Source organism: Nonomuraea turkmeniaca (genome assembly GCF_005889735.1).
GTDB classification, from domain to species: domain Bacteria; phylum Actinomycetota; class Actinomycetes; order Streptosporangiales; family Streptosporangiaceae; genus Nonomuraea; species Nonomuraea turkmeniaca.
The window spans coordinates 1-52,011 of record NZ_VCKY01000048.1 but is presented as its reverse complement, the minus strand read 5'-3'; the positions used below and the strand labels follow the sequence as shown (position 1 = coordinate 52,011).

Below are 52,011 nucleotides of genomic sequence, written 5' to 3'. Positions count from 1 at the left end.
GAACCTGCCCGCCCCGGGCAAGCGGCCGCGCTCCTCGATGGCGCCCACGCTGGTGTTCGACGACGGCCGGCCGGTGCTGGCGGCCGGTTCCCCCGGCGGCTCGACGATCATCACGACCGTGCTGCAGATCCTCCTCAACCGGTACGACTTCGGCATGAGCCTGCCCGACGCGCTGGCCGCGCCGCGCGCCACACAGCGCAACACCCTGCAGACGCAGGCCGAGCAGGCGTTCCTGAGCCGGTACGAGGCCGAGTTGGAGGCCCGCGGGCACGACCTCGTGCTCAACCCGGAGATCGGCGCCGCCACCGCGCTGGAGTTCCTGGGCCGGGGCCGCATCCAGGCCGTGGCCGAGCCGACGAGACGAGGCGGCGGCAGCGCGATGGTCGTCGTGCCCGCGCCACGGTGAGCGGGTCAGAAAGGATGTCTGTTCTCAGGAACGCTTCCCGATAAACATCACGAAGGGTGCAACAACTGTCACTGGCCGCATCCAAGGGCCCCCGTTACGTTGCGTATACGGCATCCGAGAGAGTGGGGACAGGAATGCGGTCCATCGCCAGGTTCTGCGGCCAGTGCAGCTGTGGTTGCCCCGAACTGTTCGTCGACCGCGACGCGCCCGAGGAGCGCCAGGTCATCGTCACCGACGACTTCGGGCAGCGCGTGGAGATGAGCCTCGACCAGTTCGCCTCGATCGTGGAGGCCGCCAAGAGCGGGTCTCTGGACGGCCTGGCGCTCGTCCACTGAGCGGCCAATGAGCACGGCCCTCACCCTGCTGGCCGGCGGGCTCGCGGCGGGGCTGGTGGCGGGGACCGCGACGTGCACCGCGGCGCAGGGCGGACTGCTCATGGGCCTGGTCGACCGGTGTCACGGGCGTGATCCGGCGCTGGTGGGGTGGTTCCTGGCGGGGCGGCTGGCCTCGTACACGCTGGCCGGGGCACTGCTCGGCCTGCTCGGCTCGGCCGTCAGCCTGCCGCCGGAAGCACGCGCGGCACTGCTGGTCGCGGCCGGTGTCACGGTGATCGTCTTCGCCGTCAGGGTCATGCGGCGCGGCCACTGCGCGGCGCCGCACGACGGCCAGGTCTCCCGGTACAAGGCGCCGCTGCTGGGCGCGGCCACCATCCTCCTGCCGTGCGGCGTCACGCTGAGCATGGAGATGATCGCCGTCTCCAGCGGCTCGCCGCTGGCGGGCGCGGCGGCCATGGCGGGTTTCGTGGTCGGCACCGCCCCGGCGTTCGCGCTGCTCGGCTATGTGTTGCGGCGGGTCTCCCGCACCAGGCTGGCCAAGCTCGCCGGGGTCGTGGCGATCGCCGCCGGGCTCTGGACCGCCGGCGCCGGGCTCAGCCTGGGCGGCTGGCTGCCCGAGACCGCACCCCCCGCGGCGGCGGGTCCCCTGTCCCCGACCGTCACCGTCTGGGCGACGCCGGACGGCTACCGTCCGGCCATGGTGCCGGCGCCCGCGGGCGTGCCGGTCGAGATCGTCTTCAAGCGGGCCGACCGGGGGTGCACCGGCACGGTCGTGATCGGCGGGCGCGACGTGGTGCTGCCGGCCACCGTACGACTGCCGCCCCAACCGCCCGGCACGCTGCGTTACGTCTGCGGGATGGGGATGTACGCGGGCTTCATCAACTTCTCCTAGTGTCGGCGATTACGGTTCGCGATCGGGCGATCACGTGCCACTCTGTCGCCATGGTCTGGCAAGGAGAGGTGGCGGCGCCTGCCATACCGGCGCCCCGCGTGGGAGACGAGCCCGAGCTGCTGGCTGCCGCGCAAGCAGGCGATCCGCAGGCCGCGCACCGGCTCGGCAAGCTCTACGCGCAGCACGGCGACCGCGTGGCCGCCCGGCAGTGGTGGGAGCGTGCCGCCGCGGGCGGCAACGTCGACAGCGCCTTCAACCTGGGCATCTGGCACGAGAAGCACGGCAGCCTGGAGGCGGCGGTCACCTGGTACGAGACGGCCGCCGCGACCGGCGACGCCGAGGCCGCGACCAACCTGGCGACCCTTCTGCTGGAGCAGCGCGGTGATGTCGCGGCGGCCAGGAGATGGTTCGAGACCGCGGCCCTCGCCGGGTCCAGGGTCGCGGCCCGGAGGCTGGCGCTGGTGTGCGAGGACGCGGGCGAGCTCGGGGCGGCCCGCGAGTGGCACCGCCGGGCGGCGGCGAACGGCGACCCCGCCTCCGCACATGACCTCGGCTTCCTGGCCTACGCGGCGGGCGAGGACGAGGAGACCGTGCGGTGGTGGGAGTACGCGGTCAGAGCCGGCCACGCCGAGTCCGCGTACTGCATGGGGCTCTACCTGAACGCCGGCCGCGACCCCGAGGGCGCCGAGGCGTACTACCGGCTGGCCGCCAAGAGCGAGCACCCGGGCGCCGCCTCCTGGCTCGGCGGGATCGCGCTGTCCAGGGGCGACCTGCGGACCGCCCGGGCCTGGTACGAGCAGGCCGCGAACGCCGGCCGGATCGAGGACCAGCGGATGGCCGGGTTCGTCTGCGTGGAGCTGGGCGACTGCGGGGCGGCCAGCCACTGGTTCGGCCGGGCGGCGGCCGGCGGGGACGCCGAGTCGGCCTTCAACTACGGCCTGTTGCTCATCGCCGAGTTCGGCGACCTGGGCGGCGGCCGGCACTGGTTCCGCCAGGCCGCGCAGGCCGGCCACCATGGGGCGGCACTCGAGCTGGGCGGGCTGCTGTCGGTGGCCGGCGAGCTGGGCGAGGCGCGGGAGTGGTTGTCCGACCCGCCGCCGCCTGCCTGGGCAGGTCCCGCCGAGCCCGAGCTGGCCGCGCGGGCCGAGCTGGCCGCGGCCGCCACCGGCCGCAGGGGCGGGGTCCCGCTGGACGTGGCGGCGCTGGTCGAGGTCCTGGGCACCTGGGACGTGGTGACCAGGCCGCTGCACGACCATTCGGACGTGGTGGGCTGGCTGGTGAAGCGGAGCGGGGTGCACGTGAGCGCCATCGAGCACCTGGCGTCGGTACGCAGCACGTTGCTGCGCCCCGGCACCGCGCCGTGGCCGAGCCCCGGTGAGATCCAGCACGTCCTGGCCACCGCCCGGGACCTGCGGAAGCGGCTCGGCGTGCGTTAACGCTGGCCGAGGTGGAACAGGTTGCCTTCGTCGTCCTTGAAGACCGCCGACCAGCCCCACGGCTGCTGCGTCGGCGCCTGGGTGAACTCCACGCCGCGAGCGGCCAGCTCTTCGTGCGTCTTGACGATGTCGTCAGCGTGGAACAGCACGTAGTTGGGCGTGTCCTTGACCAGCGTGGGCCACTGGGGATCGGCCTTGGTGACGACCAGCCGCGTGCCGCCGGCGGGCGGTTCCACCTCGATCCAGCGGTTCTCGCCGTACGGCATGTCCCTGGTGATCGTGAAGCCCATCTTGCCGGCCCAGAAGTCGAGGGCCCGCTGCTGGTCCTCGACGTAGACGGTGACCTGGCTGATGCCGAGCGACATTGCTCCTCCTCAGGTGGTATCCACGTTGGATATAACCAGCTTCGGACGTGGACGGGGTGCTGCGCGACCCCTTCGTCCACAAGTGACCCGGTGGGATCGCGCAGCGGCCGTCAGGTCAGAGCACCTCGGCGACCGGCGTGTACGGCAGTCCCAGCGCGTCGGCGACCGGCTCGTTCGTCAGCAGCCCGCCGTGCGTGTTGAGGCCGCCCGCCAGGCCGGCGTCGGACTTGAGCGCCGCCCGCCAGCCCTGGTTGGCCAGCTTGACCGCGTACGGCAGGGTCGCGTTGGTCAGGGCGTACGTGGAGGTGTTGGCCACCGAGCCCGGCATGTTGGCCACGCAGTAGAAGACCGACTCGTGCACCTTGTACGTCGGCTCGGCGTGCGTCGTCGGCCGCGAGTCCTCGAAACAGCCGCCCTGGTCGATGGCGATGTCGACGAGCACCGAGCCCGGCTTCATGCGCGCGACGAGGTCGTTGGAGACCAGCGTCGGGGCCTTCGCGCCGGGGATGAGCACCGCGCCGATGACCAGGTCGGCCTGCAGGACCTCCTGCTCGATCGCGTACCGGGTGGAGACCAGCGTCTTGAGCCGGCCTTGGTAAATGGCGTCGATGTGACGCAGGCGGTCGATGTTGGTGTCGAGCACGGTGACCTCGGCGCCCATGCCGACGGCGATCTGCGCCGCGTTCAGCCCGGAGACGCCGCCGCCGATCACGACCACCTTCGCCGGGGCCACGCCCGGCACGCCCCCCGGCAGGATGCCGCGGCCGCCGTTGAAGCGCATCAGGTTGTACGCACCGACCTGTGGCGCCAGCCGGCCCGCGACCTCCGACATGGGGGCGAGCAGCGGCAGCGCGTTGCCGACCTGGACGGTCTCGTACGCGATGCCGGTCGTCCCTGCCGTCAGGAGCGCGTCCGTGCAGGCGGGGGAGGCGGCCAGGTGCAGGTAGGTGAAGAGCACCAACCCTTCGCGCAGCCGGTGGTACTCCTCGGCGATCGGCTCCTTCACCTTGAGCACCATGTCCGCCTCGCCCCAGACGGCGTCGGCGCCGTCGAGGATCTTCGCGCCCGCGGCGAGGTACTCCTCGTCCGTGATGTGCGAGCCCAGGCCCGCGCCCTGCTGAACCAGGACGTCGTGGCCGTTGCGCACCAGTTCGTGAACGCCCGCCGGCGTGGCGGCGACACGGTACTCGTGGTTCTTGACCTCGGCAGGAACGCCGATCTTCATTGCGGTGGTTCCTTTCGGGAACCGGCACACCGTTGTGCCGGAGGAAGGGGTGTCACAGTCGGGCCCAGGCCTCGGTGAGCACGCCGCGGAGGACCGAGCCGATCTCCTTGAACTCCTCGGGGCCCGCGACCAGCGGGGGCGCGAGCTGGATGACGGGGTCGCCGCGGTCGTCGGCACGGCAGTAGAGCCCGGCGTCGAACAGCGCCTTCGACAGGAACCCGCGCAGCAGCCGCTCCGACTCGTCCGCGGTGAACGTCTCCTTGGTGGCCTTGTCCTTGACCAGCTCGATGCCCCAGAAGTAGCCGGCGCCGCGCACGTCGCCGACGATCGGCAGGTCCTGCAGGTCGTCGAGGGTCTGCTTGAACAGCGGCTCGTTCCGCGTCACGTGCCCGAGCAGGTCCTCGCGCTCGAAGATGTCGAGGTTGGCCAGGGCCACGGCCGCGGACACGGGGTGCCCGCCGAAGGTGTAGCCGTGCGCGAACATGGCGTCGCCGTCCTTGAACGGCTCGAACAGCCGCTCGTGCGCGATCATGGCGCCGATGGGCGAGTAGCCGCTGGTCAGGCCCTTGGCGCAGGTGATGATGTCCGGCACGTAATCGAACTTCTGGCCGCCGAACATGGTGCCCAGCCGGCCGAAGGCGCAGATGACCTCGTCGGAGACCAGCAGCACGTCGTACTCGTCGCAGATCTCGCGCAGACGCTGCCAGTAGCCGGGGGGCGGCGGGAAGCAGCCGCCGGCGTTCTGCACGGGCTCGGCGAAGACGGCGGCCACCGTGTCGGGGCCCTCCATCTCGATGGCGCGGGCCACGCGGTCGGCGGCCCAGAGGCCGTACTCCTCCGGCGTCATGCCCTTGACGCCGGTGATCTCGTCGGCGCGGTAGTGGTTCGTGTTGGGAACACGGATGGAGCCGGGCACGAGAGGCTCGAACATCTGCTTGAACGCCGGGATGCCGGTGATCGACAGCGCGCCCTGCGGGGTGCCGTGGTAGGCGATCTGGCGGCTGATGACCTTGTGCTTGAGCGGCTTGCCGATCATCTTGTAGTACTGCTTGGCCAGCTTCCACGCGGTCTCGACGGCCTCGCCGCCGCCGGTGGTGAAGAAGACGCGGTTCAGTTCGCCGGGAGCGAGCGCGGCCAGGCGCTGGGCCAGCTCGGCCGCCTTGGGGTGCGCATAGGACCACAGCGGGAAGAACGCCAGCTCCCGGGCCTGCTTGGCGGCGGCCTCGGCCAGCTCGTGGCGCCCGTGGCCGACCTGGACCACGAAGAGCCCGGCCAGGCCGTCGAGGTAGCGCTTGCCGTGGATGTCGTAGACGTACGACCCCTCACCGCGCACGATGGTCGGGATCTCGGACTGCTCGTAGGCGCTGTGCCTGGTGAAGTGCAACCACAGGTGGTCTTGCGCGGCCTTCAGGACGTCGTGTTCCGGCTGCGTCATGGCTATCTTCCCTTGTCTCTGAACTCTCCACAGTCTGCATGTTCACCTGCGGTTTGCCAAGCGAATCGGTCGCCGCATTGTGCATGAAAGTCGAGATCCGCAGAACCACTATGTAACAGCAACGAAATCCGCATGTAGATTGGCCAACGGCTCACGCGTGTCCCCGCATCGGGGGGCCTTGTGTGATCCAATGAGAGGCAAACTGTCCAGATTTCGTTGACCGGGGGACCGTCCGTGACTCCTGACCAGATTGAGAGCGCCGTCGCCGCCTCGATGCCCCAGGCCATCGAGGAGCTCAAGCGACTGGCCGCCATCCCCTCCGTGGCCTTCCCCGGGCACCCGGAAGAGCCGGTGTTCGCCGCGGCCGCGGTGACCGAGGAGTTGCTGCGTTCCGTCGGCCTGCCGCACGTCCAGCAGGTGGCTGTCGAGGGCAGCTTCCCCGCGATCTACGGCGAGGCGCCCGCGCCTCCCGGCATGCCGACGGTCCTGCTGTACGCGCACTACGACGTGCAGCCCGCGGGCGACCCCGCTGCCTGGCGCACGCCGCCCTTCGAGCCGACCCTGATCGACGGCCGCCTGTACGGCCGCGGCTGCGCGGACGACAAGTCGGGCGTCATTTCCCACATCACCGCCCTGCGTGCTTTCCAGGGCCGGTTCCCCGTGGGCATCAAGGTCATCATCGAGGGCCAGGAGGAATACGCGGGCGAGCGCCTGGAGGCGTTCGTCGAGCGCAACCCCGACCTGCTGCGCGCCGACGCCATCGTGGTGGCCGACACCGGCAACCCGCGTGTCGGCGACCCGGCCGTCACCACGTCGCTGCGCGGCATGGCCGCCTTCACCATCGAGGTCCGCAGCTTGAAGGAGGCCGTGCACAGCGGCTCCTTCGGCGGCGCCGCTCCCGACGCGCTGGCCGCCCTGATGCGCATGCTGACCGCGCTGCACGACGACAACGGCGACATCCGCGTGCCCGGGTTGCCGCGCGGAGCGTTCCTCGGGCAGGGGCCGTCGGAGGAGGAGTTCAGGAAGACGGCGGGCGTTGTGGACGGCGTGTCGCTGGTGGGCTCGGGTTCGCTGGCGGACCGGCTCTGGTCGTCCTACGCGATCACGGTCACCGGCCTCGACGTGCCGACGGTGTCCGGCGCCGTGAACGCCGTGCAACCGAGGGCGCGGGCCCGCGTCACCGTGCGCGTGCCGCCGGCCGGAGACCCGAAGACGACCGTGAACGCGGTGGTGGAGTTCCTGCGCCAGGTGGCGCCGTGGGGTGTGCAGGTGTCGTTCGGCGACTTCACGGTGGGCTCCGGCTTCCAGGCGGACTCGGGCGGCAAGGCCCGCGCGGCACTGAACCGGGCCATGGAGCGCGCCTTCGGCCGGCCGCCGCGCGACGTGGGCGCGGGCGGCTCGATCCCGCTGGTGAACACGCTGCTGCGGCAGTTCCCCGCGGCGGAGATCCTGCTGTTCGGGGCCGAGGACGAGGACGCGGCGATCCACGCGCCGAACGAGCGGGTGGACCTGGAGGAGCTGCGCAGGGTGGCCACGACGGAGGCTCTGTTCCTCCAGGAGCTCAGCCTGCCCTCAGCGCTGGGCATCTAGGTCAGATGTGCGAGCAGTGCTCAAGAAGCTGCCGGTGGGAGCCTTGCGTGCCCTCCGGCAGCTGATCGGGCAGGCACCACTTCACCTCCAGGATCTCCAGGGGATCGATCTTGAGTGTGCCACCCGTGAGCACGGCCTCGTAGGCCACCTCCACCCGCAGGCTGAAGCCGCTCTTCAGCCGGATGAGCCGGCCTGTCCGCACGGTCAGGCCGGTCTCCTCGAAGACCTCACGCTCGACGGTGCGCTCGAACGTCTCGGACCGTTTCGCGTACCCGGTGGGGAATCCCCATGGGCGGCTCTCGGGCCACAGCCGGTGCTTGAGCACGAGCACCCGGCCCTCGTCGTCGCGTACGACGCCGGTGACACCGACCATGAACGTGGCGTGTTTCAGCCACACCAGCCGCCATTGCAGGCGACCGCCCAGCGACCTCCACACCCGGGTGAGCAGCCGTAGCACTGGGCCCCCTTCTGCCTTGATGGTCTTCCGTAGAGTCTGGCCATGGACTGGCAGGAATGGCACGACGAATACGATCGCCCGGACTCACGCCTGTCCCAGCGGCCGCGGGTCGTCCAGAGCCGTATCCGGCCGGCGCTGGACGCCGCGGCACCCGGGCGGCCGGTCAAGGCGATCAGCCTGTGCGCGGGGCAGGGCCGTGACCTCCGCGCACCTCGTAGTGAGCACTGGGCCATCCGCGACGCGGTCGCGATGCGGCACCGGCTCCGGCTGGATCGGTGATGCGCCGCTACCCCGGAAACCGCCAGCTGGTTTGGCTGTACTCGCCCTTGCGGAACCCCAGCACCTTGGCCGGGGCCACCTCGAAGACCAGCGCCTCCCCGCCCTCCGGGTGGGTGAACACGCCGTCGCCCACGTCGAAGTGCCAGTCGCCGCCGTACTTCGACTCCCACGCGCCGGACAGGCGCTTGAGCTTGCCGGGGTCCGTGACGCGCTCGGCGGCGCCCTCGACCACCAGGTCGAGCCCTTCGTGCAGGGCGCTGGCGCCGGTCGTGAGCGCACAGTGGCGGTTGGACTCCAGGTTTCTGGCCTTCTGCTCCTCGGCTCCCGTACAGAAGTAGATCGCGTCGTCCTGCCAGACCGCCAGCAGGGTGGTGACGTGCGGGCGGCCGTCGGCGCGTACGGTGGTCAGCCAGTACGTCTCCGCGTGTATCAACTGCTCGCGGGCCTGCGCCCAGGGCGTCGGGGTGGCGTTCGGGTCGCTGAAACGGGCATCCAGCTTCGTGGTCGGTTCCATGGCTTCTCCTTCTCTGCGTATAGGCAGACCGGGGCCGGCTCAGGAACTCACCGGCGGGCGCGGGAACACTCGCTCCGTGAGGCAGGCCCGGCCGCCGGACGCCGCCGCCTCCCCCGCTCTGGTCGCTACGCTCCCGCGGCTCCCTCGCTGCTGACCGGCAGGTCGTAGACGCGGCGCACGCTGCTGCCGAGGCGGCTCACGTCGGCCCCGTACACGTGGATGGACACCCCGACCTCGCCGCTGGTGTTGCGGACCTTGTGGATGTCTCCGGGCGGGGCGAAGCCGCTGACCTCGCCCGGCCGGTTCTCGGCGCGGCCGATCTCCAGGAGATGGTCACCCATGTCCCGGTAGAGGGTCTCGTACTCGATGCCGCTGAGGATCCCGAACGTGCACCACGCCACGTGGTCGTGGATCACCGTCTCCTGACCGGGGCGCCACACCACCGACACGATGGAGAAGTCCTCCTGGGCGTAGAGCGGGCGGGAGACGTAACCGTCCGGCGAGCCCTCGCGCTCCTGCGGCGTGAGGATGTCGAGGCCTGGCAGGCGGTCGCGGAGCAGATCAGCGACGGTGTACGCGGTCCGGCGTGGCCCGAGCCGCCGGGCCACGATGTCGGAGATGCCGGTCACGAGCGCTTCGAGGCCCGGCCTGGCCAGTGTGGTGGCGGCCATGTCCATGACACCCCCTAAGGGAAATCGGATAACCCTTCTTCCCTTTCTACGGTCCTCTGTCGCAACCGATAGGTCCAACAGAAGTCTTCTGGCTGATCGATAGATATGATTGATGAATGCTGGATGTCGTCCGTCTCCGCGTCCTCCTCGCGGTCGCCCGCAAGGGCTCGCTGACCGCGGCGGCCAAGGAGCTGCACTACTCGCAGCCGTCCGTGAGCCACCACCTCGCCCGGCTGGAGGCGGAGACGGGTGCCCGGCTCATCCAGCGGGTGGGGCGCGGCATCAGGCTCACGGACGCGGGCAGGCTGCTGGCCGAGCGGGCCGCGGAGATCATCGACCGCCTCGACGCCACCGCCGAGGAGCTGGCCGCGCACGTGGGGCTGCGTTCCGGCCGGGTGCGACTGGCCGCCTTCCCCTCCGCGCTCGGCACGTTCGTCCCCGAGGCGGCCACGGTGCTGGCCACCGCACATCCCGGGCTGCGCCTGCACCTCACCGAGACCGAGCCACCGGAGGCCCTCAGGCTGCTGAGGGCCGGGCGGGTGGACGTGGCGGTGGTGTTCAGGTACGACGACACCGCGCCCGAGGACAACGGCATCACCATGATCCATCTCCTCGACGACCCCAGTTACCTGGTGTCCAGCACCCCCACGGACGGAGAGCTGACCGGGCACGCCGAGGCGTCCTGGATCGCGGGCTGCGACCGGTGCCGCAGCCACCTGCTGGACATTTGCGACAAGGCTGGGTTCGAGCCGCGGATCTCGTTCACCAGCGACGACATCGTGGCCGTGCAGGCGCTCGTGGCGGCCGGGCTGGGGCTGACGATGCTGCCGGGGCTGGCGTTGCGCGCTCACCGGCATCCGGACGTGGAGGTGGCGGAGGTGCCCGGGTCGACCAGGCACGTCTACGCCGCCGTCTACGGCGACCCGCCTCACCCGCCGCCCACCGACGCGCTGCTCCGGGCGCTGCGGAAAACGGCCACGAGAGCAGTGCAGAAAACGCTGCGAAAGGTGCTGACAGAAAACCTTTGACGGCCTGCCTACGATGGCCCCATGCCCGATATTTCGACACTCGCCCTTTTCAGTGTGGCCACGCTCGGCCTGCTCATCGTGCCCGGGCCCGCGGTCCTGTACATCGTCACCCGGAGCGTCTCCCAAGGCCGTACCGCCGGCCTGATCTCCGTGCTGGGCGTGCACCTGGGCTCGGTCGTCCACGTGGCCGCGGCCGCGCTGGGCATCAGCGCCCTGCTGGCCGCCTCCGCCACCGCGTTCACCGTGGTCAAGTACGTCGGCGTCGCCTACCTGGTCTGGCTCGGTGTGCGCAAGCTGATGCGGCGGGCCGAGGGTGAGAAGGCGATCGAGCTGAAGGTGCAGTCGAGGCAACGGCTGTTCTGGGAGGGGTTCGTGGTGAACGTGCTCAACCCCAAGACGGCGATCTTCTTCCTGGCGTTCCTGCCGCAGTTCGCCAGACCGGAGGCCGGGCCCATCGGACCGCAGATCCTGCTGTTCGGGCTCCTCTGGATCGTGCTCGGCATGGCCTCCGACGGCACGTACGCGATGCTCGCCTCGGCGCTCGCCGATCGGGTACAACGTTCGGCCCGGGCACGGCGGCGGCTCGATGTGGGCAGCGGGCTCGTGTACCTGGGGCTGGCGGCTTGGCTCACAACCGAGAAGGCCTGACAAGCCAGGAAATTTCTAGCCCATAGTGCGATAGTGAGATCAAACGATGATCGAGGGGGACGGCACGTCCGGACGTACTTCATAGGCCTCTAGGCGGACCCCATGGACACGCCACCACACCGCCTCGGGCTCGAGCGGGCCGTCGAGGTGTATTCGGGTCACGACGACCTCGTCGGCGTGACCGGCTCGGGGTATACGATCGGCGCCGATCTCGTGCTGACCTCCGGAGACGTGGTCGATCCCGAGGCGCCGTGCCGCGTGCGGGCGGCGGGGTCGGCGCGATGGGCGCGGGCCGAGGAAGTGTGGCGGGGACGCGGCGGTACAGGGGTCGCGCTCCTGCGGGTGACCGAAGCGTCACCCTGGCGCGAGGTGCCGGGAATCGATCATGTGCGCTGGGCCCGGGTCGGCCAGGGACAGCACAGGCTGCGCTGCGTGGCCAGAGGCTTTCCCAGAGACGGCGACCGGGCCGCGCGGACGTTGTCGGGTCTGGTGGACCCGCCCGCGGGCGCGGTGTCGAAGGCGCTGACGGCCGGCGTGCTGGAGTCCATGCCGGTCTCCCTCTGGGCGGGCATGTCGGGCGCGGCCCTGCTGGCCGAGCCCGCCCGGCAGATCATCGGCGTGATCGTCACCGGCCACGACGGGTACGACCAGCACCGCCTCGACGTCATCCCGGTAACCGCCTTGCTGGGCGACGAACGGTTCCGCGAGCTGGCGGGCGTACCACCCGGCCGGCTCGAAACCGTGGCCGAGGACGACCCGTCGGTGATCCTGCCCGATCTGCTCTCCCCCGCCCGCGAGGACCTGCCGGCGGACTGCCCCGACTGGCGGCTGCTGGTCCCGCGGCACGCGGTGGTGCCGTTCCTGGGCAGGGCGGAGGAGCTGGCCCGGCTGCGGGAGTGGGCCGACGAGCCCGGGGCACTGTCGATCGCCGTGCTGAGCGGGCGCCGCGGCACGGGGAGGACCAGGTTGGCGGGCGAGCTGTGCGAGCAGCTCGCCCGGGCCGGGTGGGACGCCGGATTCCTGCCGCTGGACTCCGTCTGCGGCGCGCTGTCCGGCGACGCGGACCGACCTGTGACGTTGGACGTGCTGCGCCCGACTCTGCTGGTGGTCGACCACCCCGAGCCGTCCTCGCCACTGGTCGGTGAGCTGGTGCGGCGGCTGGCCAAGCACGAGCACAACCCGCCCGTAAGGATCCTGCTGCTGGTCCGCGAGCCGGGCGAGGCCGAATGGTGGCGGCGGCTCGACACGGCCGCGGGCGGCTGGCTGCGGCGGCTCAACACCGCGACCGTTCAGCTCAACGCCCGTCCGCTCACCCTGCCCGAGCGGACGGAGCACGCGCTCGCGGCCATGAAGGCGTTCGCGCCGAGCAGGGCCGCGCTTCCGGCGCCACCGCCACTCGACGACCCGGAATTCGGTCTGCCGCTCCATGTCCACCTGGCCGCCCTGATGCGCCTGTGCGACGGCGACGCGAGGGAGTGCCGTCACCTGGAGGAGCGGCGGGAGCGAAGCGACCAGAGCCGGGGCGGCGAGGGCGGCACAGGGCGACCGAACCGCCGGACGGAGAGAGGCCATGAGCGGGCGGCGTATGGCGACCGGGCCGCCGAACGCAGTGAGGCCGTGAACACAGCGGGCGGGCTGGTCGCGCGGTTCTTGGCGCGTGAATACGAGCAGTGGGCGCACGTATGGCCCGGCGAGCGGGTGAACGGCGCGACGGGCCGGCATGCCGTGGCGGTGGTCACGCTGACCGCGCCGACCCCCGCCGAGCTGCCCGGCCTGCTGGCGACCGTGCCCGGTCTGCGCGCCGACGCCGCGGCACAGTGGCTCGGCCGGATCTTCGACGGCGGTGCGCGGCTGGGCCCGGATGTGCTGGCCGAGCGGCTCTTGGCCGAGACGGAGGACCTGGACCGGCTCGTGCTCGCCCTGCACGATCATGAAGGCCGTACGGCGCGCCACCTCGTGCGCATGCTCGACGCCCTCCGGCTGTCGGTGGGCTCGCCGCGGGTCAGGTCGGCGCTGCGTGGGCTGGTGGCGGCCAGGATCGGCAGCATGGTCGCGGAGGCCGCGGCGGCGCCGGGGATGCGGCTGGGGGACGCGGTCAATGCGGCGCTGGGGGTGTTCACCGGCGATCGGGAGATCGCCGGCGCCGTGGCCGGGCTGCCGGTAGAGCGGGAGGTGCGGCTGGGATTACGGGCCCTCCATGTGACGATCGGCGAGCTGACCGTGTGGCACCTGCGGGCGGAAGGGCAGCCCATCGCGCTGGCCGGCGCGCTGTCTGTGTTGTCGGAACGGCTGGCGGCCGCGGGCCGGGTGGGTGAGGCGGTCGTCGCGGCGGCGGAGGCCGTCGACATCTTCACTGCCGCCGCCCCGTACGAGGCGGCGGGCGCGCGGGCGGAGGCCTTGGACAACCTGGGCGCCTGCCTGCTGCTCGCGGGTGAGCCCGGCAGTGCGTTCAAGCCCGTGCAGGAGGCCGCGGCCAGGTTCGGCATCCTCGCCGAAGAGGAGCACGAGACCCGGTACGCGGGGCGGACCGCGCGGGCACACTACAACCTGGCGTGTGCGCTGCTGGGAGTCGGTCGGACGGAGGAGGCCGTCGAGGCGTTCGCGGCGGCCGGCGGCGATCCCGAGGTCGCGGCGGACGTGGCCGGCCTCCTGTCCGCCGCCGAGCCGCTGACCTCGTACGAGGAGCTCGTCACCGCCACGCCGCTGGCGCCGTTCGAGGGGATCGAGGACGGACCGCCCACCGCCGCCCTGCCGGAGCTGGCCGCCTGTCTCACCATCGCCGCCACGGCGGCCGTCAGGAACGTCGCGCCCACGGACCGCGACCTTGCCCAGCGGCTGCATCTCCTCGCCGCCTGGCTCCACGGCCACGGCAGGACCACCGACGCTCTTGTGCCGGCCGCGGAGGCGGTGGCGCGGCTGCGCGGCCTGGCGGCCGAGGAGCCCGGGCTGCGGTTCCTGCTGGCCACGGCCGCCGGCCTGCTGTCCAGGCTGCACGGCGCCCTGGACGACCTGGACGCCGCCGCGCGCGCCGCCGCCGAAGCCGGGCGCAACCTGCGGGCGCTGGTCGTGCTCGACCCCGGCGAGTACCGCTCCGCGCTGGCCGCGCAGCTGCTCGACCTGGGTGAGCTGCTGCTGCTCGACGACCGTCCCGATGAGGCGCTCGACCCGCTGCAGGAGGCCATGGTCCTGGCGGTCGGGCAGCACCCGCAGGCCAGGGCACGGTGGCTGCTCGGCCTGTGTCTGGACGAGCTGGGACGGTCCGCGGACGCCGTGGCGCAGCTGGAGATCGCGGCCGAGCTGTACGACGTCCTGAGCGCCGACGACGACAGCTACCGGCGCCATCTCGCCGACGTACGCGCCAGGCTGGGCCGGACGCGGACGCCCCCGCCGCCGGGCGGTCCGCGGCACTGGATGCTGGCCCTGGTCACCCCGCGGCCGGAGGAGGTCGTCGCGCGGGCCGAGCAACTGGTGGCCGAGCGCCGCGAGTCCGTCGAAGGCGCCGGCGAGCCGCAACCCGACGAGATCCACGCCTACCTGTCCGCCCAAGCCATGCTGGCCCGTGCCTGGGCGGACGCGGGCCGGGCGGCGGACGGGTTCGCGCTGGCGACGCAGGCGGCCGAGCTGCTCCAGCGGCACCTCGGGCGCACGCTCGCGGGCCAGGTCGCGGCACTCGGGCGCATGCTCGCGGGCCAGGTCGCGGCACTCGGGCGCATGCTCGCGGGCCAGGTCGCGGCGGCACTCGGGCGCACGCTCGTGGGGCTCGGGCGGCACGAGGAGGCCGTGCCCCACCTGCGAACCGCCATCGAGTCCCACGGCCAGGCCGGGGCGAGCCCGGCGTCGGGGAAAGAGCTCGCCGAGCTGCTCATCCTGGAGGCCGTCGCACTGTCCCGCTCCGGCTGCCCGCAGGAAGCGGAGGCGGCGGCGGACCGGCTGGTCAGGCTGTACGCCGCACTCGTGTCCGAAGGCATCGAGTCCCCCGTGGCCCTCGCCGGGGCGCTGCGCCTCCAGGGCGGCATCCGCTTCGCCAGGCAGGACGTGGAGGGTGCGCTCAGGTCGGCCACCCGGGCGCTCGACGTCCTCGTGCCGGAGCCGTCGAACGGCAATCGGCTGGTCGCCGGCGCCTGCCTGGAGCTGAGCGGCCTGTGCCTGGCCGAGCTGCACGACGAGGACGCGGCCAGGGAGAAGCTGGCCGAAGGCACCGCGCTGCTGGCCGAGCTCGGCCCCGCGCCCGCCGATCTGGCCGACGTCCACCTGCTGTCCCTGGTCCGCCTGGCCAGGCTGCGTGCCCGCGAGGAAGGCCCGGCCGCCGCGATCGTCATGTACGCCCGGATTCTGGAGATGCGCCCGCTCCCGGAGGCCGACGTGCTCAGGACCCTCATCGACGACCTCTCCGCGTACGTGACCGACCTGCCGGAGGACGCGGATCCGGCCGCGTTGCTGCCGCCGCTCACGGCGTTCACCGAGGCACTCGAACGCGAGGTGCCGCTGACCGCCGGCGCCGACCTGCACGACAGGCACGCCCGCTGCCTGTCCCGCCTCAGCACCGCCGCCGCGCAGGCGAATGACCAGGGAAGCGCCGTCCTGGCCGCCCGGCTGGCCGTCCGCGTGCACCGGGGCGTCAAAGCGGCGAGCCTGGGGCGGAGGGCGGCAGCCGGCGTGACCAGCGAAGCCCCCGAGCGCGACCATGGACCCGCCACCGTCTCCGGCGCCCATCGCGGCCGGCTGGGACTGGCGCTCGCCGCCCTCGCCAGGCTCGACCAGACCGACCTGGCCGTCGCCGAGCAGGCCATCGTGCTGCTCGACGACGCGGAGCACGGCAGGGAGCTGGCGGCGGCCCTCGGCCGGTACGCGGCCGAGCTGCAAGACCGCGGCCGCCCGGTGGAGGCCCTGGCCCACTGCGAACGCGCCGCGGACCTGTGCGACGAGCTCGACGACCCGGCCGTCGCCGCCGCCGTCTACGCCCAGCTGGGCGACAGCCTGGCCGCCCTGGACCGCCCGCACGCCGCGCTGGAGGCGGTCGGCTGGTCCATGGCCGAACTGGAGCGGAGAGGGGCGGCTTGCGTCACCGGCGGAGCCCCGTGCGAGTGCGACCATAGATGCGAGAGATGCCAGGAGCTGCCGCAGGTGCGCGCCCAGGCGATCCAGGTGCGGGGCCGCGTGCTGCGGGCCGCAGGGCGGACGCAGGAGGCGCTGGCGCACCTGGTGGAGGCGCTGCAGATCTACAACCGGCTGCCGCGCCCGCCGGCCGCCGCCGCCGAGGTCGCCGCGATGATCGCCGATGACCTGCTGGCAGGCGGGCGCGCGGAGGAGGCCGCCGAGTACGCGAGGACCGCCACGACCGGACAGAAGCCGGGCACGGTCAAGCACGCGCTGGCCCTGCAGCGGCTGGCCAGGTGCCACATGATGCTGGGCGAGCTGACCGAGGCCAACACGCTCGTGGAGCAGCTGATCCCGCTGGCCAGGCGGTCGCCGGACGATCTCACGTACCGGGCGATCCTGGCCGATTCCCTGGCCCAGAGCTCGGAGCTGCTGCCGCTGCTGCGGCTGGACGGCGGGACCGAGGCCGAGGCCAGGGCCCGCGAGGCCATCGCGATCTACGACGACCTGATGACCACGGGCATGAACGCCGAGGCCCTGCACACCAGCCGGGCGGGCGCCAGCCTCACGCTGGCCGCCGCGCTGCGGATGCGGGACCTGTCCGCGGACGCGGTGCGGCCGCTGCGCGAGGCGGTGGCGGCGCTGGAGCGGTACGCGCCGGGCAACCCGCCGCTGTCCGGGCTGCTGGCCAGGGCGATGCTCATGCTCGGCGACGCGCTCATGGAGGCGGGGCGCCCGCTGGAGGCCGGCCTGGTCTTCCATCGCGGCACGCAGGTGACGCGTGACGTGCTCTCCAGAGCCGTCGCCCACGCCCGGCTCGGCTTCTGCCAGCAGGAGCTGGGCCGGGACGACGCCGCCGACGCCGCGCTGCGGGTCGCGGGTGGGCTGCTGCGCGAGCTGCTCGCCGACGAGCAGGACGAGGGGCTGGTCGACCTGCTGCGCGACGTGCTGCGCAGCAGGCTGACCCTTCTGGAGAAGGCCGGCAAGAACGGCGAGGCGCGGCAGGTCGAGGACGACCTGCGCGCCCTCAGGACGTGATGGCCTCCACCGTCTCCCGCGCCCACCGGTAGTCGGCCTTGCCGGCCGGCGAGCGCACCATCGTCTCGACGAACGCGTACGTCCGCGGCACCTTGTACCCCGACAGCAACGTCCTGCAGTGCGCGTCCAGTTCCTCGGCCGTGACCTCGACGCCCGGCCGCGGCTCGATCACGGCCGCGACCTTGTTGCCCCACCGCTCGTCCGGCACCCCGGTCACCACCGCGTCGAACACCGAGGGATGCCCCTTGAGCACCGCCTCGACCTCCTCGGGGAACACCTTCTCCCCGCCGGTGTTGATGCACTGCGAGCCCCGGCCGAACACGTTCACGGTGCCGTCCGCGTCGACGCTCGCCAGGTCGCCGGTCAGCAGCCAGCGCCTGCCCTGCTCGTCGGTGACGAACGTGCGGGCGGTCTTCTCGGGGTCGTTGTAGTAGCCGAACGCGACCCGCCCCGACCGCGCCACCGTCCCGAGCTGCCCGGACCCGGGCTCGACGGGACGGCCCTTCTCGTCGAGCACGGCCAGATCGACCACGGCGTTCGGCTGGTAACGCAGGCCCTTCTCCGGCGTCGACCCGGCCACGCCGGAGGCGGTGTAGCCGGACTCGGTCGAGCCGAAGTTGTCCAGGATCATGACGTTCGAGAGCAGCTCCTGGAGGCGGTCCCGGACCGCGCCGCTCAGGATGGCCCCGGTCGAGCTGATCACGATCAGCGAGGAGACGTCGTAGGAGCCCTCCGCCAGCGCCTCGGCCATCGGTCTGGCCATGGCGTCGCCGGTGATGTTGATGGTGTTCACGCGCTCGCGCTCCACCGTCCGCCATACCTCGGCGCCGTCGAACTTGTGCACGTACGCGACGGTCCCGCCCAACCACCAGGAGATGAACGTGGCCATCTGCGCGGCTCCGTGCATGAGCGGCGCGACGGGCAACATCACCAGGGGACCCGACGCGACGGCCGCGTCGATCACCTCCTGCGGGGTGGCGCGCGGCTCGCCGCCGGGGTTGCCACCGCCGAAGCCCATGAACAGGTCCTCGACGTGCCACATCGCGCCTTTCGGCATGCCGGTGGTACCGCCGGTGTAGATGATGTACACGTCCTGGCCGGAGCGCGGCGGGAAGCCCCGCTCGGGCTTGCCTCGCTCCAGGGCGGTCTCGTACGGCACGGCGGAGCCGATCGCCGACTCCCCGCCCACCGAGATCAGGTGCCGCAGCAGCGGCGCCTGGTCGGCGACGGCGGCCACCCGCGCGTCGAACTCCACGTCGTAGATCAGCGCCCGGATGTCGGAGTCCCGGTAGAGATAGAGCAGTTCGGACTCGACGTACCGGTAGTTGACGTTGATCGGCACGGCCCGGATCTTCAGCGCGGCGAGCATGCCGGCGATGTACGGGATGCCATTGTAGAGCTGGATCCCGACGTGCTGCCCCGGCTCGACGCCGAGGTCCATCAGGTAGTGGCCGAGCCGGTTCGCCTCGGCGTCCAGCTCGGCATAGGTGCGGCGGTCCGCGCCGCAGATCACCGCGGTCCGTTCCCCGATCGCGTCCGCGAGACCTTCGAACAGATCCGCGTGGTTGAACTCCATCAGAGTTTCTCCCGTCCGACGATCCACATCGCGAAGAACTGGGCTCCCCCGCCATAGGCATGGCCGAGCGCCGTGCGGGCGCCGTCCACCTGGTGCTCGCCGGCCATCCCGCGCACCTGCAGCGCGGCCTCGGCGAACCTGATCAGCCCCGAAGCCCCGATCGGGTTGCTGGACAGCACCCCGCCCGAGGCGTTCCACGGAATGTCACCGTCGAGCGCCGTGGCGCCCGATTCGGTGAGCTTCCATCCTTCCCCTTCCGCCGCGAACCCCAGGTTCTCCAGCCACATCGGCTCGTACCAGGAGAACGGCACGTACGTCTCGGCCACGTCGATCTGCCGCCGCGGGTCGGCGATGCCGGCCTGGCGGTAGACGTCGGCCGCGCAGTCCTTGCCCGCCTGCGGGCTGACCGTGTCGCGGCTGGCCCGGAAGATCGGCTCGGAACGCATGGCGGTGCCGTGCACCCAGGCCGGAGTGCCGGTGACCGCCGACTCCGACGACAGGACCATCGCACACGCGCCGTCGCTGGACGGGCAGGTCTCCAGGTAGCGGATCGGCTCCCAGAGCATGGGCGTGGACTCCACCATCTTCTGGTCGATGCCGGGGATCTTGAGGTGCGCGTACGGGTTCTTGAGCGCGTTGAGCCGGTCCTTCACCGCCACCAGCGTGCCGATGTGATCGGGGGCGGCGGACCTGCGCATGTACTCGCGGATGTGCGGCGCGAAGTAGCCGCCCGCGCCCACCACCAGCGACGAGCTGAACGGCAGGTGCGTGGACAGGGCCCAGGTGGCGTTGGACTCCGACTGCTTCTCGAACGCCACGACCAGCACCCGGTCGTGCACGCCGCCCTGGATGAGGCTGGCGCCGACCAGCGCCGTGGAGCCGCCGACGCTGCCCGCGGTGTGCACCCGCATCATCGGCTTGCCGGCCGCCCCGAGCGCGTCGGCCAGATACGCCTCCGGCATCATGACGCCCTCGAACAGGTCCGGCGCCTTGCCGATGACGACGGCGTCGATGTCCTTGAACGTCAGCCCGGCGTCCTCCAACGCCCGCAGCGCCGCCTCGCGCACCAATCCGGCGATCGACACGTCCCTGCGCCGAGTCGTGTAGTGCGTCTGCCCGACGCCGATGACCGCACACCTGTTCATGGGTCGCTCACCACTCCTCATTCGCTCCGCGGAGTGCCTGTCGTGCCGAAGGCGCGCCATCGGCACGGGTCGGCCCTCCACTCCGCTCACTGCGTCGGGTTCGCTCCCGGTTCCCCATGATCAGGCCTCCAGTACGGTGACGAGATTGTGCTGCAGGCAGGGCCCGCCGGCGGCGTGGGCGACGGTGCGGCGGGCGCGGCCGTCGAGGATGCGCTGCGCCGCCTCGCCGATGCGGATGAGTCCGGTGGCCATGACGGGGTTGGCCGCCAGCGGCCCGCCCGACGGGTTGATCACCGTGTCGCCGGTCAGCTCCAGCGCCTCGCGCAGGATGATCTCCTCGTGCGGGAACTGGGTGTGCAACTCGGCCACCTCGACGGGGCCTTTGCCGACCCCGGCGGCGCGGGCGGCGTCGGCGGCGGAGGCCGACCTGGCCAGGTCCCGCATCCCCAGGTAATGCGGCTCGATCCGATGCGCGATGCCCCTGATGTAGGCAGGGTTGTCGGACAGCTCCCTGGCCAGGTCACCGGTCGCGAGCACGATCGCGGCCGCGCCGTCGGTGATCGGCGGCACGTCCGTCAGCTTCAGCGGCCGGACGGCCAAGGGCTCGTCCTCGCCACGCTCGGGGTCGGGCAAATCCAGCGCGTACGGGTTCGCGCGGCCGTCCGCGCGGCTACGGCGGACGATCTCGTCCAGCTCTTTGCGGTCCGCGCCGACGGCGGCCGCCTGGAGCGCGGCGTAGGACAGCTGGTCGAGGCCGAGCGGCGCCAGATAGTACGGGTCCAGCTGGAGCGTCATGATCCTGCGCAGGTCGCCGAGCGACGACTTGCCGAAGCCGTAGACCAGGGCCGAGTCGATGTCGCCGTGCTGGAGCCGCACCCACGCCTCGTACAACGCCCAGGCGCCGTCCATCTCCACGTGGCTCTCCGAGATGGGCGGCCAGGCGGCCAGGGCGTCGAGCGCCGACACGAACGAGAACGGCGCGCCGGCGAGGTAGTCGCAACTGCCCGAGCAGGTGAAGCCGAACCGCTTGAGCCCGGTGCGCTCCTTGACCTCGTTGATCACGGGCAGGATCAGCTCGGGCTCGGTCAGCCCGGTGTCGTGCGGGGTGTGCCGCGTCTGGGCGAACGCGACGATCGCTACCTCTCTTGTCGCCAACGCTCTCATGACAACTCCACGTCGGGCTCGCCGGTGGGGGCGAACCAGCGGATGTTCGCCATGGACGCCGTACGCTCGCTCTCGGGCACCCACACGGCCTTGACGCGCATGCCCTGGCGTACCTCGTGGGCGGGCACGTCGCCGATCAGGGCGATCATGGGGATGTCGGCATGGTCGAGCAGTATGTACGCCGACACGAACGGCACCTGGGGGGCTCGCGGGTCTGGCAGGTTGTTGATGGCGAACGTGGTGATCGTCCCGGTGTCGGGAAGTTCACGCGTTTCCGGGATGACGCCTCCGCATTCGGGGCAGGCCGCGCGGTAGGGGACGTACACCTTGTCGCACTGGTCGCAGCGGCCGCCGAGGAAGACGCCGCGCTGGATGCCCTCGAAGAAGACGCGGAGCGCGCCGCCCGCCTGGAGGCGGTACTCGGAGCGCACGTTCGACACGATCTTCGTGACCTCGGGGGCGAAATACGAAATGTCGGTGATGTGGCCGGTGGGCTGATCGCGCCAGATCGGCCAGACGCGCATCCCGGCCTCCATGGCCTTGGGGTGCTCCGGGCACACCGCGTGCACCAGCGCCGTGTCCGCGCCGTCGAGCTTGATCAGGGCCCAGGCGAAGGGGCGGTCGAGCGGGTGGCCGTCGAGCGGCTCGTGCACCCAGGCCCAGGCGGTGACCGTGCCCGCCGGGCCGACCTCGACGTACTCGCCGGTGACGGGCTCGCCGGTGGCCGGGTCGTACTCCAGGGGCGGGACCAGCACCCGGCCCTCCGCCGTACGCGCCCCCACGATGCGCCGTCCGCGCAACTCGCTCAGGAACCGGCCGATCACCGGTCCCGTGGTCCGCGTGTAGCCGCCGGGGAACTCCAGGACGTGCTGGGCGACGAGCGGATCAGATGGCACGGTCGTGTCCCTCCCAGTACGGGGCGCGAAGTTTGCGTTTGAGCAGCTTGCCGTTCGGCTCGCGGGGCATCTCGGCGATGAAGTCGATGCTCTTGGGCCACTTCATCCTGGCCAGCCGACCCTCCAGCGAGGCCAGCAGCTCGGCGGCCAGCTCCGGGCCCGGCTCGACGCCCGGCGCCGGCTCGACCACGGCCTTGATCTGCTCGCCCCACTCCTCGTCCGGGATGCCGAACACGGCCACGTCCGCCACCTTCGGGTGGATCATGAGCTCGTTCTCGATCTCGGCCGGGTAGATGTTCGCGCCACCCGAGATGATCATGTCGGCCTTGCGGTCGCAGAGGAAGAGGAAGCCGTCCTCGTCCAGGTATCCGACGTCCCCGACGGTGAAGAAGTCCTTGAGCCGGCTCGCGGCGGTCTTGGCCGGGTCGCCCTTGTACTCGAACTGGACACCCATCATCTTCATGTAGATCGTCCCAGGGATGCCGGTCGGCACCGGCTCGCCCTGCTCGTCCACGATGAGCAGCTCGCTGATCGGCCAGGCCTTGCCGACCGTGCCCGGGTGCGCCTTCCAGTCCCCGGGCGTGGCCAGCGTGCCGCCGCCCTCGGTGGCCGCGTAGTACTCGTAGACGCAATCGCCCCACCAGTCCAACATCGCCCATTTCACCGGGATCGGACAGGGGGCGGCCGCATGAATCATCCACTTGAGCGAGGACAGGTCGTACTGCTTGCGGGTCGGCTCGGGCAGCGCGAGGAGCCGCTTGAAGTGCGTCGGGACCAGATGGGAGTTCGTCACGTGATACCGCTCGCAGAGCCGGAGCAAGTCCTCGGCATCCCACTTGTCCATGTAGACCAGCGTGTGCCCCATGTGCAGGGCCGTGCCGCCGAACTGGGTGACGGCGGTGTGATAGCAGGGCGAGGTGACCAGGTGGGCGTTGGGCCGGCCCGGTGTGATGCCGAACAATCCGAGCAGGAACGTCATGAGCTCGGCGGAGTCGTCCGGATCGAGGCCGTTCAACGGGCGTTTGACGCCCTTGGGCCTGCCGGTGGTGCCGGACGTGTAGTGCATGGTGGCGCCGGCGGTGCGGTCGGCAGGCGCACTGCCGGGCCGCCCGTCGGTCAGCTCGCTCGCGAGGCGGAACCCGTCGGCCTCGTCCCCGAGGATGAAACGCCGCTCGGGCCCGATGGCGTCGGCCGCCCTGGCGCCCTCCTCCAGGAACCGGGGGTGGACGAAGAACGCCTTGGCCTCGCTGTCGGAGACGATGTACGCGATCTCCGGGCCGGTGAGATGCCAGTTGACCGGCGTGTAGTACCAGCCGGCCTGCATCGCGGCCAGGTAGAGCACCAGACCGTCGGCGCCGTTGGGCACCAGCCCGCAGATGCCGTCACCGGGCTTGAGCCCGAGGTCGCGCAGCCCGTGGACGAGGCGGTTCGATCTGGCCAGGAGGTCGCCCGCGCGGTGCTCCGTACCGTCGGGGTCCACAGCCGCGATCCACTCGGGATCCGCCTGCGCGAGCCTCCAGAATCCGAGCGTGCCCATCTGCACTCCCACCTGCTCGTGGCCTCACTCCGTGAGGCAGGCTCGGTCGCATATGCCGCCGCCTTCCCCGCCGCTCCTACGTCGCTCCTCCGGACGACGGCACACTCTCGCACGGCAGCAAAACAGGAACCTGTTCTCGTTTGCTGGTGGGAGCGTATCCTGGGGCGCATTGCGTAGCAAGCGCTTGATTAGAGACCTGGAGGCATCCATGGAGCCCCTTCCGATCAGCACCCCCCACTGCCGGGTCGAACGCGACGGCCACGTCCTCATCGTCACCATGAACCGCCCGGAGGCCCGCAACGCGCTCTCCTCGGACATGCTGATCGGCCTGGCCTCGGCGTGGGCGTACGCGTCGGCGGAGCCCGGGATCCGGGTGGCGATCCTGACAGGCGCGGAGGGCACGTTCTGCGCCGGCGCCGACCTCAAGGCCATGGGCCGGCCGTCGACGGACCCTGACGTCCAGGCCAGGGCCGCCCAGATCCCCAACTTCCACTGGAAGGGTCTGCTGCGCGAGGACCTGCCCACCAAGCCGATCATCAGCGCGGTGGAGGGCTATGCGGTGGCCGGCGGAACCGAGCTGCTGGTGGGCACGGACCTGCGGGTGGTGGCCGAGTCGGCCACGCTGGGGTTGTTCGAGGCCAAGCGCGCCCTGTTCCCGATGGGCGGCAGCGCCGTCCGGCTGCCCCGGCAGATCCCGTACTGCCACGCCATGGACCTGCTGCTGACCGGCCGCTCGATCACGGCGGCGGAGGCCCTGTCGATGGGGCTGGTCAACCGCGTGGTCCCGGACGGCCAGGCGCTGGCGGCGGCCCGCGAGCTGGCCGGCGACGTGGCCGCCTCGGGGCCGCTGGCGGTCCAGGCGATCCTGCGGACGTACCGGGACACGCTGGGGCTTTCCGAGCCGGAGGCCCTGAAGGTCTCGGACGACCTCGGCTGGCCGGTCATCGGCTCGGAGGATGCCAAGGAGGGCACCCGGGCCTTCCGCGAGAAGCGCGCGCCGCGCTACGAGGGCCGTTGAGGGATTTTCCCTAGGAGCGGTCCCGAAGCACTCGGCGGCCGCTCCTGCCGACCCTCCGCGCGTCCGGCAGCGGAGGGGACCTCGCCCTCAGTCTTCAGTGATGCGGGACAGCCGGTCGAGCGCCTCGCCGTACTCCTCCACCAACCCGAACACCACGTCCTTCGTGGAGCGGACCTGGTTGGTGATGCCGATGACCTGCCCGGCGGGGAAGGTCGCCAGCTCGCTGGCGTCGGACCGGCCGATGCGCCGCAACGCGTTCGAGACCAGCATGAACTGCAACGGCATCGGCAGCGTCCCCGGCGACTCCTCCGACTCCCACGCGTCCGTCCACTCGTTCTTGAGCAGCCGCGCCGGCTTGCCGGTCCAGCTGCGCGAGCGCACGGTGTCCCGGGAGGTCGCCTCCAGGATGCGGCGCTTGGCCATCTCCGGGGTGTCGGCCTCCTCGACGGTGAGCCACAACGAGCCCGTCCAGACACCCTCCGCGCCCAGCGCCATGCCCGCCGCCATCTGCCGGCCGTTGCCGATGCCGCCGGCGGCCAGGACGGGAACGTCCACGGCATCCACCACCTGCGGGATCAGCACCATGGTGGAGATCTCACCGGTGTGGCCGCCGGCCTCCGTGCCCTGGGCGACCACCACGTCCACGCCGACCTCGACCTGCTTGAGCGCGTGGCGGGGCGTGGAGGCGAGGGCGGCGACCTTCACCCCGTGCGCGTGGGCCAGGTCCACGACGTCGGCGGGGGGCGGGCCGAGGGCGTTGGCCAGGAGCGCGATCGGGTGCCGCAGGGCGACCTCGACCTGTGGCCGGGCCGTGGCGTCCGTCCAGCCGAGCAGGACCTTGCCGGCGTCGGCGTCCGAGGACAGGTCCGGCACGCCGTGCTTGGCCAGGAGGTTCTCGACGAAAGCGCGGTGCCCGTCGGGGATCATCGACTGCAGGCGGCCCACCAGCTCCTCAGGGGCGAACTCGGCGCCCTCGTAGGAGGCGGGCATGACGACATCCACGCCGTACGGCTTGCCGTCCACGTGGTCGTCGATCCACTTGAGCTCCATCTCGAGCTCTTCAGGCGTGAAGTAAAGTGCCCCGAGCACCCCCATACCGCCAGCGCGGCTGACGGCGGCGACCACGTCCCTGCAGTGGCTGAAGGCGAAGATCGGGAGCTCTATTCCGAACATGTCCGTGACACGTGTCCGCATGAGCCGACGATAAGTGCGCACTGACCATACTGCAACGTGTTCTACTCTAGAATCTTTGCTCGGTCAGTCTCATGAAACGGGTTCTAGCGCGGCATCCTGCGCCACAGAGCGCGGGGCAGCAGCCGCAGCACCCCGAACACCGGCCCCAGCGCACGCGGCACCCAGACGGACGAGGCGCCCTCGCGCAGCGCCCGCACCGTGGCCAAGGCCACCTGCCGGGGGGTCGAGGACAGCGGAGCAGGGGTGAGCCCCTCCGTCATCCGGCCGATCACGAAGCCTGGGCGTACGATCAGCACTCTTGCCCCCGATCCGTGCAGGGCGTCATCCAGTCCCTGGGCGAACCCGTCGAGCCCGGCCTTGGCGGAGCCGTACACGAAGTTGGCCTTGCGGACCCGCGCGCCGGCCACCGACGACAACATGACGAGCGTGCCGTGTCCCTGCTCGCGCAGCACCCTGGCCGCGTGCAGCCCCACCGACACGTGGGCGCCGTAGTTGACCGCGACGTCCGCCGCGGCGGCCGCGGGATCGGCGTCGTAGTCCGCCTGACTCCCCAGTACGCCGAACGCCGAGATCACCACGTCGAGATCGCCTACCAGCTCCACCGCCTTGGTGAAGACGGCGCCGTGCCCGTGAACGTCCAGCGCGTCGAACGGCAGCACATGGACTTCCGCGCCGAGCGCGGGAGGGGTGTACTCGCCGCGGACGGCCAGCACCACTCGGCTCGCACCCAGGCCCACGAGCAGCTTGACGATCTCCAAGCCGATCTCGCTGCGCCCGCCGAGCAGGAGCACGGTGTCGACCGCGCCGAGAGCGTTCTTCACAGCCGGAGCCTCCTGGCCAGGTCGGAGCGGAACAACCCGGCGGGATCGGCCTCGTCCCTGATCCGCCGCCACTGCTCCAGCTCGGGATACATGGCCGCCATCATGTCAGCGCGCAGCCGCGAGTCCTTGGCCAGGTAGACCCGCCCGCCGACGTCGGCCACCTGCCGGTCGAAGCCGCGGAGCAGGCCGCTCAGCCCGTGCTGCCCGGCCGGGATGTCCAGGGCCAGGGTCCAGCCGGGCATGGGAAAGGACAGCAGCCCGCCCGATCCCGGGCCGAACCTTTTGAGCACGGTCAGGAACGACACGGTGCCGTGCGCGGACAACGACCCGACGATGTCGCGCAGGGTGTCCTCCGCGCCGAAGGGCACCACGAACTGGTACTGGACGAAGCCTCGCGAGCCGTACACGCGATTCCAGCCCTCGACGAAGTCGAGCGGATGGAAGAACGGCGCGATGCCCTGCACGATGGTCTTGCGCCGCGGCGCCTTGCGGTACCAGACCTCGTTGAACGCGCGCACGCTCAGCCGGTTGAGCAGCCCGCCGGGCACCCGCGCGGGCGCGCGCAACCACGCGCCGGGCGTGAAGTCCGGCGGTTCCTTCCCCTCGGCACGCGCCACGTGGTCGCCCCTGGTGAGCACGCTGCGGCCCATCCGGCTCCCGCGGGCGAGCAGGTCGATCCAGGCCACGGTGTAGCGGTAGCGGTCGTCGGTGGCCGCCATGGTCGCCAGCGTCTCGTCCAGGTCGACGGTGCGCTGCACGTCCACCCGCATGAGGGCGGTCTCGACGGGCACGCAGGCGAACGTGGCCTCGGCGATCACCCCGGTCAGCCCCATGCCGCCGACGGTGGCCAGGAAGAGCGGATCGCCCGGGCGGAGCGTCCGGGCCGCTCCGTCGGCGGTCACCAGGGTGAGCGAGCGGACGTGCGCGCCGAAGGAGGAGTCGCGGTGGTGGTTCTTGCCGTGCACGTCGGCCGCGATGGCGCCGCCGACGGTCACGTGCCGGGTGCCCGGGCTGACGGGCACGAACCAGCCGCGGGGGACGAGCGCCGTCATCAGGTCGTGCAGGCTCACCCCGCCTGAGGCGGTCACCAGGCCGCCGGCCTCGTCGAAGGTCCACGTGTCGAGCCCGGTGCAGTCGAGGACGAGGCCGCCGGCGTTCTGGGCGGCGTCGCCGTACGACCGGCCCAGGCCGCGTGCCACCACGCCCCGCCCGCCCTCCGCGGCCGCGACCAGCTCGCTCAGGTGCTCGACGGAGCCGGGCCGCGCGAGCGTGGCCGGCGTGGGCGCCGTGCGCCCCCAGCCGGTCAGGAACGTCGTCATATGTAGATCCCCAAGGCGACCAGGACGATCAGTCCGACGGCGAAGAGCAGGATCGGCCGGTCGCGTGCCGCCAGCTCCTCGGGCTCCTCGCCCCTCCCCCGGTCCACCAGCAGATTATGCCTGAGCACGAGCAGCAGGAACGGGATGATGCTGAGCCCGTAGAAGAGGTCGGCGTGCGCGTTGAGCGCCCACAGGCAGTACGTCACGATCATCGCGCCCGAGCACATGACCCGCACCTGGGCCAGGTACGCGGGAGAGTAGGAAGCCAGCGTCGCGCGCGTGCCCGTCACCCCCTGGGCCCGCAGCTCCGCCTCGCGCTTGCCCACCACCAGCTGCAGGGCGGCCAGGGAGACGACCACCAGGAACCATCCGGTCACCGGCACGTCCACCGCCACGGCGCCGGCGTAGGCCCTGATCACGTGGCACCCGGCGACCGCGATCAGGTCCACGACCTCCTGGTGCTTCAGCCACACCGTGTACGACAGCGTCAGCGCCACGTACCCGGCGACCACGGCCGACGACTCCCAGCGCCCGGCCGGCGCGGCCACCACGGGCGCCAGGAGCAGCAGGGCGACGCCGGTCACCCGGGCCGTCCGCACGGACACCGCCCCGGACGCGATCGGCCGGTGCTTCTTGCGCGGGTGCAGCCGGTCGGCCTCCACGTCGGAGGCGTCGTTGAGCAGGTAGGAGCCGCTCGCGGCCAGACAGAACGCGACGAAGACCGATAACGCCGCGAGCAGGCTACGCGGCTCGCCCAGCACCCCGGCCGCCAGAGGCGCGGCCAGGACCAGCACGTTCTTCAGCCACTGGCGCGGCCTGGCCGCCCTGACCAGCGCCAGCGCCGGCGAGGTCGTCCGGGGCCCCGCGACCACGTCCTGGCTCATGCCGCCCTGCGACCGCGCAGGGTCAGGAATACTCCTCCCACAAAGAGCACAATACCGACCACCGCGAGCACGATCGGCAGCGTGGTCTTGATCAGGGTGATCTGGCTCTTGCCGTCGCGCGCGCTGGTGACGAGCTCGTTGACGGTGTCGTCGGTCATCTTGGCCGCGGCCACGAAGGCCTTGGAGCGCTCGATGCCGTCCTGGCTCTTGAGCACCTCGTTGCGCTGCTGCTCCTGGCGGACCGGCGCGCCGGTGGTGGGCTCGATCCAGTAGGTGTTCGTGCCCGAGTAATAGCGGTTGAGCTGCACGTCACCGGACTCGCCCATGCCGAACATGGCGGCCGGCGCGTTCAGGGTCTGCGTCTTGGTCTCGGGGACCGTCTGCTCGAACTTGTACGTGTTCAGCCCGTTGACCTGCTCCTCGCCGACGAACCTGGCCTCGTACGCCTTGCCCGTCGTGGAGTTGAAGACCATGTAGCTCTTCTTCTCCACGTCGAACGGGAACTTGTAGATCTGCCCCTGGAGCTGGACCGGAGCCTTGTCGACGCTGACGCCGCAGCAGTTGAGCCCGACGCCCGAGCGCTTGTCGAAGGCGCTGCGCCGCTCGGTGAAGTTGATGCCCGGCTTGCCGTTGGTGACGTCGTTCACGGCGGTGAACTCGTCCCACACGACCCGGTCGCCGGACGCCTCCTTCACGTCGCCACGGGTGGTGACGATGATGTCGAGGTCGGCGGTGAGGACCTTGCCGTCGGGGATGCTGAAGTATTGCGCGCCGGTCGCCCGGAGCTTGCTGATGCCGTAGTGGTCGCCCGCGGCCGCGATGAGCGCGGGCGCGACCTGGAAGCGCATCAGGGGAGCCAGAACGATGAGGAATGCCCCGACGGCGATGAGGACGCTGCCAACGACGACCCGGTTCATGGACCCTCCATGTGCAGGTGCACGGACGCCTGACTGGGTGACAAAGTGACTGAAACTAGTTCTACTCGCCGGTATGTTATTGCGGTGAGTGACCGACGTCACCAGGGATGCGGAAACGTGACCGAAACAGGTTCTACATCGACCGGGGTGCCGGTGGTCGCCGGGCACCAGGCGTCGCTCGACGGGATCCGCGCGGTGGCCGCCTTCGCCGTCCTGATCTTCCATGTGGCGATGGAGGCGGGAACGGCGCTGGAGCCGGGGTTCCTGGGTGGCGTGTTGTCCCGGGGCGAGATCGGCGTGCCGATCTTCTTCACGCTGTCCGGCTTGCTGCTCTACCGCCCCTGGGCGGCGGAGGTGCTGATCGGTGACCGAGCCCCTGACACCGGCCGCTACCTCTGGAAACGCTTCTTCCGCATCATCCCCGCGTACTGGCTGGTGGTGGCCGTGGCGCTGCTGCTGTGGGGCGAGGCGCACCGGTCCGATCCCTGGACGTGGGTGCAGATGTTGTTCCTGGTGCACACCTACGACACGAGTCCGTGGTGGTTCGGCCTCGGGCCCAAGGGGCTGGGCCAGATGTGGAGCCTGGCGGTGGAGCTGACCTTCTATCTCACGCTGCCGCTGATGGCGGCCGCGCTGCGGTGGTTCGCGCTGCGCGGGGGGCCGGATCTGCGGGCCAGGGCCAGGCGCCTGCTGATCGGGCTGGCGGTCTTCGGCGGCCTGTCCTACGTCTACACGATCTTCGAGTATTTCCCCGAGTACCGGCCGTGGATGAACGTGTGGTTGCCGCGCTCGTGGACGTTCTTCGTGCCGGGGATGGCGCTGGCGGTGCTCACCGTCTGGGCCAGGGCGGCGGACGGGCCCGTCCGCCGCCTGTGCGCGGCCTTGGCCGCCTCGTGGGGCACTTTGTGGGTGATCGCCGGGCTGGCGTACCTGATCGCCGCCACCCCGGTCACCGGGCCGCGCTTCGTCGGCCTGGGCGGCATCTGGACCGCGTTCTACGAGCAGGGCCTCTACACGCTCATCGCCTTCTGCCTCGTCGCCCCCGCGGCGCTGGAGCCGGGGGGCCCCACGAGACTGCACGCGGTGCTCGGCGGGCGGCTGATGAGCTATCTCGGCCGGATCTCCTACGGCGTCTTCCTGTGGCAGTTCGTGGTCATCTACCTCTGGTACGACTTCACCGGCCAGGAGCCGTGGACCGGCAACCTGATACTCAACCTGGCCGCCGTCGGCGCCCTCACGGTCGCGCTGGCCGGGCTCACCTACCGCTACGTGGAGGAGCCCGCCAGACGCCTGATCCGGTTCATCCCTCAGAGCGCCGGAGGGGCCGGTCCCGGCTCGCCGAAGGCCACCGCCCTGAGGCAGAACGCCTGACCCTGGCCGCCGGCCGCGCTGATCCGCATCCCCTTGCCCACCCCATCGTGCGGGACGTAGAAGAGTGCGCCCATGACGCCGGTCGCGGGCAACGTGGCCGCCCGCTGGGTGCCGCCGAGGTCCACCACGACCTGCACCGGCTTTGGACTGACGTACGCCATGGCCACCACCATGCCGGGGCCGCCGAAGGACTCGACGGGGAAGGTCTGGCCCGCCGGGTAACACTTCCGGCCCTTGACCCCGTCGAAGTAGGGCACCACCCGGCCCACGAGGACGAGCTTGCCCGTGGCGTCGAAGACGTACGGCTCGGCCGAGGGGCGTGGCTCGCGCATGCGCTGCCGGGTCTCGGGATCGGCCAGCGGCGCGAGCACGTACGACGTCAGGCGGCGCGGGCCGTTCCAGGGCAGGACGATCTCCGGCGGGACGGGGCGGGCGTAGATGTCGGCGTCCGGCGACGCGGTGGCCAGCGAGGCCCGCGCGTTATCCAGATATTTCCTGACCTTGTCCCCACTGAGCGTGTCGCCGAAGGAGTTGATCGAGACCAGCGACACGGCCAGGAAGGCCACCGTCAGCCCACCCGCGGCCAGTGACAACGTGCCCGGCACCGGCCTGCGCCGGGTGTCGTCGGGCTCGCCTTCGACCGGCTGCCAGGCCAGCGCCAGGCAGAGGGCGACCAGCACCGCGGCGTCGGCGACATATCTGGTCTCCGCGCCCACCAGGTCCCACGCGGTCGCCCGCGCGATCACGGTGGGGAGCGCGTCGGCCACGACGACGTAGGCGGCCAGGATCGCCCACGCCCGCCAGGCGCGCCTGCGGTACAAGCAGGTCACCATGACGAGTGACGCGATCACGGCCCATGACACGATCACGGTGGCCTGGGCGGGTTCGGCCAGCCCTCCAGTGGAGGTGAGCCCGCCCCAGCGCAGCGGGCCGCCGACCGCGCCCGTGGGGAAGGTCTCACCCAGCAGCCTGCGCAGCAGCCCGGGGACGATCTCGGACTTGGGTCCGGTCAGCCCCTCGGAGCCGGCGCTGTCGCGGCGCAGCCAGTAGAGCACGCCGTACCCGGCCAGCAGCAGGCCTTGCGCCCACCAGACGGGCCTGCGCAGTTCGGTCAGCAGCGCGTGGGCCCACAGCCCCTTGCCCAGGTAGGCGCTGGTGATCCCGAGCACGACGAAGGGGATGAACACTCCCTTGGTGGAGAAGGCCATCCCGACGGCGGCCCAGATCAGGGCGTGCCAGCGGCCCTTGCCCTCGCGTACGTACCTGATGTGCGCGACCAGCGCGGCCACCAGGGCGAGCTGCAGCGGCACCGCGTTGAGCGCGGCCGACCACCAACTCATCGCGGGCACGGTGAGCGGGGCGAAGACGTAGACGGTCAGCGCGGCGAGCACGACGGCGCGGTCGCCGAACAACCGCCGCAACAACACCAGGAACATGATCGAGGCCGCCGCCTGGAGCGCGAGGGTCACGAACGACACCAGCGCCCAGTTGTACGGCGCCACCGACGTGAGCACCCACACCAGCGCCAGCGCGCCGGGCATGAGGTGGCCCTTGTGCACCCGGGTCAGGTATTCCCAGGTCAGCCCGCTGTCGCCGGCGCCCGCCACGAAGAGGAAGTCGTCCTCGACGAAGTACGCCTTGCTGAGGACACTGGCCCTGAAGACCAGCGAGACCAGGATGAGCAGCAGGCCGACACCCATGACCGGCCCGGTGCGAATCGCGGGCAGCGTGATCTGCACGGGTTCGGGGCGCTTGACGTCGCCGGCCGGCGCCGTCCCCGCTTGGACGGGCTCGGCATCCTCGACCGGTGCCGTCCCCCTTTGGGCGGGCTCGGCATCCTCCGCCGGCGTCGGTTCCGCGTCGGGGCGCTTGGTGTCCTCAGCCGGCGTCGTCTCCGTTCCGGAGCGCTTGACGTCCTCAGGCATCGTCGTTTCCTTCCGCTGCAGTAAGCTCCGCGCCGTGGACACCCCCGAACCGTTCCGAGCGGATCTCAGCAGATCCGTCCGGTTGCTGCGTGCCTTCCGCCTGGAGCAGAGCGATCCGGATTTCTTCTACGGCACCCTGGCCAGGGACACGGTCGCCCAGCTGACGACCTACACGGACCTGGCCGGCGCCACGGTGGCCGACGTGGGGGGCGGCCCCGGTTACTTCGCCGACGCGCTGCGTGCCGTCGGCGCCCGGCCCGTGTGCGTGGACTGCGACGCCGGCGAGATGCGCCTGCGTGACGGGGCGCTGCCCCGGGACGCGGTGCTGGGCAGCGCGCTCGACCTGCCCCTCGCCACGGGCTCGGTGGACGTGTGCTTCTCGTCGAACGTGCTGGAGCACGTCCCCAACCCGCTCAGGATGGCGGACGAGATGGTCAGGGTCACCCGCCCGGGCGGGATCGTCTACCTGTCCTACACCGTCTGGCTCGGGCCGTGGGGCGGCCACGAGACCTCTCCCTGGCACTACCTGGGCGGCCACTACGCCGCCCGGCGATACGCACGCAGACACGGCAAGCCGCCCAAGAACGTCTATGGCGAGAGCATGTACGCCATCGGGGTGGCCAAGCCGCTGGCCTGGGCCAGGCGGTGCCGGGACGCGGAGATCCTGGATGCGGTCCCCCGCTACCTTCCCCGTTGGGCCCGGCATGTCGTCCACCTACCTGGCATCCGCGAGTTGGTCACCTGGAACCTGCTCCTCGTCCTGCGCCGCAGGTGAGCGCCGGCGCATGAGCCAGATAGCGGTCACCACGCAGCCCGCGCCGAGCGCGCCACCGCCCACCGGGGCGACGGTGCCCAGGAGCAGGATCCAGCGGCGGTAGGCGGCCGCCGTGTTCAGCGCCGCGGCGACGTCGGCCTCCGTGGTGTGGAACGCCGCGTCCAGCGCCGTCAGCCGGCCTTGCCCGTCGGCCGTGACCAGCGTCTCCTTCACCTCGTCCAGCATCTTGACCGGCTGGCCGCTGACCGGCTCGACCCAGTACGTACGCCGGATCTCGGCGTAACGGCCCAGCCCGACATCGCCCTTGCCCGGCAACCCGAGGAGGCGGCGCGGCAAGGGTGCCGTCTCGCCCGGGACGAGCCGGCGCGGAGTGCGCTGGACGTAGCGGTACGTCTCGACGCCGCGCACCCGCTCGACCCCGTCGAACGTGGCCGTGACCGGCTGCCGCAGCCTCAGGTCGAACAGCGCGTAGTCGCGGCGCTGGGCGTTGAAGGGCCAACGGAAGGCCTGCCCCGACTGCTCGATCGAGGTGTTCTCGTCGAGGTATTGGCCGCAGCAGTTGACGATGACGCCCGTGCGGCGGTCGAAGGCCAGGCGCCGCTCGTGATAGTCCAGCCGCTCGCCGTCCCGCGTGGCCATGGAGATCGACTCGCCCCACACCGCGCGGTCGTCGTCGCCGGCCAGCACGTCGCCGATCAGCCACCGGGTCTGCACCAGGTCGCCCACCGCCGGCCGCATCGTGGCCGGGTCCAGGTAGGTGGCCGACTCCGCCACCGACCTGGTCATGCTCTGCTGCTCCAGCGGGGCCTTGAGCACCTGCCCGTACACGTACAGGCGGCTCAGGGGGATGAGCGTCAACAGGAAGGCGCCCACGCCGGCCAGCAGCAGCGCGAGGTTCCTGCGGCTCATGACGGTCACGGTCGCGGCACCGCCTGTCCCGGCGTCACGTCGCCGATGCACACGCCCGGTGGGAGGTCGTGCACGACGATGCGGTCTGCGCCCGGCACGGCGAGCATGAACACCTTGCCCAGGCCCGCCCGCAACTGCACGTCCGTGGCCTGGTCGCCCATCCAGAACGTGATCTTCGTGTCGGCGCTGGCGGCGTACCCGAGCTTGACCAGGGTGCCCTCCACGCGGCTGACGCGGTTGTCCAGCGGCACCTGCAGGGTTCCCTGGCTGGCCGGCCAGCACCGGTCCCGCGTCGTCGGGACGAGCGGGATTCCCTGCACGTCCACGGGCCGCAGATGGCCCTGATCGTCGAAGACCATGCCGTCGAGCGCCGCGGGCGGCGCCTGCATCCTGGCCCTGAGCTGAGGCGTGGCCATCGCGCCCAGCACCCTGGAGGTCAGGCTGTAGGTCTTGTAGCTGGCCGGCAACACGTCGGACGGTACGAACCGGTCGTAGATCACGGTGCCGGGCGCCGTCTTGGTCAGGTCGGCGCGGGCGGTTTCGATGTAGTGGTAGCGCCGGTCCGCGCCCAGATAGCCGGAGAAGAGCGTGACCGTCACCAGCGACGCGCCCACGAACAGGCCGAGCGCCGCGCCGCAGATCCCGCTCACCCGGTCCCGGCCGGGCAAGGTCCTCCGGTACGGCTCCCTCTCTTCGGGGAGCGGCAGCAGCACGAGCCCGACGACCAGCGCCACCAGGGGGACGGCGTCGGCGACGTACCGCGTGTCCGTGCCGGCGAACGAGCCCAGCAGGTGCACCCGGCCCCACAACACCGGCAGGGCGTCGGCCACGAGGACGTACCCGAGCAACATCGCCCAGGCCCACCCCGCACGCCTGCGGTAGTACGCGGTGAGCACCACCAGGATCGCGAGGGTGACGAGGGAGGCGATCACGACCGGCAGCGGCGGCGAGGCCACTCCCCAGTCGCCGCCCGCGAACCACCGCCAGGGGCCGCCGAGCACAGTGGTGGCGAAGGTCCTTCCGAGCAGCTCCCACAGGAAGCCCGCGGCCTGGTCGAAGATCGGCAGTGCCCCGGTGTTGGGCGAGGAGAGCGCCCGATAGACGTAGAGTGCCCCGAAACCCACCAGCACGAGTAGGTACAGCGACCACGCGGGCAGGTACTTGCGCAGCGCGGTGCGCAGGCCGCCGTGGTAGATCGCCGTGAGCGCGAGCAGCACCAGCGGCAGGGCGAACCCCTTGACGAACCCGAGCAGCCCGAACAGCACCCACAGCGCCGCCACCACGGCGTGCAGCAGCCGCCCGGTACGCAGGTGACGCCAGTGCGACGCGATCGCCATGGGCAGGGCGATCTGCAGGAACACGGTGTTGAGCGCCGCCGCCCACCACACGAGCGCGGGCACGGTGATGGGCGCGACGAGGAAGACCAGGAGCGGCGCGAGGATCGCAGGCCGGTTACCGAACACGACGCGGAGCATGCGCAGGACGGCGAGCGCGGCGCAGGCGTGCAGCACCAGAGTCGCCCCGGCCGCGTACCCCCAGCCGAAGGGCTCCAGCCTGGACGTGAACCACGCCAGCAGGAAGCCGCCCGGCATGAACTGGCCGAAGTGGATCCGGGTCAGGTAGTCGAAGGAGAGGCCGTTCTCCATGGCCCTGGCCACGAACTCGAAGTCGTCCTCCTTGAAGTAAGAGCTCTGGACGATGGTCGCCTTCCACGCCATGGCCGCGCCGATGAGCACCAGCGCGGTCAGCAGGACGTGCTGTCGCCGCGCCCACCGGGACAGCGCCCCGGCGGTGCGGGCCATCGGGGCCGGGACGGTGAAGACGAATCCGGTGCGCGGCTTGGTGGTCTGGGTCACGACACGCTCGTCATGGTCGGGCCGCCCGCGGCGACGGGTACGGGGATCTCAAGTCGCCTGGCCGGCGCCCGCCTGGCGGGGATCTCGGCGAGCAGGAACGCCAGCACGGGCAGGCAGAGGAGCTGCGGCCACAGGCCGGCCACCCCCACGGCGACCAGGACCGCGGCGGCCAGGAAGAGGGCGACGCCCGCCACCGGCCCCAGCAACAGCCGCCCACGCGGCCCGAGTGGCCCGTGCTCGGCGTCGCGCAGCGGTTGCAACCGTGCTCCCAGCAGGTAGACCACGCCGACCACGGCCGCGCCGGCCAGCCCGGCGACCCAGAACCCCAGGGCGAGCGCGAACGGCAGCACGTGGCCCACGCGCAGGCGAGCGGGCCGAATAGGCGCTAGGTGCCGCGCCGGCGGGCCCGTTCCGACCAGGGCGAGCAGCGCGACCAACAGCGCCAGTGCGCCGCCAGCGGCCAGCCCAGCCCGGTAGGCGCCGTCGGGCTCGTAGGTGAGCGTGACGGTGCCCACCGTGTACTCGGGGAGGAACCAAGCCTGCCGCCAGCCGTCCAGCCGGACCGGCTTCAACTCGACCGCGCCCAGCGTGGCCCGCCATCCGGCGTTGAAGTTCTCGTTGACGACCAGGTAGGAGTCGACGGTGACGCCTACCTTGACCACACGCTCGTCGGGGTTCCACGACTCGACTGAGACCCCGCTCATCGCCACGGGCGCGGCCGGGCGCACTCCAGGCTGGGGGCTGACGATCGCGGACTCGATGCGGTAGGACTCTCCCGGCCGTACGGACATGCGGGGCTGGCCGGCCGTGAGCCGCAGCGGCTCGCAACTCTTGAACGTGATGGGTTTTCCTGTGACCACGTCGTTGAGCGTGCCATCGACGACCTCGGTGTGCACGACGTCACCGTCGATGGTGAGGGCCGGGCCGAACCCGCAGGGCATCCTGAGCGGGAAGCCGTTCAGCGCGCCCAGCGGGCGCACCCCAGGGAAGGCGATGTCGCTGATCTCGATCGAACGGCCGCCGGACGCGCCGAACTCCAGCTTGACCTTCTGTGCGTCCATGGCGGGGAACCGGATGATGCCGTCCGTGCCCACCCAGCTCTGCCTGACCCCACCCTCGGCACGGATCGTCACCCGGATAGGTGGGGCGCCGAGGTAGGAGTCGGGCGTAACGACGCGGATCTGCGACAGCTTGGTCCTGCGGGCCAACTCCACGCTCAGCGTGGGCCGCGGGTCGAGCGGGTCGGCGAACCAGGCGGTCTTCGGGTCGCCGTCGAACGCCCACCGTCCGGCGGCCGCGCCGTGCTCGACCGCGGTCGAGGACGCCTGCACCTTCATGGGGTCGCCGGGCAGCGTGCTGAGCCGTTCGATGGCGGAGCGCTCGGTGAGCACGGCGCGGCCCGACACGCCGTACGAGCCGTCCTTCCTGACCGTGAAGGAGCGGTCGAAGCCATTGCCGTCGTCGCCCAGGACCTCGTGGCCCTTGGCGCAGCTCCAGGCGACCGAGCCCTTGACGCACCCAGGGACGTCGCCGGTCCTGCTGACCGCGACCGAGACCGGCTCGCCCGAGGCGGCGCCCGGGTCGGGCACGGTGATCGAGCGGCCGGCCTGGACGCCCGGGATGGTCAGCTCGGTGATGCCGACGCGGCTGCCGAGCCTGCTCTGCGGCTCGTACGCGGTGGCGGCGATCTTCAGGCGCAACCGGCTGATCGGGCCCTTCGGCACCACCAGTTCCTGCGGGTCGGCGGTGGCGCGTACCCGTTGGCGCAACGAGCCCGTGTCGGTCTCCACCACGACCTCGCTGGGCGGGGGGCCGATGGGCGAGTTCTCGAAGGCCACCTGGATCGTGGCGACCGTCAGAGGCTCGGTGAAGGTGACCTCCAGCCACTCGCCGACCGCGCCGTTCCAGCCCGTGGAGCGCCAGCTGGTGCGCCGGTCGCCGTCGAGCGCGGCGAAGGGCTGGCGGCCGGGCTCCCTGGATCGGGGGGCCGCGGTGACGTCCGCTTCGGAGCTGGACGCCGTTACCTTCGCGATCCCGGTGAGGGTCGCGGTGGCGAGGTATCGCTCCCATCCTGGGTCGAGGATGTCGTTCGACGGCGAGGCGCCGCGGAACGGCTCGTCAGCGGTGAGCGTGGCACTGGCGTTGCGGCGCAGGTCGGGGTAGGAGAGCTCGCGGCGGCGCAGGGTGTCGGTCAGCACCGTGTCGGACGCGGGCACCTCGACCTGCCCGGCGTCGTCGTTGAGCAGGACGGGGCGGTCGTCGTCCAGCAGCCCCTGCTCGGCCAGGTCGAGCACGGCCTCGGGCGCGCCTCCCACGCGGAGCGGGCGGCTGGCGTCCACGGTGCCGACGAGCGGCGCGGCGTCCGCCACCTTGTAGATCTCGACCGCGTGGTAGGGCTGGTCCAGCCAGGCGGCGGCCTTGCCGTACTGGCCGATGCCGACGCCGGGCCCCAGCTGGGCCGCGAGCGAGATGCCGGGTGAGTCCTCCAGCGCCTGGTGCACGCGGACCGGCCAGGCCGTGCCGATGGTGGCGCGGTCCAGGTCGTTGCGGACCACCAGGTACGTCACCCCCATGCGGCGCAGCGTGGCCGTGAGCCCCGCCGACCCCTCGCCGGTGGACAGGCGGTCGTCGATGGCCGCCATGAGCCGCGAGATGCCGGCCGAACCCCACGGCACGATGGTGTGCGTGGACCAGCGGCCCTGCGACAGCGCCTGCAGCGGCTCGTCGAGAGGACGCCCCCAGAGGTACTCGCCACGCTTGGCGCCGGGCACGGCCAGGACCATCCCGTCTCCCGCGTTGCGCCCCAGCCAGGTGACGGCCTGCTTCCAGTAGTCGGGGATCGCGGTGAATCCGCCGGCCGGCGCGAGCCCCGCGTACAGGATGGGCAGGGTCGACAATCCCATCAGCCCGGCCGCGGCGACGGTCAACGGCGTGCGCCAGCGCAGGCGGACCAGGGACAGCAGCCCGGCGACGCCGAGCGCCACGGGCAGCCTGATCAAGGCGTCGAACTTGTGCAGGTTGCGGAAGACGGCGAGCGGGCCGTCCAGCAGCTCGACCATGAGCTCGTGGTGGGGCGTGCCCGGATGGCCCGTCGTGATGACGGCGACGCCGATCAGCAGGCTGATCAGGAGAAAAGTGCGCTCGGGCAGCCTGCGCACGGTGAGACCGGCGAAGCCGAGCGCCGCCACGGCCGCGGTGACCACGATCAGCCACGGGACCGTGGACTGCTGGTTGGCGTCGGGCAGCCAGGTCTGCCCGTCCACCGTCAGGAAGCTGAGCCAGCTCGACGTCCCGCGCAGGGCGTTGACCAGCGACGTGACGCCGGTCGTCGCGCTGGCCGTCTCGATGAAGGGCAGGAAGGAGAAGATGTACCCGCCCAGCGTCAGCAGCGGGGCCGCCCACCACATCGAGGCGAGGGCGATGAGCGGCAGCCACCACGCGATCAGGCGCCATTTGTCCGCCCCGCCGCGCCTGATCAGCAGGTACAGCAGCGGGACGACGAGGACGGCCGCCTCGGCCACGGCGTTGACGCCGCCGCAGAAGAGGAAGGCGAGCGCCGACAGGGCGGCCGCCCGTCGCGCCGTCAACTCCCGCCTGGCCCCTTTGACGAGGGGGAGAAGAATCCACGGCAGGACGGCGCTGGGCAGGAACTCCGAGGAGTTGATGCCGATGAGCGCCTGGGCGTGCGGCGCGAGCGCGTACACGAAGCCGGCGAGCACGCGGGTGTGCGAGCCGCCGATGCCCATGGCGCGGGCCAGCTGGACCACGCCCAGGAAGGCCGTGCACAACACCAGCGACATCCACAACCGCTGGACCGTCCACGCCTCCATGCCGAGCTCGAGGCCGAGCGCGTAGAACGGGCCCATCGGGAAGAGGTAGCCGTACGCCTGGTTCTGCAGGTGGCCGAAGTAGGCGCCGTCCCAGAGGTGCAGGGCCCGGCCGAGGAAGCCCAGCGGGTTGACCGCCATGTCGAGCTTGGTCTCGGGGATGATCTTCTCGGTCGAGGTGTTGAAGGCGATGGCACCGAGCAGGAGGCAGGAGGCGAGCAGTCGCAGCCTGTGTCTGATCCGTGTCTCGTAGCTCTCGGCGGCGGACTCCGCGAACTCCCCCCGGAGTCCAGGCGAGGCTTGGGTCACTGATAGGCTCCGCCGCGATCTTGGAGTTTCGCCAGGATAAGTCCGGTTATGTTAGCCCCAGTTCGAGCCCACGTAAATTCTCGTGCCCAGGCGCGGCAGGCGTCGGCCACCTCGGTCCTGCGTGCCGGGTCCGCCAGCTCTTTGAGCGCGCGTTCGACGACGTCCTGCAGGTTCTCCCCGTCGCGTACCAGCCATCCGGTGACGCCGTCGCGGACGGAGTCACGCAGTCCCGCCACGTCGTAAGCCACCGTCGGCACCCCGAGCGCGGCGGCCTCGATCACGGTCAGCCCCCAGCCCTCGAACTCCGAGGCCGTCACATTCAGCCGGGCGGCGGCGAGCAGCGCGTTCTTGCGTGGCTCGGACAGGAATCCGTGCAGCACGACCCGGCCGCACAACCCTTTGTCCTCGATCTGCCGGGCGAGCGGGCCATGCTCGGGGCCGCGCCCGATGACGTGCACGGTCAGCCGCGGCCACGCGGCGTCCAGCTCGGCGGCCAGGTCCACGACGCGCTCGATGCGCTTGTGCCCGACGAGGCGCCCGGCGTACACGATCGCGGGGTCGCCCTGGACAGGCTCCGGCTGGACGTCGACGGGCTCGGCGCAGCCGTTCGGAACTATGGTGATCGCCGCGAGCCAGCGCAGCCTCTTGACGAGCTCCTGCTTGGACGACTCCGAGACCGTGATCGTCAGGCAGCGGCGGTAGAGCAGCCGTGCGACGGGCCCTTCGACGAGGCAGCCGATCCTGGCCAGCCACCGCGGGAGGAAGGCGTGGAACTGCCGGTCGTGCACATGGTGCACGAGGCAGAACACGGGGGTGCGGCGACGCACCACAAGCGGCGAGAAGAACGGGATGCCGTTCATCGTGTCGATCACGACGTCGACCGAGCGCCGGTGGAACAGCAGCCAGAGCGGCACCAGCACGTAGACCAGGAAGGGATTGCCCATCCTGCGCACCTGGACGTCCTCCAGGACCTCGGCGCGGCGCTGCCCCCGCTGGCGCCCGGTCACGAAGACGACCGAGGCTCCCTGGCTCAGCAGGAACCGGCTGACCTGCCACGCGTACTCCTCCGCCCCGCCGGCGGTCGACTGCCGGGGCTCGCGGAAGTTCAGCATGGCGACGCGGACCCCCGCGAGCGGCCGCTCGTCTTCCCTCTCGCCGCGAGCCCGCGGCTCTGCCAGGCCTGCCGCCTCGGCCTGGTGCTCACCGGTAAAGACCACCGTCACTCCTCGTCAGCGGGCATGAGGGCATGAGGGCATGGCGGAGCCACACACCTTGCTGCTGAGCTGGGTATGGCCCCGTCAAGTGGGGAGGATCACCTGGTGCCGTAGTTGTAGAGCGGCTGGTTCGGCGGGGTCAGGGAAGGTGACGCCACATTGACCACGGCAACGGAAGCACCGACCGCCAGCAGAGCTCCGATGGCCAAGGCCACGAGAAGTCGCAACAACAGAGCACTCCCTTCCGATCTGTGGCGCAGTGTGCCGAGACTAGAACGTGTTCCGGCTTGAATCCATAACATTGGTCAAACCGTGATAAAGCAAGTTACTCTCTGGTATATCACGAAACGCCGGGTCAACGCCGCAGCAAGTCGAGCTCTTTGCCGCGGAAAATGGTCTTGAAGCCGGCCGCTTCAAGTAGGAACCCGTTCTGGCTTGAAGGCACCAGCACGTATCTGACAGGGAGCCGCGCCAGATCGCGAGTCGCCAGGAGCTCGCCTGCGCGCCGGTTCAGCGGGTCCTCGCCGCGCACCCTCAGGCGGCTTCCGTCCGGCAGTCCGACGTACAGCGTGTCGTCCCAGACGACCCGCCGCTCGAAGAGTTTGGTGGCCGGGTCCAGCACGATCCGGCCACCGTTCCAGGCGAAGGCCCGGTGCGCGCCCCAGGGCAGTGACAGCAGCGCTCCCGGCACGGGGTCGGTGTTGACGATCCGCTGCACGACCGTCCAGTCCGGGGGGTACGCCACCGCGGCCAGCCGGCCGAACCCCCCGAACGCGAGCGTGGGCAGCACCAGCACCGGCGCCACGATCCCGACCAGCGCGGGCGCCCCCTCCCTCAGGACCGCGGCCAGGCCGGCCGCGACCAGCAGCGCGAGCGGCGCGAGATAGACCTGGCCGTCGCGGAGCGGGCCGAATCCCGGCCACAGGGCGATGAGCCACTTGAGCGCCTCGCGGCCGACCGGGAACGCCCCCAGCCCCGCCAGGCAGAGCCCGGCCGTGGCGGCCACGGCCAGCCCGCCCCACCACGCCGGCCGGTCCGGGGCGACGCGGAGCCGTACGTAGCCGAAGACGCCCGCCGCGACCAGGAGCAGGCGTGCGGTGGCGAGCCACCATGACTCCTGGCCGGGCAACCCGGCGTCGGCGCTCCAGATGCCGCCCAGCGAGAGCAGGCTGCCCACGACGCCGAAGGGCCCGTCGGCGCGGGCCGCGAACGCGTCCACACCCGCCGGGTCCGTCACCGCGCCCGAGCCCAGCGCGGGCACCGCCCAGGGCAGGCTGTACACGATCAGGATCCCGGCGACCATCGGCACCTTGCGGCGCGCGACGGCGATCGGCAGCAGGGTGAGCGCCGAGACCAGCATGGCCTGGAACCCGCCGATCGCCGCCGGGAGCAGCGCCAGGAGGAGCCGGGTCCAGCGCATGCCCACGGCCCGCACGGCCCAGGGCAGGCCGGCCACGCCGAGCAGCAGCGCCCACTGGCCGAGCATGAGCCGCTGCGCGAGGTAGATGTTCCAGGCGAAGCAGGCGGCGGCGACCAGCCGCGCCAGCCGGCGCTCCGGCGGCACCAGCGCCGCCGCGCCGGTCGCGGCCAGCACGAAGATCGCGACCAGCACGCCCTTCTGCACGATCTCCACGGGCAGTACCCGTGACAGCAGCGCCACGACCAGATCGCTGGGCATGGCGCGGGGGAACCCGCCGCTGTCCGGCAGCAGCGGCGGATCCGGTACGAAGAGCAGGTCGTAGCGGAGCACCAGCCCCCACCCCAAGGCCGGCCCGAGCGCCAGCACCGCCAGGGCCGCGCCAAGGATGGCGGGCGCCACGCGCCCCAGCCTCAGCCGCACCCGTTCCAGGCTCCCAGGCCCCGGGCGCGGAGGTCTCGGGCGTGCGGCCGACGATCGGTCGGTATCCACCGAAGCACCGCCTCTCCCCTGCCCCCGGACATTCCAGGCACAGGGGAGCGTAGCCGCAGTGACATCACATGCGTTACCTGCCGGGCTCGGGGTCCCTCGGCAGGCCGAGCATCCGCTCGCCGATGATGTTGAGCTGCACCTCCGTGGTGCCGCCGTAGATCGTCATGGCCCGGGTGGCCAGCACCGCCCGGGTCCAGTAGCCGGCGTCGCCGAGCTTCATGTCGGCCGCCGTCGTGGCGGCCGGGCCGAGCAACTCCACCGCCGCCTCCGACACGTGCTGGGCGTGCGAGGTGGACAGCAGCTTGCGTACGGAGGCGTCCGCACCCGGCTCGTTCCCCGCGAGCTGCTTGAGCGTGACCCGCAGCGAGAGCGCGTTGATCGAGTGCCCCTCACAGACGACCTCGGCCACCTTCTGCGCCTCGACCGGCGTCACCTCGCGGCCGAGCCGCCCGATGAGGCCGAGCAGGTCGGGCACGGACGAGCCGGTGCCGCCCGAGCCGGACGACAACGACACACGCTCGTTGGACAGGGTGTTGCGGGCGACCTTCCAGCCCTCGCCCACCTCGCCCACGACCAGCTCGTCGGGGACGAAGACGTCGTCGAGGAAGACCTCGTTGAAGAGGTTCTCGCCGGTCATCTCGGTCAGCGGCCGGACGGTGACGCCGGGGGCCTTCATGTCGACCAGGAAGTACGTGATGCCCTCGTGCTTGGTGCCCTCGCTGGAGTTGCGGGCGATGCAGATGCCCCACTCGGCCACGTGCGCGACCGAGGTCCAGATCTTCTGCCCGTTGAGCTTCCAGCCGCCCTCGACCTTCTCGGCCTTCATCTGCAGCGAGGCCAGGTCGGATCCCGCGCCGGGCTCGGAGAACAGCTGGCACCAGATGATCTCGCCGCTGAGCGTCTTGGGCAGGAACCGCTCCTGCTGCTCCTGGGTGCCGTACACGGCGATGGACGGCACCACCCACGCACCGATGATCAACGCGGGCGGACGTACCTTGGCGGCCTTGAGCTCTTGGGCGATCAGCACCTGCTCCAGCGGCTTGGCGGCGCGGCCCCACGGCTTGGGCAGGTGCGGCATGACGAAGCCGCGCGCGGCGAGCGCCCGCTTCTGCTCCTTGCCCTCCAGCCGGGCGATCTCCGCGATCTCGGCGCGGATGCCTTCGCGCAGCTCTTCGGCGTCCTCCGGCAGGTCGACCTCCATCTCGCGGGAGACGCCCTGCAGCGCCAGCGCGGCCACCGTGGCGGCCCACTCGGCCGACGAGCCGAGCAGGGCACGCAGGGTGAGCGCGCGGCGGTAGTAGAGGTGCACGTCGTGCTCGAAGGTATAGCCGATGCCGCCGAACGTCTGGATGGCGTCCTTGGCGCACTGGACCGCCGCGTCGGGGGCCATCACGCCGGCGATGGCGGCGGCGTAGTCGAGCTCCTTCACCGCGCTGATGGTCTCGCTCTCGCGCGCCTCCGTTGGCATCGGGCTGAACGCCCCCGCGCTCTCCGCCGCGCGCGTGGCGTCCCAGACGGTGGCGCGGGCCTGCTCCAGCGCGACGAGCATGCGGGAGAGCTTGTGCTTGATGCCCTGGAACTGGCCGATCGGGCGGCCGAACTGCACGCGGACCTTGGCGTACGCGGCCGCGGCCGTCACGCACCATGAGGCCAGGCCCGTGGCCTCGGCACCGAGCAGGATCGCGGCGAGGTTGCGTACATCGGAGCCCTGGACGCCGCCCAGGATGCCCTCGACGGGCACGGTCACCTCCGCCAGCTCCACCTTGGCGACCGGCCTGGTGAGGTCGAGGGACTTGATCTCGGTGACGGTGGCGGAGGAGGCGTCGATGAGGACCCATTCCTCGCCGTCGGCGGTGGCGACGGGCAGCACCAGCACGTCGGCCAGCGAGCCGCCGAGCACGGGCTCGGCCGTGCCGGTGACGACGAGCGAGCCGTCCTCGGCCCGGGTGCCGTGCAGGTCGCCGGCCAGCGCGACGGCGCCGGTGCGGGTGCCGTCGGCGAGCGACTCCAGGTGCTCGGGGCGCTTCGACGCGTTGATCACGGCGCTGGCCAGCACGGTCGGCACGTAGGGCCCGGGGGCCACGCGCTCGGCCAGCGCCTCGATGGCCACCGCCGCCTCCAGCAGCCCGTAGCCGGAGCCGCCGTACTCCTCGGGCAGGTGCAGGCCGAGCAGCCCCTGCTCGGCGAGGCCGGCCCAGAACGGGGGACGCCCGTCCGACCCGGCGCGCGCCAGCTCGGAGGGGATGTTCCGCTCGGCCCAGCCGCTCACCGACTCGCGGAGCGCCTCGTGCTCCTCGCTCAACCCGATCGCCATTACTCATCCTCCAGCCAGGTCCGAGTCATGCCCAGAACCATATTCTAGAGGATGCTTCTGACTTCCTGGCTAGAGCGGGCGAACCTGCTGCGCGAGGGTGTTCAGATCGCGCCAGCGTGCCTTGTTCGACTCCGGGATCGAGGCCATGAGCATCGCCGGCTTCGTCTTGCCCACCTCGATGATGGACAGCATGGCCTGCGCGACCTCCTGCTTTCCGCCGTCGGTGTAGGTCACCTTGTAGCCGAGCGTCCAGCCCTTGCCGAGCGAGACCTTCTTGGAGGCGGTCCATTCGACCGTGGCGCCCTTGGGGTACTGGGTGCGGATGGTCCAGCGGACGGCCTGGGTGGCGATCTCCCGGTAGTCGGCGTTCGAGCTGGGCTTCTTCGCGGGCGACTCACCGGGGTACATGGCCGAGGCGATGATCGTGAACGGTATCTCGACCTTGCCGATCCGCTGCGCGATCGAGTACGGCGGGTACGACCTGGCCTTCCACGGCGAGGCCAGCCGCGGATAGCTGATCCCGACCTTGTTGTCCGTGATGGTGCCCGTGACCGCGGACGCCGTGCCCGGCAGGCTCTTGTAGGCCTTGCTCTCGGGCACTGGCGGCAACACGATCGGGCTCTCGGTCACGGTCGGGCTGGGTGCCGCCGCCGTGGGCGTGGCCGACGTCGGTATGGGCGCGACGCGGACGATCTGCTCGCCCGGCTGATTGTTGGTCGGCACGTCGCCGGAGAAGACGAAGAAGATCAGCCCGACCGCCAGCACGGTGGCGAGAATGGCGCCGAACAGATAGACGGCCTTGATCGGGATGTCCCAGAGGCGGCGGGCCGGGGGCTTTGGCGGCAGCGGCGGCGGCATGGGAGGCATCGGCGGCCGCCGCACCGGGGGCTGCATCGGGGGCTGCATCGGGGGGCGCATCGGAGATTGCGTCGGGGCCTGCGCTAAGGGCTGCGCGGGAGGCTGCGCCGAGGGCTTCTTGGAGGGCTTCGCCGGAGGCTTCGTCGCGGGCTTCGCCGGGGGCTGGATCGGCACGGACGGACCCGGCGCCGGAGGGCGCGGGATCCTGACCGTCTCCTCCGCAGGAAGGACGACCTTGCGGAACGGGGTGGTGGGTGAATCGAATGAAGGTTTCTGGTCGCCGACGTCCGCCATGGCCTTGAGATTACGTCACTACAGAGAGGGATAATTCCTCTACTCCCCCTGCAGAATCTAATTCTGTAAGGTCTGCGGACATGAGGGGTTTCTACGAGATCGCGACCGAAGACCCTGAACGCCCGGCCCTCCTCGGCGAGGAGGGTGCTTCCTACGGAGGGCTTCTGGCCCGCGTCAACCAGGCCTCCAACGGCCTGACCTCACGCGGAGTACGTCCAGGCGCCAGCGTGGTGACCGTACTGAAGAACGGGCTCGACGCGCTCACCATGATGCTCGCGACCTACCAGATCGGCGCCTACCACGTCCCGGTCAACTGGCACTTCACGCCCGAGGAACTCGACTACATCGTGACCGACTGCGGGGCCGGGATCGTGGTCTCACCCGAGGCCCTCACGGTCGCCGACCTCGTGGCCGGGCAGCCGTCCGGCGCACCCGCGCACCGGCGGGCCGGGTCGATGATGCTCTACACGTCCGGGACCACCGGGCGGCCCAAGGGCGTGCGACGGCGGCTGCTCGACCTGACGCCCGAGGAGATGTACCCGATCCTGATGCGGAAGAGCTGGCGGCACTTCGGGCTGCCCTTCGGCGGGGTGCATCTGGTGTGCTCGCAGCTCTACCACTCGGCGCCGTACGGGCAGGCCATGATGGCGCTGCAGTTCGGGCACACGATCGTGGCGCCCGAGCGGTTCGACGCGGCCGGGACGCTGCGGCTCGTCGAGCGGTATCGGGTGACGAACGCGTTCATGGTGCCCACGATGTTCCACCGGCTGCTGGCGGTGCCGGAGCGGGAGTCGTACGATCTGTCGTCCCTGACCCACCTCTACCACGGCGCCGCCCCGTGCCCGCCGGCCACCAAGCAGGCGATGATCGACTGGCTGGGGCCCGTGGTGTGGGAGTACTACGGCTCCACGGAGGCGGCCGTGGCGACCATGGTGTCGTCGCAGGAGTGGCTGGCCAGACCGGGCACCGTCGGCCGGGCGCTGGACGGGATGGCGTTCACCATCGTCGGGGAGGACGGCGCGGAAGTGCCCGCCGGGGAGCCGGGGCTGGTCTACATCGGCGGGATCAACCGGTTCGAGTACCACGGCGACCCGGACAAGACGGCCGCGACCATGCGCGGGCGCGACTACACGCCGGGTGACATCGGGTACGTCGACGCGGACGGCTACCTGTTCCTGCTGGATCGCCGGACCGATCTGATCATCTCCGGCGGGGTGAACATCTACCCGGCCGAGGTGGAGGCAGCGCTGCTCGAACACCCGTCGGTCGCGGACGTGGCGGTGATCGGCGTGCCGGACCCCGAGTGGGGGCACAAGGTCGTGGCGCTCGTCCAGCCGGTCGCCGGGGTGACGGGCGGGGCGGATCTGACCGCGGACCTGCTGCGGCACTGCGCGCCCCGGCTGGCCAAGCTGAAACATCCGCGGGCGATCGAGTACCAGGAGTCGCTGCCTCGCACGCCGACCGGGAAGCTGAGCAGAAGGAACGTGCGCGAAGCGTATCTTTCCCGCTGAGCTGGGCAGGGACCTCCCATGAGGGTGCCCATCAAGGAGATCGTCGCCGGACTGTCCGTCGCCGTGCTGCTCACCGGTTGCGGGACGATCCCCACGACCGGCGCCTCGCCCACGGCCACCAGGTCGCCGTCGCCGTCGCCGTCGCCGACGACGCCCGCCGCCGCCCAGGTGCAGTCGCTCGAGTCCGCGTACCAGCAGGTGATCACGGACGTGCTGCCCTCCATCGTGCAGATCAACACCAAGGTCGGCCTCGGCTCCGGCATCGTCTTCGACACTCAGGGCCACATCGTCACCAACGCCCATGTGGTCGGCCAGGCCAAGGAGATGAACGTCACGATCGCCACCGGCGGTCCGCCGCGCCCCGCCCGCCTGGTGAGATCCTTCAGCGCCGGGGACCTGGCGGTGATCAAGGTGGACCAGCCCGACGGGCTACGGCCGGCCAAGTTCGGGGACTCCTCCAAGCTGCGGGTCGGGCAAATCGTGCTCGCCATGGGCAACCCCCTGGGCCTGTCGGGCAGCGTGACGAACGGGATCGTCTCGGCGCTCGGCCGTACCGTCACCGAGCCGGAGAACCCCGGCTCCCCCGGCGCCACGATCGCGGGCGCGATCCAGACCTCGGCCGCGATCAACCCGGGCAACAGCGGCGGCGCGCTCGTGGACCTGTCCGGCCAGGTGATCGGCATCCCGACACTCGCCGCGCGGGACCCGGACCTGGGCGGCGGCGCCGCACCCGGCATCGGCTTCGCCATCCCCAGCAACACCGCCACCGACATCGCCGGCCAGATCGTCAAGGACGGCAAGGTCACCAACACCCACCGGGCCGCGCTCGGCATCGGGGGCAACACGATCGTCGGCTCCGACGGCGAGCCCATCGGGGTGGGAGTGGTCCGGGTGGAGCCGGACGGGGGCGCGGCGAAGGCGGGCATCCGAGCCGGTGACATGATCGTGTCGATCAACGACACGGAAACACCCACCATGGCCGTTCTTGCCGAGACCATCACCGAGTTCAAGCCGGGCGACCAGGCTCGGGTGAGCGTGATCCGGGGGAACGACGCCAAGGAGACGGTCAACGTGACGCTGGGCCAGCTCCAGAGCGAGTGACGGACCCGGCTCGGCGCGCCCCGGGCGAGGCGCGGGCGGTCACTGCTTGGCGGTGAAGACGATCTCCACTCGGCGGTTCTTGGCCCGGTTCTTCTCCACCGGCTTGCCGTCCACGATGTTGGGCAGCTTGGGCCGGCTCTCGCCGTACCCGCCGGCCTGGAGGGTCACGCCAGGGCCGGTCAGCAGCCCGCGCATGACCTGCTGCACCGCCTGCGCCCGCCGCCGCGACAACGCGACGTTGTACGCGTCACTCCCCTGGTCGTCGGTGTGCCCTTCGATCTTGACCACGCCACCCGCGCCCTCGGCGTCGACCTTCTCCGCCACCTGCCGCAGCCGCTGCCGGGCCTTGGCGGTCAGCTGCCACTTGTTCAGCGCGAACAGCACGTCACTGGTCAGCGCGACCGTCACCTGACGGCCTTGCTTGGTCTCGCTCTCGGTGCCGTCCATCGACTCGATCTCGCCGATGATGTCCTCGACGGGCAGGACCAGGTTCTCGACAGGGCCGACGGCGTCGGCCGGCACGCTCGGCGCCGGGGTCGGGGACAGGACGAAGGCGACGGCCACGCTAAGAGATCGGAACATCGGTGAACACGCCGATCATGGGCATCTCAACGTTGACCTTGGTGACGTCCACGGGCGGCGCGGCGAAGACCGCGTACAGCGTCGAGGCCTCTCCCGACTCCAGGAACTGGCCCTGGGTGCCGGAGCAGACACATTCCGCGCCCTCTCCGGTGCCGTTGCGGGCGACCCGGTAGCGCTTGGCGTTGACGGGGTCGATCAGGGAGACGCCGGAGACCGTGAAGTCCAGTGGGGCGGTCCCGAGGCCGTTGTGCAGGTTGACCTTGCCGTCGGTCGCGGTGACCGTCCAGTTGAGGCTGACGGTCCTGCCCTGGCGCTTGAGCGCGGTGATCTCGACACGGGCCTTGCCGTACGTGTCCCCGGCCCCGACCTTGGTCTCGCGACTGGCGATCGCCTGGCCGTCCTGCGCGGGCGCGGTCTGCGGCTCCTGAGACTCCTTGAGGGTGGGTGTCGGCTGCTTGTCCGAGACGGCCTGCGACTGCCTCTCCTCGCCACCGCCGCCCGGCTGGCCCGGAAGCATTCCGCAGCCCGCCAGCGCGACGGCCGCGACGGCCAGCGCGATCGTCCTTCGCATGATGTGATCACCTTCGTCGTTCGGGGATGTGGCCCTCACCCTAGGGAGGCGACCTTCAGGATCCGCATAGTCCGCTATATGCGTAGATCCCGTCGCCTGCGAGCCTCCTGGTCGAGCCGTACGGCCTCAGCCTTGCCTTCGTCGTCGCCGAGGCCGTCAAACTCTCCCATAGCACGCACAAGCGCATCAACAGCACCATCTGTATCGTCATTGTCCAAAGCGGTTCGGGCCAGCACCATGAGAGCCTGCCCGGCGTTCCTGCGATCGCCGTACTGGGTGAACGTCTCCAGCGCCTCTCGTGCGGCTCTCGCGGCGGCGTCGGGCGCTCCCTCGGCCCTCGACACCTCGGCCAGGACGAGCAGCGCCATGGCCTCGGGCAGGCGGTCGCCGAGGCGGCGGTTGAGCCCGATCCGGCGCTCCACGCAGTCGCGGGCCTCGGGGTGGCGGCCGGCGGCGAGATGCAGCCTGGCCAGGTCCAGCAACGCCTCCGCCGCTCCCCGTGGATCTCCCAGCTCCCGGTACGCGGCCAGGCTCTCGCGCAGCCGCGCCTCGTCCTGCCGCAGCGCCCCGAGCGCCCTCAGGGCATCCGCCCGGCCACGCCGATCACCCGCGTCCTCGAACGCCCGAAGCGCCCGCACGAAGGCCTGTTCGGCCTGCGCCACCTGCGGCGACCAGCGCGACGCCGCCCCTCCGGCACCGTCCCGCGCGGCACCACCGATCCGCCCGTTCGGCCCCACCGGACCCGCCGGATGCTCACCTGAGGGACGGTCGGGTGGGGGCGAGAAGCCGGGGCGGGGT

At 71.3% G+C, this 52,011-nt stretch carries 42 protein-coding genes; 14 read left to right on the top strand and 28 right to left on the bottom strand.

Annotated elements, in window-relative coordinates:
* The 4 genes from ETD86_RS16640 to ETD86_RS16625 form a co-directional block, all read left to right on the top strand.
* On the top strand, positions 1 to 406 hold a 406-nt coding region (locus ETD86_RS16640; protein WP_211370097.1), incomplete at its 5' end, for a gamma-glutamyltransferase.
* A gap of 134 nt (positions 407 to 540) precedes the next feature.
* Positions 541 to 741 (top strand): hypothetical protein, encoded by a 201-nt coding sequence (locus ETD86_RS16635; protein WP_138667064.1) that lies wholly within the window; start codon positions 541 to 543, stop codon positions 739 to 741.
* 7 nt (positions 742 to 748) lie between these two features.
* Positions 749 to 1,633: an urease accessory protein UreH domain-containing protein gene (locus ETD86_RS16630; protein ID WP_138667063.1), complete on the top strand. Its 885-nt coding sequence runs from the start codon at positions 749 to 751 to the stop codon at positions 1,631 to 1,633.
* Between the two features lie 50 nt (positions 1,634 to 1,683).
* Positions 1,684 to 3,069 (top strand): tetratricopeptide repeat protein, encoded by a 1,386-nt coding sequence (locus ETD86_RS16625; protein WP_138667062.1) that lies wholly within the window; start codon positions 1,684 to 1,686, stop codon positions 3,067 to 3,069.
* On the opposite strand, the gene ETD86_RS16620 is transcribed toward ETD86_RS16625, so the two are convergent.
* The 3 genes from ETD86_RS16620 to ETD86_RS16610 form a co-directional block, all read right to left on the bottom strand.
* Entirely contained in the window at positions 3,066 to 3,434 is a 369-nt protein-coding gene (locus ETD86_RS16620) for a VOC family protein (RefSeq protein ID WP_211370096.1), read from the bottom strand. The genes ETD86_RS16625 and ETD86_RS16620 overlap by 4 nt on opposite strands.
* Before the next feature lie 115 nt (positions 3,435 to 3,549).
* Positions 3,550 to 4,659, bottom strand: a complete 1,110-nt coding sequence (gene ald / locus ETD86_RS16615) for an alanine dehydrogenase (RefSeq protein WP_138667061.1) — start codon at positions 4,657 to 4,659, stop codon at positions 3,550 to 3,552.
* A gap of 52 nt (positions 4,660 to 4,711) precedes the next feature.
* Positions 4,712 to 6,094 (bottom strand): aspartate aminotransferase family protein, encoded by a 1,383-nt coding sequence (locus tag ETD86_RS16610; RefSeq protein ID WP_138667060.1) that lies wholly within the window; start codon positions 6,092 to 6,094, stop codon positions 4,712 to 4,714.
* Positions 6,095 to 6,328: 234 nt separating this feature from the next.
* Here ETD86_RS16610 and ETD86_RS16605 point away from each other — a divergent pair, with 234 nt between their 5' ends.
* Positions 6,329 to 7,684: a dipeptidase gene (locus tag ETD86_RS16605; protein WP_138667059.1), complete on the top strand. Its 1,356-nt coding sequence runs from the start codon at positions 6,329 to 6,331 to the stop codon at positions 7,682 to 7,684.
* A gap of 1 nt (position 7,685) precedes the next feature.
* On the opposite strand, the gene ETD86_RS16600 is transcribed toward ETD86_RS16605, so the two are convergent.
* Entirely contained in the window at positions 7,686 to 8,141 is a 456-nt protein-coding gene (locus tag ETD86_RS16600; RefSeq protein WP_138667058.1) for an NUDIX domain-containing protein, read from the bottom strand.
* 42 nt (positions 8,142 to 8,183) lie between these two features.
* Here ETD86_RS16600 and ETD86_RS16595 point away from each other — a divergent pair, with 42 nt between their 5' ends.
* Complete coding sequence (locus tag ETD86_RS16595; RefSeq protein ID WP_211370095.1) at positions 8,184 to 8,420, top strand: hypothetical protein; 237 nt, start codon at positions 8,184 to 8,186, stop codon at positions 8,418 to 8,420.
* A 7-nt stretch (positions 8,421 to 8,427) separates the two neighbouring features.
* On the opposite strand, the gene ETD86_RS16590 is transcribed toward ETD86_RS16595, so the two are convergent.
* Together ETD86_RS16590 and ETD86_RS16585 are read right to left on the bottom strand one after the other, a co-directional pair.
* Positions 8,428 to 8,934, bottom strand: coding sequence for a pyridoxamine 5'-phosphate oxidase family protein (locus ETD86_RS16590; protein WP_138667057.1), 507 nt, complete (start codon positions 8,932 to 8,934; stop codon positions 8,428 to 8,430).
* Between the two features lie 125 nt (positions 8,935 to 9,059).
* Entirely contained in the window at positions 9,060 to 9,605 is a 546-nt protein-coding gene (locus ETD86_RS16585) for a cysteine dioxygenase family protein (RefSeq protein ID WP_246147951.1), read from the bottom strand.
* A gap of 116 nt (positions 9,606 to 9,721) precedes the next feature.
* Here ETD86_RS16585 and ETD86_RS16580 point away from each other — a divergent pair, with 116 nt between their 5' ends.
* The 3 genes from ETD86_RS16580 to ETD86_RS16570 all read left to right on the top strand — a co-directional run bounded on the left by ETD86_RS16580 (position 9,722) and on the right by ETD86_RS16570 (position 17,416).
* Positions 9,722 to 10,633, top strand: coding sequence for a LysR family transcriptional regulator (locus ETD86_RS16580; RefSeq protein WP_138667055.1), 912 nt, complete (start codon positions 9,722 to 9,724; stop codon positions 10,631 to 10,633).
* A gap of 21 nt (positions 10,634 to 10,654) precedes the next feature.
* Complete coding sequence (locus ETD86_RS16575; protein ID WP_138667054.1) at positions 10,655 to 11,281, top strand: LysE family translocator; 627 nt, start codon at positions 10,655 to 10,657, stop codon at positions 11,279 to 11,281.
* A 102-nt stretch (positions 11,282 to 11,383) separates the two neighbouring features.
* Positions 11,384 to 17,416 carry a tetratricopeptide repeat protein gene (locus ETD86_RS16570; protein ID WP_138667053.1) on the top strand — a complete coding sequence of 2,011 codons (6,033 nt, stop codon included), beginning with the start codon at positions 11,384 to 11,386 and terminating at the stop codon, positions 17,414 to 17,416.
* Here the strand turns inward: ETD86_RS16570 and ETD86_RS16565 are convergent.
* From ETD86_RS16565 to ETD86_RS16545, 5 genes are all read right to left on the bottom strand, one after another.
* Positions 17,406 to 18,992 carry an acyl-CoA synthetase gene (locus tag ETD86_RS16565; RefSeq protein ID WP_138667052.1) on the bottom strand — a complete coding sequence of 529 codons (1,587 nt, stop codon included), beginning with the start codon at positions 18,990 to 18,992 and terminating at the stop codon, positions 17,406 to 17,408. The genes ETD86_RS16570 and ETD86_RS16565 overlap by 11 nt on opposite strands.
* Entirely contained in the window at positions 18,992 to 20,137 is a 1,146-nt protein-coding gene (locus ETD86_RS16560) for a thiolase domain-containing protein (RefSeq protein ID WP_138667051.1), read from the bottom strand. Before ETD86_RS16560 ends, ETD86_RS16565 begins: the two co-directional genes overlap by 1 nt.
* A 120-nt stretch (positions 20,138 to 20,257) precedes the next feature.
* Complete coding sequence (locus ETD86_RS16555) at positions 20,258 to 21,301, bottom strand: thiolase domain-containing protein (RefSeq protein ID WP_138667050.1); 1,044 nt, start codon at positions 21,299 to 21,301, stop codon at positions 20,258 to 20,260.
* Positions 21,298 to 22,197 carry a Zn-ribbon domain-containing OB-fold protein gene (locus ETD86_RS16550; protein ID WP_246147950.1) on the bottom strand — a complete coding sequence of 300 codons (900 nt, stop codon included), beginning with the start codon at positions 22,195 to 22,197 and terminating at the stop codon, positions 21,298 to 21,300. The genes ETD86_RS16555 and ETD86_RS16550 overlap by 4 nt, the downstream gene beginning before the upstream one ends.
* Positions 22,187 to 23,734 (bottom strand): acyl-CoA synthetase, encoded by a 1,548-nt coding sequence (locus tag ETD86_RS16545; protein ID WP_138667049.1) that lies wholly within the window; start codon positions 23,732 to 23,734, stop codon positions 22,187 to 22,189. Before ETD86_RS16545 ends, ETD86_RS16550 begins: the two co-directional genes overlap by 11 nt.
* A gap of 208 nt (positions 23,735 to 23,942) precedes the next feature.
* Between ETD86_RS16545 and ETD86_RS16540 the strand changes: the two genes are divergently transcribed.
* Complete coding sequence (locus tag ETD86_RS16540) at positions 23,943 to 24,752, top strand: crotonase/enoyl-CoA hydratase family protein (RefSeq protein WP_138667048.1); 810 nt, start codon at positions 23,943 to 23,945, stop codon at positions 24,750 to 24,752.
* Positions 24,753 to 24,839: 87 nt separating this feature from the next.
* Here ETD86_RS16540 and ETD86_RS16535 read toward each other — a convergent pair whose 3' ends face one another.
* The 5 genes from ETD86_RS16535 to pgfA (ETD86_RS16515) form a co-directional block, all read right to left on the bottom strand.
* On the bottom strand, positions 24,840 to 25,946 hold the full coding sequence (locus ETD86_RS16535) for an NAD(P)H-dependent flavin oxidoreductase (protein ID WP_138667047.1): 1,107 nt from the start codon (positions 25,944 to 25,946) through the stop codon (positions 24,840 to 24,842).
* An 83-nt stretch (positions 25,947 to 26,029) separates the two neighbouring features.
* Positions 26,030 to 26,767, bottom strand: a complete 738-nt coding sequence (gene dprE2 / locus ETD86_RS16530) for a decaprenylphospho-beta-D-erythro-pentofuranosid-2-ulose 2-reductase (RefSeq protein WP_138667046.1) — start codon at positions 26,765 to 26,767, stop codon at positions 26,030 to 26,032.
* Positions 26,764 to 28,086, bottom strand: a complete 1,323-nt coding sequence (dprE1, locus tag ETD86_RS16525) for an FAD-binding oxidoreductase (RefSeq protein ID WP_138667045.1) — start codon at positions 28,084 to 28,086, stop codon at positions 26,764 to 26,766. Before dprE1 ends, dprE2 begins: the two co-directional genes overlap by 4 nt.
* A complete protein-coding gene (locus ETD86_RS16520) occupies positions 28,083 to 28,970 on the bottom strand; it encodes a decaprenyl-phosphate phosphoribosyltransferase (protein WP_138667044.1) in 888 nt (295 codons plus the stop codon). Before ETD86_RS16520 ends, dprE1 begins: the two co-directional genes overlap by 4 nt.
* Positions 28,967 to 29,887, bottom strand: a complete 921-nt coding sequence (gene pgfA, locus ETD86_RS16515; protein WP_138667043.1) for a cell envelope lipid trafficking protein PgfA — start codon at positions 29,885 to 29,887, stop codon at positions 28,967 to 28,969. The genes ETD86_RS16520 and pgfA (ETD86_RS16515) overlap by 4 nt, the downstream gene beginning before the upstream one ends.
* A gap of 117 nt (positions 29,888 to 30,004) precedes the next feature.
* Between pgfA (ETD86_RS16515) and ETD86_RS16510 the strand changes: the two genes are divergently transcribed.
* Entirely contained in the window at positions 30,005 to 31,258 is a 1,254-nt protein-coding gene (locus ETD86_RS16510) for an acyltransferase family protein (RefSeq protein WP_170223110.1), read from the top strand.
* Here the strand turns inward: ETD86_RS16510 and ETD86_RS16505 are convergent.
* On the bottom strand, positions 31,195 to 33,183 hold the full coding sequence (locus tag ETD86_RS16505) for a hypothetical protein (protein ID WP_246147949.1): 1,989 nt from the start codon (positions 33,181 to 33,183) through the stop codon (positions 31,195 to 31,197). The genes ETD86_RS16510 and ETD86_RS16505 overlap by 64 nt on opposite strands.
* 34 nt (positions 33,184 to 33,217) lie before the next feature.
* Here ETD86_RS16505 and ETD86_RS16500 point away from each other — a divergent pair, with 34 nt between their 5' ends.
* Positions 33,218 to 33,958, top strand: coding sequence for a class I SAM-dependent methyltransferase (locus ETD86_RS16500; RefSeq protein WP_246147948.1), 741 nt, complete (start codon positions 33,218 to 33,220; stop codon positions 33,956 to 33,958).
* On the opposite strand, the gene pgfA (ETD86_RS16495) is transcribed toward ETD86_RS16500, so the two are convergent.
* From pgfA (ETD86_RS16495) to ETD86_RS16465, 8 genes are all read right to left on the bottom strand, one after another.
* Entirely contained in the window at positions 33,899 to 34,867 is a 969-nt protein-coding gene (pgfA, locus tag ETD86_RS16495) for a cell envelope lipid trafficking protein PgfA (protein WP_138667040.1), read from the bottom strand. The genes ETD86_RS16500 and pgfA (ETD86_RS16495) overlap by 60 nt on opposite strands.
* 5 nt (positions 34,868 to 34,872) lie before the next feature.
* A complete protein-coding gene (locus ETD86_RS16490; RefSeq protein WP_138667039.1) occupies positions 34,873 to 36,723 on the bottom strand; it encodes a hypothetical protein in 1,851 nt (616 codons plus the stop codon).
* Entirely contained in the window at positions 36,720 to 40,859 is a 4,140-nt protein-coding gene (locus tag ETD86_RS16485; protein WP_211370094.1) for an alpha-(1->3)-arabinofuranosyltransferase domain-containing protein, read from the bottom strand. The genes ETD86_RS16490 and ETD86_RS16485 overlap by 4 nt, the downstream gene beginning before the upstream one ends.
* On the bottom strand, positions 40,856 to 42,076 hold the full coding sequence (locus ETD86_RS16480) for a glycosyltransferase family 4 protein (RefSeq protein WP_246147947.1): 1,221 nt from the start codon (positions 42,074 to 42,076) through the stop codon (positions 40,856 to 40,858). Before ETD86_RS16480 ends, ETD86_RS16485 begins: the two co-directional genes overlap by 4 nt.
* A 95-nt stretch (positions 42,077 to 42,171) precedes the next feature.
* Complete coding sequence (locus tag ETD86_RS59115) at positions 42,172 to 42,303, bottom strand: hypothetical protein (protein WP_260477562.1); 132 nt, start codon at positions 42,301 to 42,303, stop codon at positions 42,172 to 42,174.
* Positions 42,304 to 42,428: 125 nt separating this feature from the next.
* Entirely contained in the window at positions 42,429 to 43,913 is a 1,485-nt protein-coding gene (locus ETD86_RS16475; RefSeq protein ID WP_138667038.1) for an MmpA family trehalose lipid delivery protein, read from the bottom strand.
* Between the two features lie 142 nt (positions 43,914 to 44,055).
* Positions 44,056 to 46,296, bottom strand: a complete 2,241-nt coding sequence (locus ETD86_RS16470; RefSeq protein WP_138667037.1) for an acyl-CoA dehydrogenase family protein — start codon at positions 46,294 to 46,296, stop codon at positions 44,056 to 44,058.
* A 69-nt stretch (positions 46,297 to 46,365) separates the two neighbouring features.
* Positions 46,366 to 47,190: a hypothetical protein gene (locus tag ETD86_RS16465; RefSeq protein WP_138667036.1), complete on the bottom strand. Its 825-nt coding sequence runs from the start codon at positions 47,188 to 47,190 to the stop codon at positions 46,366 to 46,368.
* A gap of 338 nt (positions 47,191 to 47,528) precedes the next feature.
* Here ETD86_RS16465 and ETD86_RS16460 point away from each other — a divergent pair, with 338 nt between their 5' ends.
* Both ETD86_RS16460 and ETD86_RS16455 read left to right on the top strand, forming a co-directional pair.
* A complete protein-coding gene (locus tag ETD86_RS16460; RefSeq protein ID WP_138667035.1) occupies positions 47,529 to 48,959 on the top strand; it encodes an AMP-binding protein in 1,431 nt (476 codons plus the stop codon).
* A gap of 18 nt (positions 48,960 to 48,977) precedes the next feature.
* A complete protein-coding gene (locus ETD86_RS16455) occupies positions 48,978 to 50,060 on the top strand; it encodes a S1C family serine protease (RefSeq protein WP_138667034.1) in 1,083 nt (360 codons plus the stop codon).
* A gap of 39 nt (positions 50,061 to 50,099) precedes the next feature.
* On the opposite strand, the gene ETD86_RS16450 is transcribed toward ETD86_RS16455, so the two are convergent.
* From ETD86_RS16450 to ETD86_RS16440, 3 genes are all read right to left on the bottom strand, one after another.
* On the bottom strand, positions 50,100 to 50,624 hold the full coding sequence (locus tag ETD86_RS16450; RefSeq protein WP_246147946.1) for an OmpA family protein: 525 nt from the start codon (positions 50,622 to 50,624) through the stop codon (positions 50,100 to 50,102).
* Position 50,625: 1 nt separating this feature from the next.
* Positions 50,626 to 51,213, bottom strand: coding sequence for a hypothetical protein (locus tag ETD86_RS16445; RefSeq protein WP_138667032.1), 588 nt, complete (start codon positions 51,211 to 51,213; stop codon positions 50,626 to 50,628).
* 74 nt (positions 51,214 to 51,287) lie between these two features.
* A partial coding sequence (locus ETD86_RS16440) for a tetratricopeptide repeat protein (RefSeq protein WP_170223109.1) occupies positions 51,288 to 52,011 on the bottom strand: 724 nt, incomplete at its 5' end.

Bases quoted from the DNA above. Each gene is read 5' to 3' on its own strand.
- ETD86_RS16635 (WP_138667064.1), top strand. From the start codon at position 541: ATGCGGTCCATCGCCAGGTTCTGCGGCCAGTGCAGCTGTGGTTGCCCC.
- ETD86_RS16630 (WP_138667063.1), top strand. From the start codon at position 749: ATGAGCACGGCCCTCACCCTGCTGGCCGGCGGGCTCGCGGCGGGGCTG.
- ETD86_RS16625 (WP_138667062.1), top strand. From the start codon at position 1,684: ATGGTCTGGCAAGGAGAGGTGGCGGCGCCTGCCATACCGGCGCCCCGC.
- ETD86_RS16620 (WP_211370096.1), bottom strand. From the start codon at position 3,434: ATGTCGCTCGGCATCAGCCAGGTCACCGTCTACGTCGAGGACCAGCAG.
- ald (WP_138667061.1), bottom strand. From the start codon at position 4,659: ATGAAGATCGGCGTTCCTGCCGAGGTCAAGAACCACGAGTACCGTGTC.
- ETD86_RS16610 (WP_138667060.1), bottom strand. From the start codon at position 6,094: ATGACGCAGCCGGAACACGACGTCCTGAAGGCCGCGCAAGACCACCTG.
- ETD86_RS16595 (WP_211370095.1), top strand. From the start codon at position 8,184: ATGGACTGGCAGGAATGGCACGACGAATACGATCGCCCGGACTCACGC.
- ETD86_RS16590 (WP_138667057.1), bottom strand. From the start codon at position 8,934: ATGGAACCGACCACGAAGCTGGATGCCCGTTTCAGCGACCCGAACGCC.
- ETD86_RS16585 (WP_246147951.1), bottom strand. From the start codon at position 9,605: ATGGCCGCCACCACACTGGCCAGGCCGGGCCTCGAAGCGCTCGTGACC.
- ETD86_RS16580 (WP_138667055.1), top strand. From the start codon at position 9,722: ATGCTGGATGTCGTCCGTCTCCGCGTCCTCCTCGCGGTCGCCCGCAAG.
- ETD86_RS16575 (WP_138667054.1), top strand. From the start codon at position 10,655: ATGCCCGATATTTCGACACTCGCCCTTTTCAGTGTGGCCACGCTCGGC.
- ETD86_RS16570 (WP_138667053.1), top strand. From the start codon at position 11,384: ATGGACACGCCACCACACCGCCTCGGGCTCGAGCGGGCCGTCGAGGTG.
- ETD86_RS16565 (WP_138667052.1), bottom strand. From the start codon at position 18,992: ATGGAGTTCAACCACGCGGATCTGTTCGAAGGTCTCGCGGACGCGATC.
- ETD86_RS16560 (WP_138667051.1), bottom strand. From the start codon at position 20,137: ATGAACAGGTGTGCGGTCATCGGCGTCGGGCAGACGCACTACACGACT.
- ETD86_RS16555 (WP_138667050.1), bottom strand. From the start codon at position 21,301: ATGAGAGCGTTGGCGACAAGAGAGGTAGCGATCGTCGCGTTCGCCCAG.
- ETD86_RS16545 (WP_138667049.1), bottom strand. From the start codon at position 23,734: ATGGGCACGCTCGGATTCTGGAGGCTCGCGCAGGCGGATCCCGAGTGG.
- ETD86_RS16540 (WP_138667048.1), top strand. From the start codon at position 23,943: ATGGAGCCCCTTCCGATCAGCACCCCCCACTGCCGGGTCGAACGCGAC.
- ETD86_RS16535 (WP_138667047.1), bottom strand. From the start codon at position 25,946: ATGCGGACACGTGTCACGGACATGTTCGGAATAGAGCTCCCGATCTTC.
- dprE1 (WP_138667045.1), bottom strand. From the start codon at position 28,086: ATGACGACGTTCCTGACCGGCTGGGGGCGCACGGCGCCCACGCCGGCC.
- ETD86_RS16520 (WP_138667044.1), bottom strand. From the start codon at position 28,970: ATGAGCCAGGACGTGGTCGCGGGGCCCCGGACGACCTCGCCGGCGCTG.
- pgfA (WP_138667043.1), bottom strand. From the start codon at position 29,887: ATGAACCGGGTCGTCGTTGGCAGCGTCCTCATCGCCGTCGGGGCATTC.
- ETD86_RS16505 (WP_246147949.1), bottom strand. From the start codon at position 33,183: ATGCCTGAGGACGTCAAGCGCTCCGGAACGGAGACGACGCCGGCTGAG.
- pgfA (WP_138667040.1), bottom strand. From the start codon at position 34,867: ATGAGCCGCAGGAACCTCGCGCTGCTGCTGGCCGGCGTGGGCGCCTTC.
- ETD86_RS16470 (WP_138667037.1), bottom strand. From the start codon at position 46,296: ATGGCGATCGGGTTGAGCGAGGAGCACGAGGCGCTCCGCGAGTCGGTG.
- ETD86_RS16465 (WP_138667036.1), bottom strand. From the start codon at position 47,190: ATGCAGCCCCCGGTGCGGCGGCCGCCGATGCCTCCCATGCCGCCGCCG.
- ETD86_RS16460 (WP_138667035.1), top strand. From the start codon at position 47,529: ATGAGGGGTTTCTACGAGATCGCGACCGAAGACCCTGAACGCCCGGCC.
- ETD86_RS16455 (WP_138667034.1), top strand. From the start codon at position 48,978: ATGAGGGTGCCCATCAAGGAGATCGTCGCCGGACTGTCCGTCGCCGTG.
- ETD86_RS16445 (WP_138667032.1), bottom strand. From the start codon at position 51,213: ATGCGAAGGACGATCGCGCTGGCCGTCGCGGCCGTCGCGCTGGCGGGC.